General features: G+C 71.2%; 53 protein-coding genes and 4 tRNA genes. 25 read left to right on the top strand and 32 right to left on the bottom strand.

Annotated features, from left to right (window positions below; genetic code table 11):
* Positions 1 to 4 precede the first annotated feature (4 nt).
* From IQ210_RS01045 to IQ210_RS01060, 4 genes are all read left to right on the top strand, one after another.
* Positions 5 to 730 carry a hypothetical protein gene (locus tag IQ210_RS01045; RefSeq protein ID WP_194075722.1) on the top strand — a complete coding sequence of 242 codons (726 nt, stop codon included), beginning with the start codon at positions 5 to 7 and terminating at the stop codon, positions 728 to 730.
* Positions 731 to 857: 127 nt separating this feature from the next.
* Entirely contained in the window at positions 858 to 1,637 is a 780-nt protein-coding gene (locus IQ210_RS01050; RefSeq protein ID WP_194075724.1) for an HAD-IIA family hydrolase, read from the top strand.
* 104 nt (positions 1,638 to 1,741) lie between these two features.
* On the top strand, positions 1,742 to 2,293 hold the full coding sequence (locus IQ210_RS01055; protein ID WP_194075726.1) for a hypothetical protein: 552 nt from the start codon (positions 1,742 to 1,744) through the stop codon (positions 2,291 to 2,293).
* Positions 2,294 to 2,299: 6 nt separating this feature from the next.
* A complete protein-coding gene (locus IQ210_RS01060; protein WP_194075728.1) occupies positions 2,300 to 2,980 on the top strand; it encodes a class F sortase in 681 nt (226 codons plus the stop codon).
* A 264-nt stretch (positions 2,981 to 3,244) separates the two neighbouring features.
* On the opposite strand, the gene IQ210_RS01065 is transcribed toward IQ210_RS01060, so the two are convergent.
* Positions 3,245 to 4,051 carry a GAF and ANTAR domain-containing protein gene (locus IQ210_RS01065; RefSeq protein WP_194075730.1) on the bottom strand — a complete coding sequence of 269 codons (807 nt, stop codon included), beginning with the start codon at positions 4,049 to 4,051 and terminating at the stop codon, positions 3,245 to 3,247.
* Between the two features lie 166 nt (positions 4,052 to 4,217).
* On the opposite strand from IQ210_RS01065, the gene IQ210_RS01070 reads away from it, so the two are divergent.
* Positions 4,218 to 5,237 carry a glycoside hydrolase family 6 protein gene (locus IQ210_RS01070; RefSeq protein ID WP_194075733.1) on the top strand — a complete coding sequence of 340 codons (1,020 nt, stop codon included), beginning with the start codon at positions 4,218 to 4,220 and terminating at the stop codon, positions 5,235 to 5,237.
* Positions 5,238 to 5,297: 60 nt separating this feature from the next.
* On the opposite strand, the gene glxA is transcribed toward IQ210_RS01070, so the two are convergent.
* From glxA to IQ210_RS01085, 3 genes are all read right to left on the bottom strand, one after another.
* Positions 5,298 to 7,235, bottom strand: a complete 1,938-nt coding sequence (glxA, locus tag IQ210_RS01075) for a radical copper oxidase GlxA (RefSeq protein WP_194075735.1) — start codon at positions 7,233 to 7,235, stop codon at positions 5,298 to 5,300.
* Positions 7,232 to 9,208, bottom strand: coding sequence for a glycosyltransferase family 2 protein (locus IQ210_RS01080; protein ID WP_194075737.1), 1,977 nt, complete (start codon positions 9,206 to 9,208; stop codon positions 7,232 to 7,234). Before IQ210_RS01080 ends, glxA begins: the two co-directional genes overlap by 4 nt.
* 676 nt (positions 9,209 to 9,884) lie before the next feature.
* A tRNA-Lys gene (locus IQ210_RS01085) sits at positions 9,885 to 9,958 on the bottom strand.
* Between the two features lie 187 nt (positions 9,959 to 10,145).
* Here IQ210_RS01085 and IQ210_RS01090 point away from each other — a divergent pair.
* The 5 genes from IQ210_RS01090 (at position 10,146) to IQ210_RS01110 (ending at position 15,750) form a co-directional block, all read left to right on the top strand.
* Positions 10,146 to 11,453 (top strand): peptidoglycan-binding protein, encoded by a 1,308-nt coding sequence (locus IQ210_RS01090; protein WP_194075739.1) that lies wholly within the window; start codon positions 10,146 to 10,148, stop codon positions 11,451 to 11,453.
* Positions 11,454 to 11,540: 87 nt separating this feature from the next.
* A complete protein-coding gene (locus IQ210_RS01095) occupies positions 11,541 to 12,671 on the top strand; it encodes an SPFH domain-containing protein (RefSeq protein ID WP_194075741.1) in 1,131 nt (376 codons plus the stop codon).
* 135 nt (positions 12,672 to 12,806) lie between these two features.
* A complete protein-coding gene (locus tag IQ210_RS01100) occupies positions 12,807 to 13,412 on the top strand; it encodes a lytic polysaccharide monooxygenase auxiliary activity family 9 protein (protein ID WP_194075743.1) in 606 nt (201 codons plus the stop codon).
* Positions 13,413 to 13,523: 111 nt separating this feature from the next.
* Entirely contained in the window at positions 13,524 to 14,045 is a 522-nt protein-coding gene (locus tag IQ210_RS01105; protein WP_228046675.1) for a DUF3592 domain-containing protein, read from the top strand.
* A 43-nt stretch (positions 14,046 to 14,088) separates the two neighbouring features.
* Positions 14,089 to 15,750, top strand: a complete 1,662-nt coding sequence (locus IQ210_RS01110) for an AMP-binding protein (RefSeq protein ID WP_194075745.1) — start codon at positions 14,089 to 14,091, stop codon at positions 15,748 to 15,750.
* Positions 15,751 to 15,853: 103 nt separating this feature from the next.
* Here the strand turns inward: IQ210_RS01110 and IQ210_RS01115 are convergent.
* The 6 genes from IQ210_RS01115 to ehuB form a co-directional block, all read right to left on the bottom strand.
* Positions 15,854 to 15,927 (bottom strand) — tRNA-Lys (locus IQ210_RS01115).
* A gap of 100 nt (positions 15,928 to 16,027) precedes the next feature.
* Entirely contained in the window at positions 16,028 to 16,786 is a 759-nt protein-coding gene (locus IQ210_RS01120; protein ID WP_194075747.1) for an IclR family transcriptional regulator, read from the bottom strand.
* Between the two features lie 219 nt (positions 16,787 to 17,005).
* Positions 17,006 to 17,767 carry an ectoine/hydroxyectoine ABC transporter ATP-binding protein EhuA gene (gene ehuA, locus IQ210_RS01125; protein WP_194077020.1) on the bottom strand — a complete coding sequence of 254 codons (762 nt, stop codon included), beginning with the start codon at positions 17,765 to 17,767 and terminating at the stop codon, positions 17,006 to 17,008.
* Positions 17,768 to 17,786: 19 nt separating this feature from the next.
* On the bottom strand, positions 17,787 to 18,437 hold the full coding sequence (ehuD, locus tag IQ210_RS01130; protein WP_194075749.1) for an ectoine/hydroxyectoine ABC transporter permease subunit EhuD: 651 nt from the start codon (positions 18,435 to 18,437) through the stop codon (positions 17,787 to 17,789).
* Complete coding sequence (gene ehuC, locus IQ210_RS01135; RefSeq protein ID WP_194075751.1) at positions 18,434 to 19,156, bottom strand: ectoine/hydroxyectoine ABC transporter permease subunit EhuC; 723 nt, start codon at positions 19,154 to 19,156, stop codon at positions 18,434 to 18,436. Before ehuC ends, ehuD begins: the two co-directional genes overlap by 4 nt.
* On the bottom strand, positions 19,153 to 20,091 hold the full coding sequence (gene ehuB / locus IQ210_RS01140; RefSeq protein ID WP_390897535.1) for an ectoine/hydroxyectoine ABC transporter substrate-binding protein EhuB: 939 nt from the start codon (positions 20,089 to 20,091) through the stop codon (positions 19,153 to 19,155). The genes ehuC and ehuB overlap by 4 nt, the downstream gene beginning before the upstream one ends.
* Positions 20,092 to 20,138: 47 nt before the next feature.
* Between ehuB and IQ210_RS01145 the strand changes: the two genes are divergently transcribed.
* Positions 20,139 to 20,633 (top strand): DUF3830 family protein, encoded by a 495-nt coding sequence (locus tag IQ210_RS01145; protein WP_194075753.1) that lies wholly within the window; start codon positions 20,139 to 20,141, stop codon positions 20,631 to 20,633.
* On the opposite strand, the gene IQ210_RS01150 is transcribed toward IQ210_RS01145, so the two are convergent.
* Together IQ210_RS01150 and IQ210_RS01155 are read right to left on the bottom strand one after the other, a co-directional pair.
* Positions 20,614 to 21,999, bottom strand: coding sequence for an amidase (locus tag IQ210_RS01150; protein WP_194075755.1), 1,386 nt, complete (start codon positions 21,997 to 21,999; stop codon positions 20,614 to 20,616). The genes IQ210_RS01145 and IQ210_RS01150 overlap by 20 nt on opposite strands.
* Before the next feature lie 13 nt (positions 22,000 to 22,012).
* On the bottom strand, positions 22,013 to 22,960 hold the full coding sequence (locus IQ210_RS01155) for a D-2-hydroxyacid dehydrogenase (protein WP_194075757.1): 948 nt from the start codon (positions 22,958 to 22,960) through the stop codon (positions 22,013 to 22,015).
* A 132-nt stretch (positions 22,961 to 23,092) separates the two neighbouring features.
* Between IQ210_RS01155 and IQ210_RS01160 the strand changes: the two genes are divergently transcribed.
* From IQ210_RS01160 to IQ210_RS01170, 3 genes are all read left to right on the top strand, one after another.
* Entirely contained in the window at positions 23,093 to 23,890 is a 798-nt protein-coding gene (locus IQ210_RS01160) for a maleate cis-trans isomerase family protein (RefSeq protein WP_194075760.1), read from the top strand.
* On the top strand, positions 23,887 to 24,618 hold the full coding sequence (locus tag IQ210_RS01165; protein ID WP_194075762.1) for a maleate cis-trans isomerase family protein: 732 nt from the start codon (positions 23,887 to 23,889) through the stop codon (positions 24,616 to 24,618). The genes IQ210_RS01160 and IQ210_RS01165 overlap by 4 nt, the downstream gene beginning before the upstream one ends.
* 118 nt (positions 24,619 to 24,736) lie before the next feature.
* A complete protein-coding gene (locus IQ210_RS01170; protein ID WP_194075772.1) occupies positions 24,737 to 25,825 on the top strand; it encodes an LLM class flavin-dependent oxidoreductase in 1,089 nt (362 codons plus the stop codon).
* Positions 25,826 to 25,877: 52 nt separating this feature from the next.
* Here the strand turns inward: IQ210_RS01170 and IQ210_RS01175 are convergent, their stop codons facing one another.
* Complete coding sequence (locus tag IQ210_RS01175) at positions 25,878 to 27,695, bottom strand: putative bifunctional diguanylate cyclase/phosphodiesterase (protein ID WP_194075774.1); 1,818 nt, start codon at positions 27,693 to 27,695, stop codon at positions 25,878 to 25,880.
* Between the two features lie 312 nt (positions 27,696 to 28,007).
* Here IQ210_RS01175 and IQ210_RS01180 point away from each other — a divergent pair, with 312 nt between their 5' ends.
* Complete coding sequence (locus tag IQ210_RS01180; protein ID WP_194077023.1) at positions 28,008 to 29,255, top strand: M6 family metalloprotease domain-containing protein; 1,248 nt, start codon at positions 28,008 to 28,010, stop codon at positions 29,253 to 29,255.
* A 144-nt stretch (positions 29,256 to 29,399) separates the two neighbouring features.
* Here IQ210_RS01180 and IQ210_RS01185 read toward each other — a convergent pair.
* From IQ210_RS01185 to IQ210_RS01215, 7 genes are all read right to left on the bottom strand, one after another.
* Positions 29,400 to 29,473: transfer RNA gene (locus IQ210_RS01185), tRNA-Lys, on the bottom strand.
* Positions 29,464 to 30,060, bottom strand: coding sequence for a bifunctional DNA primase/polymerase (locus IQ210_RS01190; RefSeq protein ID WP_194075776.1), 597 nt, complete (start codon positions 30,058 to 30,060; stop codon positions 29,464 to 29,466). The genes IQ210_RS01185 and IQ210_RS01190 overlap by 10 nt, the downstream gene beginning before the upstream one ends.
* Positions 30,061 to 30,188: 128 nt before the next feature.
* Positions 30,189 to 30,566 carry a hypothetical protein gene (locus IQ210_RS01195; RefSeq protein ID WP_194075778.1) on the bottom strand — a complete coding sequence of 126 codons (378 nt, stop codon included), beginning with the start codon at positions 30,564 to 30,566 and terminating at the stop codon, positions 30,189 to 30,191.
* A 93-nt stretch (positions 30,567 to 30,659) separates the two neighbouring features.
* Positions 30,660 to 32,003, bottom strand: a complete 1,344-nt coding sequence (locus IQ210_RS01200; protein ID WP_194075780.1) for an AAA domain-containing protein — start codon at positions 32,001 to 32,003, stop codon at positions 30,660 to 30,662.
* Positions 32,000 to 33,586 carry a hypothetical protein gene (locus IQ210_RS01205; protein ID WP_194075782.1) on the bottom strand — a complete coding sequence of 529 codons (1,587 nt, stop codon included), beginning with the start codon at positions 33,584 to 33,586 and terminating at the stop codon, positions 32,000 to 32,002. The genes IQ210_RS01200 and IQ210_RS01205 overlap by 4 nt, the downstream gene beginning before the upstream one ends.
* Complete coding sequence (locus IQ210_RS01210) at positions 33,577 to 34,761, bottom strand: hypothetical protein (RefSeq protein ID WP_322656292.1); 1,185 nt, start codon at positions 34,759 to 34,761, stop codon at positions 33,577 to 33,579. Before IQ210_RS01210 ends, IQ210_RS01205 begins: the two co-directional genes overlap by 10 nt.
* On the bottom strand, positions 34,712 to 35,854 hold the full coding sequence (locus IQ210_RS01215; RefSeq protein ID WP_407699677.1) for a phosphatase PAP2 family protein: 1,143 nt from the start codon (positions 35,852 to 35,854) through the stop codon (positions 34,712 to 34,714). The genes IQ210_RS01210 and IQ210_RS01215 overlap by 50 nt, the downstream gene beginning before the upstream one ends.
* 3 nt (positions 35,855 to 35,857) lie before the next feature.
* Here IQ210_RS01215 and IQ210_RS01220 point away from each other — a divergent pair, with 3 nt between their 5' ends.
* Positions 35,858 to 36,454, top strand: coding sequence for a histidine phosphatase family protein (locus IQ210_RS01220; protein WP_194075787.1), 597 nt, complete (start codon positions 35,858 to 35,860; stop codon positions 36,452 to 36,454).
* Between the two features lie 9 nt (positions 36,455 to 36,463).
* On the opposite strand, the gene IQ210_RS01225 is transcribed toward IQ210_RS01220, so the two are convergent.
* Positions 36,464 to 37,918 (bottom strand): hypothetical protein, encoded by a 1,455-nt coding sequence (locus IQ210_RS01225; RefSeq protein WP_194075789.1) that lies wholly within the window; start codon positions 37,916 to 37,918, stop codon positions 36,464 to 36,466.
* Between the two features lie 296 nt (positions 37,919 to 38,214).
* On the opposite strand from IQ210_RS01225, the gene IQ210_RS01230 reads away from it, so the two are divergent.
* Positions 38,215 to 38,628 (top strand): hypothetical protein, encoded by a 414-nt coding sequence (locus IQ210_RS01230; protein WP_194077025.1) that lies wholly within the window; start codon positions 38,215 to 38,217, stop codon positions 38,626 to 38,628.
* Positions 38,629 to 38,737: 109 nt separating this feature from the next.
* On the top strand, positions 38,738 to 39,607 hold the full coding sequence (locus IQ210_RS01235) for a spermidine synthase (protein WP_194075791.1): 870 nt from the start codon (positions 38,738 to 38,740) through the stop codon (positions 39,605 to 39,607).
* Between the two features lie 7 nt (positions 39,608 to 39,614).
* Here the strand turns inward: IQ210_RS01235 and IQ210_RS01240 are convergent, their stop codons facing one another.
* A complete protein-coding gene (locus tag IQ210_RS01240; protein ID WP_194075794.1) occupies positions 39,615 to 40,121 on the bottom strand; it encodes a hypothetical protein in 507 nt (168 codons plus the stop codon).
* Between the two features lie 98 nt (positions 40,122 to 40,219).
* Here IQ210_RS01240 and IQ210_RS01245 point away from each other — a divergent pair, with 98 nt between their 5' ends.
* The 3 genes from IQ210_RS01245 to IQ210_RS01255 all read left to right on the top strand — a co-directional run bounded on the left by IQ210_RS01245 (position 40,220) and on the right by IQ210_RS01255 (position 43,880).
* Entirely contained in the window at positions 40,220 to 40,924 is a 705-nt protein-coding gene (locus IQ210_RS01245; protein WP_194075796.1) for a response regulator transcription factor, read from the top strand.
* On the top strand, positions 40,921 to 42,318 hold the full coding sequence (locus tag IQ210_RS01250; RefSeq protein ID WP_194075798.1) for a HAMP domain-containing sensor histidine kinase: 1,398 nt from the start codon (positions 40,921 to 40,923) through the stop codon (positions 42,316 to 42,318). Before IQ210_RS01245 ends, IQ210_RS01250 begins: the two co-directional genes overlap by 4 nt.
* Before the next feature lie 107 nt (positions 42,319 to 42,425).
* The gene (locus IQ210_RS01255) at positions 42,426 to 43,880 is read left to right on the top strand and encodes a glycoside hydrolase family 18 protein (RefSeq protein WP_194075800.1); all 1,455 of its coding nucleotides are present in this window, start codon (positions 42,426 to 42,428) and stop codon (positions 43,878 to 43,880) included.
* Positions 43,881 to 43,999: 119 nt separating this feature from the next.
* Here the strand turns inward: IQ210_RS01255 and IQ210_RS01260 are convergent, their stop codons facing one another.
* The 4 genes from IQ210_RS01260 to IQ210_RS01275 form a co-directional block, all read right to left on the bottom strand.
* Entirely contained in the window at positions 44,000 to 45,436 is a 1,437-nt protein-coding gene (locus IQ210_RS01260) for a GH1 family beta-glucosidase (RefSeq protein WP_194075803.1), read from the bottom strand.
* Between the two features lie 100 nt (positions 45,437 to 45,536).
* Positions 45,537 to 46,433: a carbohydrate ABC transporter permease gene (locus IQ210_RS01265; protein ID WP_194075806.1), complete on the bottom strand. Its 897-nt coding sequence runs from the start codon at positions 46,431 to 46,433 to the stop codon at positions 45,537 to 45,539.
* An 11-nt stretch (positions 46,434 to 46,444) separates the two neighbouring features.
* Positions 46,445 to 47,455, bottom strand: coding sequence for a carbohydrate ABC transporter permease (locus IQ210_RS01270; protein ID WP_194075808.1), 1,011 nt, complete (start codon positions 47,453 to 47,455; stop codon positions 46,445 to 46,447).
* Positions 47,456 to 47,460: 5 nt separating this feature from the next.
* A complete protein-coding gene (locus IQ210_RS01275) occupies positions 47,461 to 48,777 on the bottom strand; it encodes an ABC transporter substrate-binding protein (protein WP_194075810.1) in 1,317 nt (438 codons plus the stop codon).
* A gap of 511 nt (positions 48,778 to 49,288) precedes the next feature.
* Between IQ210_RS01275 and IQ210_RS01280 the strand changes: the two genes are divergently transcribed.
* From IQ210_RS01280 to IQ210_RS01290, 3 genes are read left to right on the top strand one after another with little or no spacing between them, the layout of a single operon-like run.
* On the top strand, positions 49,289 to 50,344 hold the full coding sequence (locus IQ210_RS01280) for a LacI family DNA-binding transcriptional regulator (RefSeq protein WP_194075812.1): 1,056 nt from the start codon (positions 49,289 to 49,291) through the stop codon (positions 50,342 to 50,344).
* 60 nt (positions 50,345 to 50,404) lie between these two features.
* Positions 50,405 to 50,638, top strand: a complete 234-nt coding sequence (locus tag IQ210_RS01285) for a type II toxin-antitoxin system VapB family antitoxin (RefSeq protein ID WP_194077026.1) — start codon at positions 50,405 to 50,407, stop codon at positions 50,636 to 50,638.
* Entirely contained in the window at positions 50,635 to 51,042 is a 408-nt protein-coding gene (locus IQ210_RS01290; protein WP_194075824.1) for a PIN domain-containing protein, read from the top strand. Before IQ210_RS01285 ends, IQ210_RS01290 begins: the two co-directional genes overlap by 4 nt.
* A 31-nt stretch (positions 51,043 to 51,073) precedes the next feature.
* Here IQ210_RS01290 and IQ210_RS01295 read toward each other — a convergent pair whose 3' ends face one another.
* The gene (locus tag IQ210_RS01295; protein ID WP_322656293.1) at positions 51,074 to 51,592 is read right to left on the bottom strand and encodes a GNAT family N-acetyltransferase; all 519 of its coding nucleotides are present in this window, start codon (positions 51,590 to 51,592) and stop codon (positions 51,074 to 51,076) included.
* 58 nt (positions 51,593 to 51,650) lie between these two features.
* A complete protein-coding gene (locus IQ210_RS01300; protein ID WP_194075826.1) occupies positions 51,651 to 52,226 on the bottom strand; it encodes a TetR/AcrR family transcriptional regulator in 576 nt (191 codons plus the stop codon).
* A gap of 78 nt (positions 52,227 to 52,304) precedes the next feature.
* Between IQ210_RS01300 and IQ210_RS01305 the strand changes: the two genes are divergently transcribed.
* Positions 52,305 to 52,727 (top strand): nuclear transport factor 2 family protein, encoded by a 423-nt coding sequence (locus IQ210_RS01305; protein ID WP_322656294.1) that lies wholly within the window; start codon positions 52,305 to 52,307, stop codon positions 52,725 to 52,727.
* A 31-nt stretch (positions 52,728 to 52,758) separates the two neighbouring features.
* Here the strand turns inward: IQ210_RS01305 and IQ210_RS01310 are convergent.
* The 4 genes from IQ210_RS01310 to IQ210_RS01325 all read right to left on the bottom strand — a co-directional run bounded on the left by IQ210_RS01310 (position 52,759) and on the right by IQ210_RS01325 (position 55,566).
* Positions 52,759 to 52,831: transfer RNA gene (locus tag IQ210_RS01310), tRNA-His, on the bottom strand.
* A 115-nt stretch (positions 52,832 to 52,946) separates the two neighbouring features.
* The gene (gene orn / locus IQ210_RS01315; protein WP_194075828.1) at positions 52,947 to 53,549 is read right to left on the bottom strand and encodes an oligoribonuclease; all 603 of its coding nucleotides are present in this window, start codon (positions 53,547 to 53,549) and stop codon (positions 52,947 to 52,949) included.
* Between the two features lie 131 nt (positions 53,550 to 53,680).
* Entirely contained in the window at positions 53,681 to 54,874 is a 1,194-nt protein-coding gene (locus IQ210_RS01320; protein ID WP_194075831.1) for a helix-turn-helix domain-containing protein, read from the bottom strand.
* 377 nt (positions 54,875 to 55,251) lie between these two features.
* Positions 55,252 to 55,566: a hypothetical protein gene (locus IQ210_RS01325; protein ID WP_194075833.1), complete on the bottom strand. Its 315-nt coding sequence runs from the start codon at positions 55,564 to 55,566 to the stop codon at positions 55,252 to 55,254.
* Between the last annotated feature and the right edge of the window lie 239 nt (positions 55,567 to 55,805).

The following is a 55,805-nucleotide window of genomic DNA, read 5'->3' on the forward strand; positions in this document are numbered from 1 at the left end:
GTTTATGCGACTGTTCCTGCCTCTCGCCCTCCCCCTCGCCGCGACAGCCGCCCTTCTCCTCGCACCCCCCGCCGCGGCGCACGCCGCCCCCGTCTGCGACAGCCCCGACGACACCCGCGCCTTCCCCCTCACCACCCGCATCCACGGCGGCCCCGCCGCCTACGCACCCGGCGGCGGCTACGGCACCTGGAATCTGGACCTCACCAACACCACCACCCGCACCTGCGCGGGCATCCACCCGGTCGTCGTCCTCGTCGACAAGGAACGCGCCCTCAAGGCCTCGCAGCCCCGCCTGGAGTTCTACGAGGGCGGCGGCCCCCGCCCCGTCCGCTTCGAGACCACCGACGAGGACGAGCTCGTCGGCGCGTTCGGCGGCGCCGGCCTCACCGTGGGCCCCGGCAGGACCGTCACCGTCAAGCTCCGCCTCGCCCTCACCTCGGACGCCGTGCCGAACGAGGTGACCGCCAACGCGGCCGTCGTCCAACGCCATGACGACGACGGCGACTGGGTCGGCCAGTCCAACGACTACCGGTTCGCCATCGCCGACGACGACAACACGGCTACCGCCGCCCCGGAGGACCGGCCGGTGACAGGGGACGAGGACCGCCTCCCGTACGTCGAGGAACTCGCCCGTACCGGCCTCGGCCCGGCGGGCCCCGCCCTCGCCGCCGCCACCGCCGCGCTCCTCGTCGTCGGCGCCGCCCTCCTCGTGGTCCGACGCCGCCGCTGACCGCGGAGGTACCGGGTGATCGACGGGGTCAGGATCACGACTTCCTGACTAGGCTGAGGGGCGTCGGTACGCCGTGGTTCCGGCGCTCCCAGCCTGTCCCCGCACCATCGCCTGGAGTTCGAAGCACATGCCCGACCGCAAGGCCATCGATTCGTGGCTCACCGACATGGACGGCGTACTCATCCACGAGGGCGTGCCGATTCCCGGCGCCGACGCCTTCCTGAAGAAGCTGCGCGAGTCCGGCAAGCCCTTCCTGGTGCTCACCAACAACTCCATCTACACCCCGCGCGACCTGCACGCGCGCCTGCGCCGCATGGGCCTCGACGTGCCGATCGAGTCCATCTGGACCTCGGCCCTGGCCACCGCCCAGTTCCTGGACGACCAGCGGCCGGGCGGCTCGGCGTACGTCATCGGCGAGGCCGGTCTGACCACCGCGCTGCACGACATCGGGTACATCCTCACCGACCACGAGCCCGACTACGTCGTCCTCGGCGAGACCCGGACGTACTCCTTCGAGGCCATGACCAAGGCGGTCCGGCTCATCAACGCCGGCGCCCGCTTCATCTGCACCAACCCCGACGAGACCGGCCCCTCCACCGAGGGCCCGCTCCCCGCCACCGGTGCGGTCGCCGCCCTCATCACCAAGGCGACCGGCAAGCAGCCCTACTTCGCGGGCAAGCCCAACCCCCTGATGATGCGCACCGGTCTCAACGCGATCGGCGCGCACTCCGAGACCAGCGCGATGATCGGCGACCGTATGGACACCGACGTGCTGGCCGGCATGGAGGCCGGGATGCAGACGTTCCTCGTGCTGACCGGCCTGACCCGGCCGGAGCAGGTGGAGGACTTCCCGTACCGGCCGTCGAAGGTCGTGGACTCGATCGCGGACCTCGTCGACCGCGTCTGAAACGCCCGCACCACGAAATCCACCCCGTACGGAGCAACGACGGCCCCCTTGAGGATGCGGGGCCGCCGTCGCGGGGGGAGTCTCCAGGTATCTGGAGGTTCACGATGGGCTCACTACGCATCACTCTCTGTGCCGGACTGCTCGGCGTCGCCTTCCTCACCCCGGCGGCCCACGCGGCGGACGGAGGGGACGGAGGGGGCGTCGCGGTCACCCCGGCGTCCCCCGCCCCGGGGACCGACGTCGCCCTGCGGGTGAGCGGCTGCGCGAGCAGCAGAACCGGTACGGCGGTCTCCGCGGCGTTCGTCGCCGAGGTACGGCTCACCGGCGCCGACGGCACCCTCGTCGGCGAGACCCGGGTCCGCACCGAGCTCAAGGCCGGCAGCTACGACGTGAAGATCAGCTGCGGGGACCGGTCCCGCTCGGGCGCCCTCACCGTCGTAGAAGCACCCGCGCGGTCCTCGGAAGCCCCCGCGCAGCCGTCGCCGTACGCGTCCCCCGTCGCGCCCGTCCACGCGGGCGGCGGCGGTACCGCGCAGCATCTCGCCTCCGCCACCGGACCCGGCACCGCGCACGCCGTGACCGGCCTGGTGCTGGCCGGGGTCGCGGCGGCGGCGGTGGCGCTGCGCAGGTCCCGGCGGAGCCGCAGGAGCGACTGACGGGCCATGTCCGAGCACAGCGACCCCTCCGAGCACGGCACCCGCACCAGCGGTCGGCTGCTGACCGTTGTGGCCTGGGCGGTGCTGCTCCTCGGCCTGTGGCTGTGGGGACGCGAGGTCACCGACGTACGGAACGGGATATCCGCCCCCACCACCGGCGACGTGGCCGCGGTCGGCCGGCCGCCCGGCGTCGAGTTGCCGCCCGCCGTGAAGCCCCTCGGTGCCGCCCGGCCGCAGCGCCTCGACATCCCCGGCCTCGGCGTGCAGGCCCCCGTGGTCGCCCGCGGGCTCGACCAGGACGGGGCGATCGACCCGCCGCCGTACGACCAGGCCGGCGTCGTCGGCTGGTACGCGGCCGGCACCCGGCCCGGGGCGGCCGGGACCGCGCTGATGGTGGGACACGTGGACACCGAGACCCGGCCCGCCGTCTTCTACAAGCTCAGCAGCGTCAAACCCGGCGAGACGATCCGGGTGATCCGGGACGACGGCAAGGTCGCCGAGTTCACCGTCGACGACGTACAGGTCGTCACCCGCGACCACTTCGACGCCCAACAGGCCTACGGGACACGGCAGTCGGGGCGGGCCGAGCTCCGCCTGGTCACCTGCGGCGGCACCTTCGACCGGGCCAGCCGCAGCTACACGGCGAACGTGATCGTGTCGGCGTACCTCACAGGCACCGGTCTGTAGGGGGCGGGCACCTGGCCCGGTCGACGGCCCGCTCCCCCCGAAGCCGCCGACCGGGCTGGTCCTCAACCGCGTGCGCACGGGCTGCGGGAGTAACCCGGCGTCCGACGCGGGAGGCTGGATCAGCCATGGGTGGGTGGACCACAGGCCGGGGGCTGGGGCCTTCTGGGGAAGACTCTAGAACGGATGAGCGTCCGGGCCTAGAGGGTGATTGACGCCAAGTCAGAGGATGACGGCGCTCTGTCATCCGCGCAGGTCGTACGGGTTCTACGAAGGCCCGCCGGGTGGCCGGCCGCCCGCTTCGCGCAACGCCGCGTCGTCGACGGCCCGTTCGATGACCGCGCTCGCCACCTCACCCAGGGGCAGCCGGTGCCGCCGCGCGAACCGGCGCAGCGCCACGAACGCGTCGTCGGCGCGCACCCCCCACCGCTCCGCGAGCATGCCCTTGGCCTGCTCGATCCGCACCCGGCTGGAGAGCGCCTCCTGCAACTGCGCGGACAGGGTGCGGTACTGCGTGAACTCCCGGTGGTTCCGCAGCCCGACGGCGGCGGCGTCGGCGAGGGCCTGGGCCACCAGCACCTCGGCCTCGCAGTCGGGCGTCCCGCCGTCGGCCACCGGGCCGGGCGAGCCGGTCCGGTCCGGCAGCGTCGGCACGAACACGTTGAGCGCGCCGAGCAGCGTCCCGTGCCGGCGTAAGGGGACCGCGAAGGTCGCGACGATGTCGTGGCGCAGCGCCCGCTCGGTGAACTCGGGCCAGCGGGCGTCCGCGTGGGCGACCCGGATGGAGACGTGCGGCACCGGCTCGCCGGACTCGTAGCTGTCCAGACAGGGCCCGCCGGTGTGCTGCGCCTGCAACAGGTCCAGCGCCACCTCCTCGCGGCGGCTGCTCGCGGCGAACGACACCGCCCGCCCGGCGTCGACCAGCATGATCCCGGCGGCCCGCGCGGCCAGCAGCTCCACGCAGTGGTCCGAGACGCGGCGCAGATGGTCCCCGGCGTCGAAGCCGTCCGCGAGGGTGTCGGCCGCCTCCACGAGGGCCGCCGCCAGCCGGAGTTCCCGGGTGGTGTGGTGCATGACCGAGCACTTCCTTCCCCTGCCGGCCCGCCCCCCGTGTCAGCGCGCGCCTACCTCGACCATGGGCGCTGTAACAGCTCCCCGACAAGGCTCGGGCGATCTCGTGTGCCCCACGACACCTATGTCAGGATTGAGACTTGGACGAGTGCACCCGAGGGGGAGCTGCATGTACGGCATGAGGGGGGCCGGGGCGAGGACGTCCGCGATGGTGCTGGGGGCGGCGCTGATGATCGCGGGATGCTCCTCGTCCGGGGACAAGGACGATCCGGAGGACAGCTCCGGCGCCCGGATCACTCAACAGCCCAAGGGCACCGACCCGTTCTGGGTCAACCCGGACGGCAACGCGGCCGAGCAGGTCGCCGAGTACGAGAAGGCGGGCAAGAAGACCGAGGCCGAACAGATCCGCAAGATCGCCGAGCAGCCGACCGGCGAGTGGATCGGCCCGGAGAACCCCGAGCAGGAGGCCCGCGGCTTCACCGAGGCCGCCGAGAAGGCGGACCGCACGGCCCTGCTGGTCCTCTACAACATCCCGCACCGCGACTGCGGCCAGTACTCGCAGGGCGGCGCCGCCGACGGCAACGCCTACCGCTCCTGGATCGACGGCGTGGCCGCCGGCATCGGCGACCGCCCGGCGACGGTCATCCTGGAGCCGGACGCGGTCCTGCACCTGGTCGACGGCTGCACCCAGGACGAGTTCCACGAGGAGCGCTACGACCTGCTGGGCGGCGCCATCGACAAGCTCAAGTCCCTGAAGAACACCAAGGTCTACCTGGACGCGGGCAACGCGGGCTGGGGCCACCCGGACCAGATCTTCGAGCCGCTGAAGTGGGCGGGCGTGGAGCGCGCCGACGGCTTCTCGGTCAACGTCTCCAACTTCTACTCGACGACCGACTCCATCGCGTACGGCAAGCAGCTGTCCGAGAAGGTCGGCGGCAAGCACTTCGTCATCGACACCAGCCGCAACGGCAACGGCCCGTACACCGAGGGCAAGGCCGACGAACGCTGGTGCAACCCGCCCGGCCGCGCCCTCGGCGAGACCCCGACGACGAAGACGGCGGACCCGCTCGTCGACGCGTATGTGTGGGTCAAGCGGCCGGGGGAGTCGGACGGCGAGTGCAAGGGCGGCCCGAAGGCGGGCGAGTGGTGGGCGGAGTACGCGCTGGGCCTTGCCAAGGCGAGCAAGTAGCCCCTACGACGACGAGGGCGCCCACCGATTCACCGGCGGGCGCCCTCAACCACGTACGGACTAGGGAACCTTGACCCACTGCGCCTTGCTCGGCGTCCCCTGATCGTCATCGACGAACAGCATGTACCACCCCGACTGCACCAGGTTCTTGTTCTTCGGCACCGTCACCGTGATCTTGTCGCCGCTCACCTTGTAGTCCAGCGCGATCGACCGCTGGTCCACGTCCGTGACGTGCGTGGACGCGCTCGGCCGGATCAGCCGGACCTTCTTGATCGTCGAGGCGTGCTGGGAGGTGAACGTCCCCGAGTCGCCGCGCTCGATGGTCTGCGGACCGCCCGAGAGGGAGGGCCGCGAGTCCCGGTAGAGGTACGGCGGCGTGTAGATCTCGATGCGCTGCTCGAACTTGCCCGGCTTGGTGTTGGCCTTGTCGCTGTAGAGCGAGTCCGAGCCGAAGAACATCACCCGGCCGTCGGGCAGCAGCAGCGACCCGGAGTGGTAGTTCCGGCCCACCAGCGGGTCCGCCACCTCCTCGAACGTGTTGGTGTCCGGGTGGTAGAGCCGGGCCTGGAGGATGTTGGAGTCGCCGCGCCCCCGGTAGTCCTCCGAGCCGCCCGACACCAGCACGGTGTCGTCGGGCAGGATCGAGGAGCTCGGGTAGCGGGTGCCCTTCTCCAGCGTCGGACCGTCCACGAACTTCGGGTTGTCGGCCTTCAGGTCGATGATCCGGGTCTTGTTGCTGGACTGGGCGGACTCGCCGACCCCGCCACCGCCGACCACCATGAACTTCTCGTCCTGCGCGGGCGGCAGCAGCACCGTGCCGGAGGTCTCCATCAGCGTGGGGTCGCTGAGCCCGGACAGCTTGGTGAACTTGTTGGAGTCGACGTCCCAGATGCCCGGGTCACGGCCGACGTTGTCCGGTCCGTAGCCCGCGTTCGACCCCGAGTAGAAGACCTTGCCGTTCTGCATGAGGAACAGCGCGGGGTACGTCGGGAACTGCCGGACCTTGTCGAGGTAGGTCCACTTCTTGGTCTTCGGGTCGAAGACCTCGTTCTTGCCCGGCACCAGCTGGCCGATGTCGTCGAGGCCGGAGACGCTGAGGATCTTGCCGTCGCTCAGGGTGGTGAGCGTCGGGTACCAGCGGGCCTCGTTCATCGGGTCGACCTTGATGTACCGCTCGGCCACCGGGTCGAACTCGTAGGCGTCCCGGATGCCCTGGAAGTCCTTCTTGTCCAGGGCGAGCTTCTGGGCTATGCCGTAGGTGTTGCGCGCGTCGGTGCCGGACAGCCCCTGGATGCGGTAGTTGTCCTGGGTGCCGGTCGCGTACTTCTCGCCGGACTTCTGCGCCTCCACGTACACCCGGTAGATACCGGGGGTGTTGCCGAGGAACTTGCCGGTCGCCTTGTCGAAGTTCTTCTTCGCGCGCGGCACGATGATCGAGTCCTTGGACACGAACGTCATGCCGTTCTCCTTGCCGGTGAACTTCGTTCCGGCGGGCAGGGTGATCGGCTTGTCCGGGTTCTCGTTGTGGACGATCATCAGGCCGCCGGCCTTGGTGACGTCACCCTTCAGCTTCTCGTACCGCTTGGTGCCGCCCGCGATCAGCAGATTGCCGTTGGCGAGCTGGGTGTGGCCGGTGCAGAACAGGTCGCTGGGGGTGGGCACCTTCTTGATGGTGCCCTTGACCGGGTCCCAGATCCGGGTGTCGAACTTCTTGGCGTCGAAGTTGTCCTGGTTGTTGCCGGAGCCCGCGACGAGCAGCACCTTGCCGGTGCGCAGCAGCGCCGCGTGGATGGTGTTCTGCCGGTACTCCTCGGGGAACTCGACGACTTCCCACTTGCCGTTCTCGGCTTTGTACTCCGGCTTGTTGATCTGGTACTGGTGGTATTTCTCGGTGCCGAAGCGGTACAGCCACGGCCCGTTCATCCCGGCCAGTGCGAGTACCACCACCGTGCCGATCGCGAGGCGACGGGCACGGCGGCGTCCAGCCTGGTCGTTCATTCCTTACGTCCCCCAAGTCCACCCAGGGCGATTTGCATGGTCTGGTCGTTGCCTCCGCTGTCCTGCTGAGAGGCGGCCCAGGTCGGTTTCTGTGCCGGGGCGTGCGGAGTCGTGGGCAGCGGCTGCGGCTGGTACTGCGCTTGCGCCGGCACAGCCGCCGGGTCCTGCGGCTGCGCCGCGGGCCGCTTCTTCTCCTGGCGCAGCATGTGCCGCCAGACGAAGATCGGGGTCGCGGTGATCAGCATGGCGAAGATGGCCCAGGTGATCATCGCGGGGTGCGAGTGGCCGTAGACGAAGCCGGCTCCGATCGAGGCGCCGAAGATCGCGATGAAGTACCAGTGGTAGCGGAAGGTCGCGAACCAGCGGTCGGGGCTGGCCGAGTCGCCCTTGGGGGTGACGACGAACTTGCTCTTGCGGCGCAGCGCGGAGTCGATCAGGGCCTTGGCGTACAGCGGCGCGGAGAGCGCGGACATCACCATGCCGGCCACACCGCCGGAGCCCTCCGGTTCGTGCGGCGAGACGTTGTGGCGGCGGTTCCAGACGTAGAGGCCGATCTGGAGCGCGGAGGCGTTGCCGTAGAGCATCAGCCACACGGTCGGGTCGATGTTCACACCCGAGGCGCCCAGGCCCAGGAAGAGCGCGCAACTGACGGCCGCGAGGATCCAGTTGAGGGCGGACATCGGGTAGAAGATGATCATCATCGTGTAGTTGAAGAGCTTGCCCGGAGGCAGTGAGAACCAGCCCTTCCAGTACTGCTTGAGGATCGTCTCGTACGTCCCTCGCGACCAGCGCATCTGCTGGGTGAAGAAGTCCGTCCAGGCGCTGGGGCCCTCGCCGACCGCGAGCACGTCCGGGGTGTACACGGACCGCCACTTGCGGCCCGTCGCCGGGTTCTTGTGGCGGTGGATCTCGAAACCGGTCGCCATGTCCTCGGTGATCGAGTCGTACAGGCCGCCGATCTGCTTGAGTGCCTTGATCCGTACGGCGTTTGACGTACCCACGAACATCGGGGCGCCGTAGTAGTTTCCGGCCCGCTGGATGAGCGCGTGGAAGAGGAACTGCTGGGACTCGGCGGCCTTGGTGACGAAGTTGTCGTAGTTGCCGTAAACCTGCGGGCCGATGACGAAGCCGATGTCCGGGTCGCGGAAGAAGCCGAGCATCCGCTCCAGGTAGTTGGGCAGCGGCACGTGGTCGGTGTCGACGGAGGCGAAGTAGTCGTAGTCGTCGCCGTGCGCGTCCAGCCAGGCGTTGTAGTTGCCGTGCTTGGTCTTGGCGCGGTGCGGGCCCTTGGCCTGGTTCCACTGCGCGACGCCCTTGCGGGAGAAGTGGTGCACGCCGAGCCGGGCGCAGACCTCCTTGACCTCGGGGTCGTCGCCCTCGTCGAGGAGCCAGACGTGCAGAAGGCCCCGGTGGCGCAGCTTGACCGCCGCCTCCAGGGTCTTCGTCACCATCTCCAGCGGCTCCTTGCCGGGCACGAAGGAGGTCAGGAAGGCGACTCTGGTGCCGGTCTCGGGCACCACCGGGATGGGGTCGCGGGCGACCAGGGTGGCGTGCGCGTTCGACAGCACGTTCATGCAGCGGAAGAACTCGATCAGGCCGATCGAGACGAGCATGACGATGTCGAGGGCCGGCAGGAAGTCGAAGGCGGGGTAGTCGCGTTCGGTCCAGTGCTCGGGCTGGAGCAGCCAGAACAGCAGGACGAGGGAGAGCACCGGCGCGGCGGCCAGCATCAGGGCGACCCGTATGCGGTGCGGCTCCTGGGAGATCAGTGAGCGGTACTGCACCTTGTACGGCTTCGTCGGATCCGGCTGGGTGAGGGGACCGGCCAGCCGGCTGTAGTGCTCGTAGTCGTACTTCGGCAGCGTCTTCTTGATCCGACGGAACGTGCCCGTCCGGGTTTGTGAAGCCACCCTGAGCTGGGTGGTCTGAGACGGGTCGAAGTTCTGCCGGGCGCCCGTCGGCGTCGACGTCATGAGTCATCCCCCCACACGCGAGTCATCGCGTGCTTTGTCGGTTCCTTACGCCTGCTCGAGTCCCCCTCGACCTTCACAGACGTATCAGTGGTGGGCCGCAGTCACCACATTCTCCACACCAATAGACATGGAACTGCGACCTTCCGGTTGCATGATGCCCCCCTCGGCATCTCCTTATGAAACGGGGCCCCTCACCCCGTCAGCGTCGGCAACCGGCTCCGTGCCCCCCAACTGCCGCGAATCCGCAGCATCTTGAAAACCAGGTTTCTACGGTGTCAGGCATGATCGCAAGATGCGAAACGCGGTGTTTACCGGTCATACGCGTTCATTGTGGCCCGTGTGGGGAGCTTGTGGAGCCGTTGTGGACAGCGGCGCGCGAAGGTTGCCGAACCGAGTCCTGGCTGCTCCTCGCCCCGCCGTCCCATACGGACCGAGCCCCCACCCGGTTCAACCGGACCCACCCGCCGAGCCACGACACGAGAGGCGGCTACGCCACCAAAAGCGAAAGCCCCCCGCTTCCACGGAGGGCCTTCGTCGTCTGTGCGCCGCCAGGGACTCGAACCCCGGACCCGCTGATGCTGCATCCCCCGCAGGACAACCCCCGGACCCCCGGCCGCCCCTGCTGCCCCGGCAAGACGAAAAGCCCCCCGCGTGTGCGAGAGGCCTTCGTCGTCTGTGCGCCGCCAGGGACTCGAACCCCGGACCCGCTGATTAAGAGTCAGCTGCTCTAACCAACTGAGCTAGCGGCGCCTGCTGACCCGGAGAACTCTACCGGACGTCGGAGGGTGCTCTCGACCATCGGCGGGTGCTCCCACCTGGGGCGGAGCGGGCCGCGTACATCATTCGGACCGTCAACATGCGCGTCCGGAAGACAGTTGAGAAACTGACGAATGTGCACAGTCGCGGACATTTCCATCTGGAGTGTGAGGGGAATCGCATGGAGACTCCGGGATTCGACGAACCGACGTTCGAGGAATTCGATCCCGCGAGCGACTGCGACTGCCCCGGATGTGTTCACTGGAGGCGCGTACTGCCCCATTCCCGCACCGGCCGCCACCCGGCCGCCCACCGAGCCGTCGTCCTCGCCGCGACGGCCACCGCGGCGATCGCCGTGACCCAGGCCGCCCCCGCCTTCGCCGCCCCCCACGCCCCCGACCACCCCCACCGCCCCAACGTTCCCGCAGGTGACGAGCCCGACACCCCCCAGGGCGGCAAGGCCCCGCTGCACGGTCCGGGCGGCAAACCCGCCGGTGTCAAGGCCCCCGCCACCACCCGCGCGGCGATCATCAAGCGGGCCAAGACCTGGGTCGCCGCGCAGGTGCCGTACAGCATGACCGAGTACTGGTCCGACGGTTACCGGCAGGACTGCTCCGGCTTCGTCTCCATGGCCTGGAGCCTGCCCGGCAACGAATGGACCGGCAGCCTCGACCAGTACGGCGTCCGGATCGCCAAGGACGACCTCCAGCCCGGCGACATCCTGCTGTTCCACAACCCGGCCGACCCTGAGAAGGGCTCGCACGTCGTCATCTTCGGTGGCTGGACCGACTACACGCACACCTACTACATCGCCTACGAGGAGACCCGCCCCCGCGCCCGCAAGCAGGCCACCCCGTACGCGTACTGGAGCAACTCGGCCCGCTACACCGCCTACCGCTACAAGGGCCTGGTGGCCGGCGCGGCGGGCGGCGACAAACCGGCCGAGCCGCTCGACGTGCCGTTCCCCGGCGCCGCGTACTTCGGTCCCGGCGCCAACAACAAGTACGTCACCCAGCTGGGCCGCATGCTCGTCGAGCGCGGTGCCGCCCGCTTCTACTCCTCGGGCCCCGGACCGCGCTGGACGGACACCGACCGGCGGGCCACCCAGGCCTTCCAGCAGGCGCAGGGCTGGACCGGCCGGGACGCCGACGGGCTGCCGGGACCGCAGACCTGGACGCTGCTGGTGACGGGCAAGGGCAACGACATCCGCACCGGCGCGGCGGGCCCGCCGGCACCCTCCTCGCACGGGGTGCCCGGCTATCCGGGGCGGGCGTCCTTCCGGCCCGGCGCGAACAACAAGTACGTCACCCTGCTCGGCAAGCAGCTGGTGAAGAAGGGGTTCGGCAAGTACTACACGACGGGTCCCGGCCCCCGCTGGGGCGAGGCGGACCGACGGGCCGTGGAGGCCTTTCAGCGCGCCCAGGGCTGGCGGGGCGGCGCGGCGGACGGCTACCCGGGCCCGGAGACCTGGCGGCGACTGTTCAAGTAACCCGCACTCCCGCTGACCCGCATTCCCGCATTCCCGCAACACCCATCCACTGTCATGACGCATCTGGCGCGGAGGCTGGAGGCACGCATGAGCACCACCACACCATCCACGGAAGAACCCGAGGGGCCGACGACCGAGACCACCCCGGTCTCCCGGCCCGCCCGGCTCATCCAGAACGAGGCGACCACCGAGATCCCCGTTCATCTGCTGTTCCGCGACGACCTCGAAACCGGGGCCGTTCCCCTCAGCCCCGCGGTCGTCGGACGCCGCCAGGGCACCGGCGAGCAGCCCCGCTTCCGGCGCCCGGGCCGGCCCGCGCCGCGCCCCGCCCCCCAGGTCGACCCCGAGCTGGCCGAGCGCCCGGCGCGGGTGCTGCCCGGCTCGGCGGGCGTGCTCGCCGGTGCCTGCGGGGTGGCCGGCTGTGTGGCCACCTCCTGGTGGGCGGGCGCGCTGCCGACACTCGCCGTGGAGGCGCTGCGGCTGCCCGAGTACGCGGGCGCCGGCCTCGGTCCGGCGCAGTGGGCGGCGTACGCGGGCGCGGGTGCCCTCGGTCTCTTCGGGTTCGGCGGGCTGGCCCGCGGGCGGACCGGTCGGGCCTGGGTGCTCGGGCTGTTCGGCCGCTACCGCGGCACGGTCCGGCGCACCGGCCTGATGTGGGTCAACCCGCTGCTGCTGCGCCGCCGGGTCGACGTACGGCTGCGGCACTGGCGCAGCGAGCCGATGCCGGCCGCGGACGGCAACGGGGTCGCGCTGCGGGTGGTCGTGCTCGTGGTGTGGCGGGTGCGGGACACCGCGCGGGCCACGCTGGGCGTCGAGGACCACGAGAGCTATCTGCGCGAGTGCGTGGAGGCGGCGCTGGCGCGGGTTCCGGTGGAGCTGCCGGGTTCGCCGAAGGCGTCCGTCGACGCGGCGACCGACGCGCTGACCCGGCTGGTCGTGACGGACGCGGCGCCGGTGGGGCTCGAGGTGTTCTCCGTCCAGCCGGTGCGGGTGGAGTACGCCCCCGAGGTCGCCGCCGCGATGCACCGCCGCCGGATCGCCGCGCTGGACGCCCAGCACCGGGCGAGCGTGCTGACGTCGGTCGTGGACTCGGTGGAGGACACGGTGACCCGGCTGACCATGCGCGGTCTGGTGGAGCTGGACGACTACGAACGCAAGGCGCTGGTCAAGGACTTGACGGTGGCGTTCTGCGCGGGGCGTGGGGAGCAGGGGGCGTGACGGGCGCCTGAGCCGACCCGTCGAACAGGTCCGCCGATTGGTATGGACATGTTCAAGGGTCAGCAATAATCTGGGACTTGGTCTAGACCTGCACGCCTCACTGAACTTCCCCCACGTTCTCCAGGGAGCGGCAGCATGCGCAAAAAGACCAAGTGGTACGCCGCCGTGCTGGGCCTCAGCACGGCCGGAGCCCTCGTGCTCTCCTCCGGCGGCGCCAGCGGCCACGGCTACACCGACCTCCCCGTCAGCAGGCAGAAGCTCTGCCAGAACGGCACCGTGACGAACTGCGGCGACATCCAGTGGGAGCCGCAGAGCGTCGAGGGCCCCAAGGGCTTCCCCGGCTCCGGACCGGCCGACGGGCAGATATGCAACGGCGGCGTGAGCCGCTTCAGCCAGCTCAGCTCGCCCACCAAGCCGTCGGGCGGCGCCTGGCCGACGACGAAGGTGACGGGCGGTCAGAGCTACACGTTCCGCTGGCAGTTCACCGCCATGCACGCCACCACCGACTTCAAGTACTACGTCACCAAGCCGGGCTGGAACCAGAACCACAACCTGGCCCGCTCCGACCTCAACCTCACCCCGTTCCTGACCGTCCCCTACAACGGTCAGCGCCCGCCGTCCACCCTCTCCCACAGCGGCACCCTGCCGTCCGGGCTGAGCGGCCGCCACGTGATCCTCGCGGTGTGGACGATCGCCGACACCGGCAACGCGTTCTACGCCTGCTCGGACGTCACGTTCTGATTCTCTGAGCCTTGCTTGAGCTGGGCCGGCTCTCCCCCGGGGTAGGTTCCCTCCACGCCGTCATGACCATGTCGGCGCTGAGGAGCAGCACCTGACCTCGGGGGAAGCACCATGGAGCTCTTCTTCTACCTCGTCCCCAGCCTCATCCTGGCGCTGGTCCTGTTCATGGCGTACCGCCTGCTGCGCCGCGCGATGCAGATCCGCCGGGCCTGGAACAGCGGGCTGACGGCCGAGGCGCGCTGTCTGCGGGTGTACACGACGACCCACGGCGGCAGCGGCGACACGTCGGTGAGCACGACGCTGCACCACGTCTACGAGTTCACCGCCCGCGACGGCCGTACCGTCCGCTTCGAGGAGGAGGACGGCCCGGGCACGGTCCTGGAGGGCGACTTCGTCACCGTGTACTACGCCGAGGGCGCCACCGTCGTCGCCACGGCCAAGGCGCCGCGCCGGACCGCGCTCGCCGCGTCCATGATCGGTGTGCTGGCGTTCCTCGGGGTGGTCGCGGGCTTCTGCATCGCCTTCATGATCACGTTCAACCAGATGTCGGACGAGTTCGGCTTCGGCTTCGGCGACGACGTGGACGACACGACCAACACGGTCGTCGTGGACGGCGTGACGATGACCCCGTGACGCCTCTCCTCATCTGACGGTCCATCAACTACCGTGCGCGGCCATGGAGTCCAAGGCGTGCACGGTCGCGGAGCTCGTCGCGGGGCGGTGGGGTGATCACCGGCCCGGCCTGTGGTTCGAGGAGCGGACGCTCACCCATCACGACGTGGCGGCGGGCGCGGCGGCCCGGGCGGCGCTGCTGGCCGACCTGCTCCCGCCCGGCGGCGCGAACATCGGCGTGCTCCTCGACAACACCCCTGAATACCCCCTGTGGTTGAGCGCGGCGGCCCTCGCCCGTACGGCCGTCGCCGGCATCAATCCGACCCGCCGGGGCCCCGAACTGGCCCGGGACATCCTGCACACCGAGTGCCGCGTCCTGATCGCGGACCGGACGTACGACCCGCTCCTCGCGGACCTCGAACTCCCCGGCGTGCGGAAGCTGTTGACCGACTCCGAGGAGTACGAGGCCCTGCTGGCGCCGTACGCGGGCGCCCGCCCTGACCCCTCCCGGGCCACCCCGCGCGACCGCCTGCTCCTCTACTTCACCTCCGGTTCGACGGGCGCCCCGAAGGCGGCGATCTGCTCCCAGGGCAGGCTGGCTGCGGCGGGACGCTCGCTCGCCGACCAGTTCGGTGTCGGCGCCGACGACGTGCACTACGTCTGCATGCCGATGTTCCACGGCAACGCGGTGATCGCCGACTGGGCGCCCGCGCTCGCCGCCGGAGCGGGGGTCGCGTTGCGGCGGCGGTTCTCGGCGTCGGGCTTCCTTGGGGACGTACGGCGGTACGGGGCGACGTACTTCACGTACGTGGGCCGGGCCGTCCAGTACGTCCTGGCGACCGAGGAACGCGCGGACGACCGGAACAACCCGCTCCGGATGGGCTTCGGCACGGAGGCGGGGGCGGTGGACGCGGCGGCCTTCGAGCGGCGGTTCGGGGTGCGGCTGGTGGAGGGGTACGGGTCCTCGGAGGGCGGGGCGGCGGTGCAGTGGTCGCCGGGGACGCCGGCCGGGGCGGTGGGGCGGGCGGGGCCGGGTCTCGTCGTCCTCGACCCGGAGACGCGGGCCGAGTGCCCGGCGGCGGTGTTCGACGCGGCGGGGCGGCTGCTGAACGGGGACGAGGCGATAGGGGAGCTGGTCAACCGGGCCCCGAACCCCTTCGAGGGCTACTGGCGCAACCCGGAGGCGGAGCAGGAGCGGCGCCGGGACGGCTGGTACTGGACGGGCGACCTGTTCTGCCGCGACGCCGACGGCTTCCTGTACTTCGCGGGCCGAGCGGACGACCGCATCCGCGTCGACGGGGAGAACCTGGCCGCCGCGATGATCGAGAACATCCTCGCCCGGTACGAGGGGGCCGGCGCCGTCGCCGTGTACGCGGTCCCGGACCCGGTGACCGGGGACCAGGTGATGGCGGCGCTGGCGGGAAGCTTCGAGGCGTCAGGCTTCACGGCCTTCCTGTCCGCCCAGCCCGACCTGGGCACGAAGATGGCCCCCCGTTTCGTACGGGTCGTGGACCGGATGCCGGTAACAGCCACGAACAAGATCCACCGAGCCCAGCTGAGACGGGAGGGCGTCCACTGTCCGGACCCGGTCTGGTGGCGCCCCCCGGGCGAGCCGACGTACCGCCCCCTGACCCAGGCAGACCTGCACAACATCGAAGGGCCCCTCGCTCCCACGAGAGGCCCTTCAGGAGTGCGCCGCCAGGGACTCGAACCCCGGACCCGCTGATGCTGCATCCCCCGGGGGGTAACCCCCGGACCCCCAGCAGAACCTCGCACGACCCTGCACAACATCGAAGGGCCCCTCGCTCCCACGAGAGGCCCTTCTGAGGTGCGCCGCCAGGGACTCGAACCCCGGACCCGCTGATTAAGAGTCAGCTGCTCTAACCAACTGAGCTAGCGGCGCATGACCCTCGCCGACCTCGGGTTTTGGTTCCCGTGGCTGGCGACAGAGAAAATACTACCTGGTCCTGAGGGGTGCTTCTGACCACCGGTGGGTAGGGGGATCAGATGGCCAGGCTGAGCAGGACCGGGGCCGCGTTGCGGTTCAGGGCGTCCGCCGCCTGGCGGAGCCGGTGGGCGTGCTCGACCGGGAGTGAGAGAGCCAGGCAGCCCACCGACGAGCCGGCGGTGATGGGGACCGCCGCGCACACCGTGCCCACCGCGTACTCCTGGAGGTCGAGGTGGGGGACGGTCGGCGGCTGGGACTCCAGACGGGACAGCAGGAGCTTGTCGCTGGTGATGGTCCGGGAGGTGAGGCGGGCCATCTTGTGCCGGGAGAGATGGTCGCGCCGGCTGTTGTGGTCCAGCTGGCCCAGCAGACTCTTGCCGATCGCCGTCGCGTGCGCCGAGTAGCGGAAGTCCACCCACTCGTTCACCACCGGCATCGACGGCCCGTCGGCGTACTGGGCGATCCGCACCTCGCCGTCGACATACCGGCTCAGGTACACGGCCGCACCGACCGAGTCGCGCAGCCGGTCCAGCGTCCGCTGGAGCGTCTCGCGCAGCGCCTGCTCACGGTCATGGGCGGAGCCGAGGCGGGTCAGGGCGTCGCCCGTGACATACGCGCCGTCGGCGACCTGCTCGACGTACCCCTCGCGGCGCAGCATGCGAAGGAGGGTGGTCAGCCGCTCCGGTTCGATGCTGGTGTGCCGGGCGAGCTGGGCGTCGGTGATTCCGGTGGTGTGCCGCGCCACCGTCTCCAGAACGCGGAGGGCGTCCTGGGCCGAGTGGTACGGCGCGGTCGGCTCGTGCTTCAGCGCCACGGTGGTTCCCCCTGCGCTCGCTAAGTCGCTCTACAGTTGGGCCGTAATCCGGACAGCGATCCCTACCACGATAACGGGCAAGAGGCTTGAAGTGAGGGCCTGTTGACGAGATTCCATCCCTCTCAGCAGGGGCGCTGACCCGCTGGCATATGCCAACGTCATGACCCAGCGCCCCTACCTCGTGCATCGACGTCTTCACAAGGTGTAGTTGACCTTTGGTCAGAGCACCGCGCTCAGGAATTCCCGCGTACGGTCCTGCTCCGGCTCGCTGAAGATCTTCTCCGGCGCCCCGGCCTCGATGATCCGGCCCGAGTCGAACATCAGGACCTGGTCCGAGATGTCCCGGGCGAAATTCATCTCGTGGGTCACGCACAGCATCGTGATGTCGGTGCTGCGGGCGATGTCCCGCAGCACGTCGAGGACGCCCGCGACCAGCTCCGGGTCCAGCGCCGAGGTCACCTCGTCGAGCAGCAGCACCTGCGGCCGCATCGCCAGCGCCCGCGCGATCGCGACCCGCTGCTGCTGGCCACCGGACAGCTGCGCCGGGTAGGCGTCGCACTTGTCGGCCAGCCCCACCAGGTCGAGGAGCTCGCGGGCGCGCTCCTCCGCCTCGTCCTTGGACAGGCCGAGGACGGTGACCGGGGCCTCGGTGATGTTTCTCAGCACCGGCATGTTCGGGAACAGGTTGAACTGCTGGAACACCATGCCGATCTTCTTGCGGACCTCGCGGACCTCCTTGTCGGAGGCCGGGAAGAGGTGCTGTCCGTCGACGGTGATGGTGCCCTCGTCCGGCTTGGTCAGGGTCATCAGGAGCCGCAGGATCGTGGTCTTGCCCGATCCGGACGGCCCGATGAGGGTGACGTGCTTGCCGGCCTCGACGGAGAAGTCGAGGTGGTCGAGGACGGTGTTGTCGCCGAACCGCTTGGTGACCTGGTCGAGCCGGATCAGCTCGCCGTTGCTCCGCTTGTCGGCGGGGTTCATGTCAGGGGACTGCTGGATGTCAGTGGACAAGACGTCGCTCCAGGGCTCGCATGAGGAGGGAGGCCAGATAGGAGATGAGGATGAAGGCCACGCCGATCACGGTCAGGGGCTCGGTGAACTGGAAGTGCTCCTGGGAGAAGAGCCGCGCCTGCCCGAGCATGTCGAGGACGGTGATCGCCATCAGCAGCGGCGTGTCCTTGAGCATCGCGATCACGTAGTTGCCGAGCGCGGGCACGACCCGGCGGATCGCCTGCGGCAGGATCACCACCCGCCAGGTCCGGGTCACCGGCAGGTTCAGCGCCGTCGCGGCCTCCCACTGGCCGACGGGCACCGCCTCGATGCCGGCCCGGTAGACCTGCATGGTGTACGTCGAGTAGTGCAGGCCGATCGCGAAGACGCCGGTCGTCAGCGCGGAGAACGTGAAGCCCCACTCGGGCAGCACGTAGAAGAGGAAGAACAGCTGCACCAGCAGCGGCGTGTTCCGCACGAACTCGGTGACCGCGCCCACCGGCCAGGTCACCCACCGGGTCGGCGCCCGCATCAGCAGCGCCCACACCAGTCCGAGCACGAAGGAGATCACCGAGCCGAGGGCCAGCGCCTGCAGGGTGACCAGCAGACCGTCCCAGAACTGCGGCATGAAGTCGCCGACCGCTCCCCAGTCCCACTTCACGCGACACCACCTCCGACGCCCGTGGTCTCAGCCCGCTTCAGCTCCTGCTGCGGGGAGATCCCGCGGGTCGGAGCCTTGCCGACGCCCGCCTTCAGCTTCTTCTCCAGACCGCGCATGATCCGGGTGAGGGCGAAGGCGATCACGAAGTAGATGACCAGCAGATACGTGTAGATCTCCGCGCTCTCCTGCAACGCGAGCCGCACCAGGTTGCCGCTGAACGCCAGGTCACCCATGCCCATGATCGACACCAGGGCGGTGCCCTTGAGCAGCTCGATCAGCAGGTTGGAGAACGGCGGGATCATCTCCGGCACCGCCTGCGGCAGCAGGATCAGCTTCATCCGCTGCCAGGGCGTGAAGCTGAGCGCGATCCCGCCCTCCTTCTGCGCCGGGTCGACCGCGTTGAGGGCCCCGCGCACGATCTCCGAGCCGTAGGCGCCGTACGTCAGCCCGAGCGCCAGCGTGCCCGCCCACAGCGGGACCAGCTGCCAGCCGAACGCGGGCGGCAGCACGAAGAAGACCCAGAAGATCATGACGAGGGCCGAGGTCCCGCGGAACACCTCGGTGTAGAAGCCGGCGAGGAAGCGCACGATCCACAGCCGGTGGGTGCGCGCGATGCCGACCACGAAGGAGACGGCACCCGCCAACAGCGCGCTCAGGAAGAGCAGTTGGATGGTGACCCAGACGCCCTTGAGGACAAGCTCCCAGAGTCCTGAAGTCATCCGCCACAGAGCTCCTTCGCCGTGAGGTCCGTCATCTCGGCCTCGGTGAACCCGAAGGGCCGCAGGATGCGGAACAGTTCCCCGCTCTTCTTGAGCTTGCGCAGCTCGACGTTGAAGGCGTCCCGCAGCCGGGTCTCGGTGGGCCGGAAGGCGAACGCGCCGCCGTCCACATGCGGTTTGCCGTCCACGAGCGGCGCGAAGGCCTTGGTGGCCTCGGCCTTGGAGGACTTCTTCACCACCTCACGGGTGGTGAGCGCCGTACCGGCGAACACGTCGGCCCGGCCCGCCTCCACGGCGTTCAGCCCGGCGACCTGGTCCGGCACGATCAGGATGTCGCTCTCCTTGTACCCCGCGTCCACGGCGTACTGGATCTCCGCGTACCCGGTCCCGGTGGCGAACTTGGCCTTCTTCTCGACGACGTCCTGGTAGTCGTGCAGCCCCTTGGGGTTGCCCTTGCGGACGATGAAGGAGTCGAGCATCTGGTAGTCCGGGTCGGCGAAGATGACCTGCTCGCAGCGCTCGGGGTTCACGTACATCCCGGCGGCGACGACGTCGAACTGCTGGGAGTTCAGCCCGGGTATGAGCGAGCCGAACTCGGTCGGCACCGGCTGGACCCGGTCCACGCCCAGCCGTTTGAAGATCGCCTTGGCCAGCTCGGGCGCCTCGCCGGTCAGTTCGCCGTTCTTGTCGATGTAGCCGAACGGGATCTCACCGGCGATACCGAGCCGTACCACGCCGGCCGCCTTCATCCGGTCCAGCAGATCACCGCCGTCCGTCGTCGAGGCCGTGGCCACCCGCGAGCAGCCGGCGGCCCCCAGCGCACCGAGCGCCGCCACCCCCGCGAGCAGCGATCGGCGCGTGGTTCCCGGTGTGTCGTCTCTGGCGTACGCGGTCCTGTCGTACGTGTTCCTGTCGTACCGAAGTGGTGGAGCCATGGCGGCGCGGCTACCCGAGAGCATGCGATGTATGCACCATGGAGTGCATGGCTGACCGTTACATAGAAGTCTCGCTGGTCAAGCGGGGTGTCACCGGTACGGCAAAGCTGCTGGACGACCGCGCGCCCGTCACCTGCGCGGCCGTGTGGGACGCCCTTCCGCTGGCCGGTGACGTCTACCACGCCAAATACGCCCGCAACGAGATCTACGCCCTCTTCCCGCCCTTCGCGGCGACTGAGCCACCCATGGAGAACCCGACCGTCACGCCCATCCCGGGCGACCTCTGCTACTTCTCCTTCGCCGGGACCGAGCTGGGCACCAAGTCCTACGGCTACGACCGCGAGGTCCGCGCCGGGACCACGGTCGTCGACCTGGCCCTGTTCTACGAACGGAACAACCTGCTGCTCAACGGCGATGTGGGCTGGGTGCCCGGCATCGTGTGGGGGCAGGTGGTGGACGGGCTGGAGGCGCTGGCCGAGGCGTGCAACGACCTGTGGCGGTCGGGTGCGCTGGGGGAGACCCTCAGTTTCCGGCGGGCCTGAATCCGTCCAGGGCGTGCGCCGCCCGCAGCACCAGATCGTCCCGGTGCCGGGCGGCCACGAGCTGGAGTCCCACCGGCAGCCCGTCGGCGTCCACCCCCACCGGGACGGACGCGGCCGGCTGCTGGGTCATGTTGAACGGGTAGGTGAACGGCGTCCACCCCGTCCACCGCCGGTACCCCGAGCCCTTCGGCACCTCGGCGCCCGCCTCGAACGCCGTGACCGGCAGGGTGGGCGTCACCAGCAGGTCGTACGACTCGTGGAAGCGGCCCATCCGGCGGCCGAGGTCCATGCGGACGTCGACGGCGGCGAGATAGTCCAGCGCGCTGTAACGCGCGCCCAGCCCGCAGATCTCCCGCAGCCCGGGATCGAGCAACTCCCGCTGGTGCGGCCCGAGATGCTGGGTCACCCGGGCCGCCCCGCTGAACCACAGGGTGTGGAAGGCGTCCACCGGGTCGGCGAAGTCGGGGTCGGCCTCCTCGACGTAGGCACCGAGCCGCGCCAACTGCTCGACACCCCGCCGGACCGCCGCCGCGACGCCCGGCTGCACCCGGACCTGCCCGCCGAAGGAGGGGGAGTAGGCGACCCGCAGACCACGGACGCCCTCCTGGAGAACGTCCTGATACGACACGGCACTTGGCCCGTGCGCCGACCAGTCCCGGGCGTCCGGCGCCCCGATGACGTCCAGCATCAGCGCCGCGTCCGCCGCGTCCCGGGTCATCGGCCCGACATGGGCGAGGGTGCCGAACGCGCTCGCCGGGTACAGCGGCACCCTCCCGTACGTCGGCTTCAGCGCGAAGATCCCGCAGAACGCGGCCGGGATACGGACGCTGCCGCCCCCGTCCGTGCCGAGGGCCAGGGGGCCCGCGCCGAGGGCCACGGCCGCCGCGGCGCCGCCGCTGGAGCCGCCCGCGGTACGGGTGGGGTCGTGCGGGTTGCGGGTGACGCCGGACAGCGGCGAGTCCGTGACGCCCTTCCAGCCGAACTCCGGGGTGGTGGTCTTGCCGATGAACACGGCACCCTGCTCGCGCAGCCGGGCCACGGACGGCGCGTCCTCGTCCCAACTGCCCTTCTCCGACAGCACCTTGGAGCCCTTGAGGGTCGGCGACCCGCGCATCAGCAGGATGTCCTTCACCGTGACCGGGATCCCGTCCACCAGCCCGGCGGGCTCACCGCGCCGCCAGCGGTCCGCCGACTCCCGCGCCTGCGCGAGCGCCTCCTCGCCGGTCAGCCGCACGAACGCGTTGACCTCCGGCTGGATCGCCTCGGCCCGCTCCAGCGCCGCCCGGGTCACCTCCACGGGGCTGAACTCGCCCTTGCGGTAGCCCTCGACGAGTCGTACGGCGCCGAGTTCGGTGAGGTCCCTCATGCACACCCCCAGGTCAGTGTCCGGGTACGTACCCACGCTTCTTGTCGACCACGTTCAGCAGCGGCTTGCCCGCCTCCCACCGCTCGTACAACTCCAGGAACTGCGCCCCGAGTTCGTCCCGCCAGCCCACCGTGTCACCGCTCATGTGCGGGGACACGATCAGATCGGGCACCTGCCACAACGGGCTGTCCGGGCCCAGGGGTTCGTGCTCGAAGACGTCCAGCGCCGCGCCCGCGATCCAGCGCCGCCGCAGCGCCTCGGCCAGCGCGTCCTCGACGACCAGACCGCCCCGCCCGATGTTGATGAACCGCGCCGAGGGCTGCATCACCCCGAACCGCCGGGCGTCGAACATGCCGTACGTCTGCTCGGTCAGCGGGGCCGCCGCGATGATCCAGTCGGCGCGGGCGATCAGCCGGTCCAGGTCGTCGGGGCCGTGGACACCGGTGCGCGGGGTACGGCCGACCAGCGCGGTCGTCACCTCGAGCGCCTTGAGCGTGCGGGCGATCGTCCGCCCGATGGGCCCGGAGCCGACGATCACGGCCCGCGTCCCGGAGACCCGGCGGGACTCCCGATGCCGCCACACGCGCTCACGCTGGAGCTCCAGCGTCCTCGGCAGGTCCTTCGCCATCGCCAGGACGAGGGCCGCGACGTACTCGGCGATCGGCTGGTCGAAGATCCCGCGCGCGTTGGTCACCACCGTGTCGGACGCGGCGAGTTCGGGGCACATCAGATGGTCCACGCCCGCGCTCGCCGTGTGCACCCAGCGCGGCCGCGGCCCCTCGCCGGGCCAGGCCTCCCGTACGGCGTGCGAGGTGAAGTCCCACACCAGCAGCACATCGGCGGACGGCAGCCGCTCGGCCAGCGTCGACGCGTCCGCGTGCGTGATGCGGGCGCGACCGGTGAGGCGGCCGAGACGGGGGAGGGGATCGGCGTCCAGGACGAGGAGGGTGGGGGAGGTCATGCGAAGCCGTTCCTCCACAGGCGTCTGACATGCGCGGATTGACCACGCTCGCACCCGAACCTACCTTCGTCAACACGGGCGCGTGCACGGTCCGTTGTCCCCCTGTCTCTCCCGGTGAGGCCGGTGCCTGCCATGGACCTCTCATTTCTCGGCGGACCGCGCCCCCAGCGCGGTGTCGGCGTCGTGGCACCCTTCGACTTCGCCCTGGACCGCGAGCTGTGGCGCTGGGTCCCGGACGAGATCTCGCTCCATCTGACCCGGACGCCGTACGTGCCCGTCGAGGTCAGCCTCGACCTGGCCCGCCTCGTCAGCGAGCACGAGACGCTGCACGACGCCGTCCGCACCCTGCACGCCATCACCCCCGAGGTCGTCGCCTACGCCTGCACCTCCGGCAGCTTCGTCGGCGGCATCGCGGGCGAACGCGCGATGTGCGAGGCGATGACGAGGGCGGGCGCGGTCCCGTCCCTCACCACGTCGGGGGCCCTCCTCGAAGCCCTCACCGAGCTGGGCATACGCCGGCTGGCCCTGGTGACGCCGTACACCGTGTCGGTCACCCGCTCACTGGAGGAGTACGTCGCGGAGGCGGGCGTCACCGTCACCGGCTGCGCCTTCATGGGCCTGACCAGGCACATCTGGAAGGTGCCGTACCGCGAGGTGGTCGCCATGGCGCACAAGGCGGTACGCCGGGACGCCGACGCCCTGTTCATCAGCTGCACCAACCTCCCGACGTACGACGTCATCCCGCAACTGGAGGCGGAACTGCGGCTGCCGGTGATCTCGGCCAACCAGGTGACGATGTGGGCGGCGCTGCGCCGGCTGGGTACCCGGGCGATGGGGCCCTATCAGGCGCTGATCGATCCGGCGGCGCGCCCGGGCCCCCTGCGACCGGTACTGCCCGACGAAGAACAGCAGCAGGAAGGCTGGACATGACCGCACTCGGACTCCTCTACCCGGGCCACTCCGCCGAGGACGACTATCCACGCATCGAGCAGCTCCTGGGCAGCGACATCCGGGTCGACGTGGTGCACACCGACATCGGCGAGGACGCCCACCGCGAGGACGCCCTGCTGGAGATGGGCTCGCCCGAACGCCTCGCGGCCGGCGTCGAGGAGCTGCGCATGGCGGGCGCCGAGTCCGTCGTGTGGGCGTGCACCAGCGGCAGCTTCGTCCGCGGCTGGGAAGGCGCCCACGACCAGGTCCGCGCCCTGGCCCGGGCAGCCGGCATGCCGGCCTCCTCGACGTCTTTCGCCTTCGTGCACGCGGCCCAGGAGATCAAGGCCGGCCGGGTCGCGATCGGGGCGACGTACCCGGACGACGTGGCGGACCTCTTCGCGGCCTTCCTGCGGGCCGGCGGCCTGGAGGTGACCGGGGTCAAGGGCGCCGGGATCATCACGGCGGCCGAGGTCGGCACCTGGGGCGAGGCGGAGGTCTTCGCCCTGGCGCGGCAGGCCGACTCCCCGGACGCGGACGCCCTCCTCCTCCCCGACACGGCCCTGCACACGGTCGCCCACATCCCCGCCCTGGAGAAGGAACTCGGCAAGCCGATCCTCACCGCCAACCAGGTCACGGTCTGGGAGGGCCTCCGCCTGGCAGACCGCCGCGTGAACGCCCCGAGGCTGGGGGCACTGTTCACGAAGGAGCCGATCGTGCAGGTGTGAGCGCCGGGCTCGGCGGGGAGGCGGCCGGACCTTGCCGGGCCCGTCGGGAATAAAGCGGAGCCCGCCTCCTGTTAACGCCGGACGGACAGCGCACGGCCGGAAGCAGGAGGCACACACCGTGACGTCAGACGAGACCCGGGGCACCGCACACGGAACCGCCCCCGTCCCCCTCTCCGTACTGGACCTGGTCACGGTGGGCGCCGGGCACACCGCCACCGAGGCCCTGCGCACCGGCGTCGAGCTCGCCAAGCTGACGGAGTCGCGCGGCTTCCACCGGTACTGGGTCGCCGAGCACCACTCCATGCCCGGCGTGGCCTCGTCGTCCCCCGCCGTGATCCTGGCCCACCTCGCCGCCCACACCGAGCGCATCCGCCTCGGCTCGGGCGGCGTCATGCTGCCCAACCACGCCCCGCTGGTCATCGCGGAGCAGTTCGGCACCCTGGAGGCGCTGGCCCCCGGAAGGGTCGACCTCGGCCTCGGCCGCGCCCCGGGCACCGACGGCGCCACCGCCGCCGCCCTGCGCCGCACCGACCGGCTCAACGAGGGCGCCGACGACTTCCCCGAGCAGCTCGCCGAGCTGACCCGCTTCCTCGACGACGACTTCCCGGACGGCCACCCCTACCGCCGTATCCACGCGGTCCCCGGCCCGATCCAGTCGACGTCCCCCGGTGGCGTCCAGTCCCCGCACCGCCCGCCGATCTGGCTGCTCGGCTCCTCCGGCTTCAGCGCCCGCCTCGCCGCCGACCTCGGCCTGCCCTTCGCCTTCGCCCACCACTTCTCGGCCCAGAACACCATCCCGGCCCTGGACCTCTACCGCGAGACCTTCCGCCCGAGCGAGATCCTCGCCGAGCCCTACGCCCTCATCGGCGTCTCCGCCCTCGCCACCGACGACGAGAAGGAGGCCCGCCGCCAGGTGCTCGCCGCGAGCCTCAACATGATCCGGCTGCGCACCGGCCGCCCCGGCCTCGTCCCCACCCCCGAGGAGGCGGAGGCCTACGAGTTCAGCCCCGTGGAACGTGACTTCATCACGTCCTGGAACTCCAACGTCATCCACGGCACCGCCGACGAGGTCCGCGCCGGCCTCGACGACCTCCAGAAGCGCACCGGCGCCGACGAGCTGATGATCACGTCCCACGCCCACAGCGGAGCGCTGCGGCTGCGCTCGTACGAACTGATCGCGGACGCGTACGGCTTGCCGACGGCCTGAGGCCGGGGCGGCGGTCCCTAGGGTTTGCCGACAGCCTGACCAGGCCCGGCGGCTACGGTTTGCCGACCGCCTGACCCGCCATCAGCTCGGAGATACGATCCGGCGACACCGGCCGCGAGTACAGCCACCCCTGGCCGGTGTCGCACCCGATCCGCCGCAGGCGGGAAGCCTGCGCGGACGTCTCCACGCACTCCGCGGTGACGGTCAGCCCCAGCCGGTGGGCGAGCTGGATCATCGCCTCGACGACGACCTCGTCGGCCGGGTTGGGCGGGGCGCCCGTCCCCTCGTACTGGAAGCCCCGGACGAAGGACCCGTCCAGCTTCAGGACGGCGACCGGCAGCCGGCTGAGGTAGGCGAGGTTGGAGTAGCCGGTGCCGAAGTCGTCGATGGCGATGTGGACACCCATGTCGCTGAGCGCTTGCAACGCCTGGAGGGGGCGGCCCGCCGAGCCCATCACCGCGGATTCCGTCAGCTCCAGTTGCAGCAGCCCCGGCGCCAGGCCCGTCTCCGCGAGGATGTCCGCCACGTCCGCGACCAGGTCGGAGTCCCACACCTGACGGACGGCGACGTTGACGCTGACGAAGATCGGCGGCTCGCCCGGGTGGTCGAGCTGCCACTGCCGGGCCTGGCGGCAGGCGGTCGCCAGCACCCAGCGCCCCAGCGGCACGATCGAGCCGTCCTCCTCGGCCAGTCCGATGAACCGATTCGGCGTCAGCATCCCGAACTGCGGGTGGTTCCAGCGCACCAGCGCCTCCACGCCCCGCAGCCGCCCGTCCTCCATGCCGACCAGCGGCTGGTACTCGAGCGTGAACTCGCCGCGCTCGATGGCCGGTCGGAGGGTGGAGGCGAGGGCCTGGCGGGTCATGCGGTGGGCGTTGCGCTCCGGATCGAACAGCGTCCAGCGGGACTTGCCGTCGGCCTTCGCCCAGTACAGCGTCGTGTCAGCGGCCTGCACGAGGGCCGTGGGGGTGGTCCCCGCCGCGTGCCGCTCGACGACGCCGATCGACGCGGAGACCGACAGCCGGTGCCCGGCGATGTCGAAGGGGCTCTGCACCGCCTTGAGCACCGCCTCGGCGAGATCGGCGAGTTGGTCGGTGCCGGTGGAGTCCTCGACGAGCAGCGCGAACTCGTCGCCGCCGAGTCTGGCCACCAGCGGCGCGCTGCCTCTGGTGAGGCCCGCCTCGTCCGCGCACCGCGTCAGCCGCTCCGCGACGGCGGCCAGCAGACGGTCGCCGACCCGGTGGCCGAGGGTGTCGTTGACGGCCTTGAAGCCGTCGAGGTCCAGATAGCACAGGCCGATCCGGCCGGTGCCGCCCTGCTCGTACGCCTCCGCCTCCAGCGCGGCCGACAGCCGCTCGAAGAACAGCGTGCGGTTGGGCAGCCGGGTCACCGGGTCGTGCATCTGCAAGTGCCGCAGCCGGGCCTGGAGTTCACGCTGGGAGCTGACGTCGGCGACCGACAGCAGCACCCCGGGCTCACCCGTGCCCAGCGGCGCGACGGTGACCTGCGTCCACAGGTACTGGCCGTCGGGGTTCTTCAGCCGCCGGGTGCAGCGCAGCCGGGCCTGCCGGCCGCGCAGCACCTCCTGGTAGGCGTGCCAGGTACGGGCGTCGGAGGCCAGGTCCACCAGATCGGCGGCGATCCGCCCGACGAGCGCCTCGGGCGCGCAGCCGAGGAGTTCGCCGAGGGTGCCGTTGGCGCTGACGACCAGCCCCTCGCGGTCGACGACGGCCATGGCGAGCGGCGCGGCCGCGAAGGCCGACCGGTACGCATGGGAATCGGTACGAGAAGACGTGTTGAAGTCACTGTCTGTGACGGCTGCCCGGTCGAGGTCTGTCGCGGGCGCCGGCCCTTCGGAGGTTCCGCTCACCGTTCGCTCCCGCAGTGCACTCGATCTCTGTCCGTGCAGGAAAGTGTGCCGATCATAGAGGCTGGCCCCCAGCCCTTCCAGCCACCGTCCAGTGTCCCGGAACAACGGGCCCTTCTGACAGATCGTTTCTGCCCGCACCTGGACGGCTTGTTGAGCCGCCCGACCAGGTGTGACGTTCCGTGAGCGATTCGGGGTGTCGATTCTGACGGTTCTTCGGCTGACTCACTCTTCTGGTGCAGACAAACAGGGCGTAGTACGACAATCTCACACAGGCTGGGTGCGGTGTCCCGTGAACCGCATCCGGAGGTCCCCGTGCCGCGCCTCTTCCCGCGCCCCCGACTGCGCAGCACCGCGGCCGTGTTCACCACGATGTCGGCGCTGGCCGCCACCTCCCTCATCACCGGCCCCTCGGTCGCCGAGCCGTTCTCCGCGGCCGCCTGCGCGCTCACCCGCACCGAGGCGCACCACTCCGAGGGCCTCGACACCTGGAACGCCGCCTACCCGCGGCCCACCCGCGCCCTGGACGCGGTGATGGTGTTCCTGTCCTTCCCGGACGCGACCCCGCGCACCACCCCCGACCAGCTCGCCGCCGACCACTTCCCCGCGACCAGCCGCTTCTTCGAACAGGCCTCCTACGGCAGGTTCACGCTGCGCCCGCATCCGCTGCGGAACTGGATCCGGATGCCGCAGCCGTCGACGTCGTACGTCATAGAGCGTGACTGGGACGCGTCGCATCGCGCCGCCTATCTGCGCGACGCGCTGGCCGCGGCGGACGGGCAGGTGGACTTCTCCCGCTACGACGTCGTGTACTTCGTGGCCGATCCGGACGCGCCCGGCGTGGACTCGGACGCCACGAAGGTCGTCAACCTGGACGCCCCGATGCGGGCCGACGGCACGGACATCCGCCGGATCGTCACGGTGTTCGAACAGCATCCGCCGGACCGGCTGGTCCTGGCCCACGAGACCGGCCACGTCTTCGACCTCCCCGACCTCTACCACCGCCCGGTCGACGGCAAGGGCGACTGGGACACCTACGTCGGCGACTGGGACCTGATGGGCAGCCAGTTCGGGCTGGCGCCCGACCTGTTCGGCTGGCACAAGTGGAAGCTGGGGTGGCTGGAGCCGCGGCAGGTGGCGTGCGTGGGCAAGCCGACGCGGCTGACGCTGGAACCGCTGGGGGCCGGGCCGGGGACGCCGGTCGCGGGCCGGTCCGCCTTCGGCCTCGGACGCGGCACCAAGCTGGCGGTGGTCCGCACCGGTCCCGAGACCGCCCTCGCCTTCGAGGCCCGCGGCCCGGCCGGCAACGACGCCGGGACCTGCAAGGAAGGGGTCCTGGTCTACCGGGTACGCGCCGGCGCCGCGTCCGGCGGCGGCCCGATCCAGGTCATCGACGCCCACCCGCACACGGAGGCCTGCTGGGAGGGCTCGGTCTACCCACCCCTGGCGGACGCCCCGGTCGCCCTGGGCGAGAGCTTCACGGTGCCGGGGGACGACGTACGGGTGAAGGTGGAGGGCCGGACGGTCTCCGGGGCGTGGACGGTGAAGATCACGCCGGGGTGACCTGTCGGGCCTACGGCCACCTGCACGCCGGGGAAAGGGGGTGCGGGTGGCGGAGCCCCCGCAACGCGCGGCGCAGCCGCGCAGAAAACAACGATGGCGAGACCGGTTCGCGTGTTCCGCGAACATGCCTCGCCATCGACAACGTGCGCCGCCAGGGACTCGAACCCCGGACCCGCTGATTAAGAGTCAGCTGCTCTAACCAACTGAGCTAGCGGCGCCTGCTGACGTCGTAGACCTTAGCATCCTGATCGGCTGGGGGAAAAATCGATATCCGCACGGCCGCGCGTGCCGCCCGTACGGCCGCCCAGAGCAGGATCTCGGGGCCCGGCAACCAGGGGTGACGGGTGTCCGGGGCGACCAGCCAGCGGCTGTCGAACGGGGTCGGCGCGGCGCGTGTCGGCAGGGGCGCGGGAAGCGTCACCGCGTCGCCGTTGCCGTGGCAGAGCAACGGCGGGATCGCGCCCGTGCGGCCACACTCCTCCCACTGCAACAGCGACGGCAGTCGATGCGCGGTACCCGGCGCCGCGAACAGCAGCATCCGGCCTCGGAACATCGCCACCGGCCCCGAGCCCGGCCCGTCGCCCCATAACCGGTCGAGCATCCGGCGCCCGAAGATGGCGGGCGCGCTCACGACGTCGAACGCGGCGCCGCACGGCAGGACCACCGGGGCGTCCGGGCACTCCTCCCAGAGGGCGAGCGTGCTCCGCGGATACGTTCCTGCCGAGGCGAGCCAGGCCGCACCGTCCGCAGTGACCCCGCAGACGTCGGAACGATCGGAGAACGGCTCGATGCGTGTGTCGCTCATGCATCCAGATGTACCGGGCGTGAGCGTTCCGTTTCTGACGGTTGCCGGAAATCGGGACAGGAGGGGGTGGGAAGGGGTATCTTGCCCGGATCTTGCCCGTCTGGCATATGCCAGAGCGCGGGGTGGGTTCACGCCGGGTCGGCGAGCCCCTTCTCCGCCGCGCCCTCGGCGGTCCCGCGCATCAGGTCCCGCCCGAACTCGACCATCTTCTTGGCATAGTCCTCGGTCCACTCGGCCCGCTCCGCGATGTCCGCCGGCGTGAGCCGGTCGAAACGGCGGGGGTCGGCCAGCTGGGCCGCGGCGATCGCCTGGAACTCCACGGCACGGTCCGTCGCCGCACGGAAGGCAAGCGTCAGCTCCGTCGCCCGGGCCAGCAGCGCCCTGGGGTCGTCGATGGACTCCAGGTCGAAGAAGTGCTCCGGGTCGGCGGCCGCCTGCGCGGGCTCGAAGAGCAGGGGCGCGGGGCGTAGCCGCGGTTCGTTCCGACGCGGCGTGGGCTCCGCCATGTCTTCTCCTCCTCGTACGTCGCTGATGCCCCCTCCGTCGGGGAAGCGGGCCACCGTCCATTGTCGCGCGCCCGCGCAAGGGGCCCGTAAGGGTCAGGGCTCGAAGCCCACCCGGTGCTCCGCCAGGTGCGCCAGCACCGCGTGGTTCGCCTCCCAGCCGTCCGGGAACTTCACGAGCGTCCCCAGCTGCACCGGCTCCGTCGACGGATAGTCGTCCAGGAGGTCGCCCACGCCCGCCCGGCAGACCACGATGCACGCGTGCCGGTGGCGGGAGGCGAGGACGCAGAGGCGGCCCGTCTCCAGGTGGAAGGCCGTGGCGTCGGGGCGGCCGGACAGGGGGTGCAGGACGACCGTGACGTCGTACTCGCGGCCCTGGAGACGGTTCGCCGTGTCGACGGTGACGTCCGTGACGCCCAGGTCGGCCAGCGCCGCGCGGATCGCCGCGGCCTGGTCGCGGTGGGCGGTGCCCACTGCGATGCGGTCGGCGGTGAGGGGAGCGGGGTCGGGGGAGCGTTCCGAGGTCGCCGCGCCGCCCCGGTCCAGCAGGCGTCGTACGACCGTCGCGACCGCCCGCACCGCCTCCGGGTCGGTGCGCGGGGTGTGCCGGGCGGGCAGTTCCAGGAGGCCCCAGCCGGATTCCGCGGCCTCGTCGATGACCCGGTCGGGGCCCGAGCCGTCCGAGGGGACCGCGAAGGACAGGGCGCGGTCGCCGTGGTCGGTGCCGCTGCGGAACTGGGTGTACGGGTAGAACGCCGCCGAGACCAGGGGCGCGGCCGAGGCCGGGAGCCGCCAGGACACCGGGAGGCGGTGCTGGGGGAGCTCCGGGTTGTGCGCGAGGAGGGTCGTGACCGCGGACGCCGAGGGGTCGTACGACAGGCCCGCCCACTGCTCGCTGCCCACGATCGCGAACGGGTCCAGCTGGCCGGGGTCGCCGACGAACAGCGCCCGCTGGAACAGGCCCGCGACGGCCAGCAGGGAGTCCGAGCGCATCTGGTACGCCTCGTCGACGATCGCGTGCTCCCACGGCTCGTCCACCTTCACGTGCGCCCACTTGGCGGCCGTGGAGATCGTGATCGGCAGTCCGGTCAGCTCCGCCGCCTTCGCCGACTTGCGTACGTTCGGCAGCTCGTCCAGCGCCTTGTCGTACGCGTCGGCGTCACTGCTGTGCAGCCGCCCCACCGGCAGCTCGGGGTTCTTCTCGGCGAGCCTGAGGACCAGGTCGTCGACCTGGGCGTTGGTCTGCGCGACGACCATCAGCGGGCGTCCGGCGTCGGCCAGTTCGAGGGCCGCGCGGACGACCAGCGTGGACTTGCCGGCGCCGGGCGGGGAGTCGACGACGACACCGCGCGCCTCGCCGTGCAGCGTGTCGCGGAGGATCGCGTCGGTGGCCCGCGCGGCCGCCGTACCGGGGTCGAAGAGCTCGGAGACGGTGGTCACAGGACGTCCTCCGCGGTCAGCGGGTCGGCGGCTTCATGGGTGGCCTCACCGGGCGGCCCGCCGTGCGTCCACGGGGTGTCCTCCGGGTCGGGGAGCTTCGCGCCGCCCCGCTGCTCGTGCTCGAAGAGCGTGAAGCAGAGCCGGTCGCCCTTCTCGGGCACGGACCCCGCCTCGGGCTCCTTGCCGCGGCCCATCTTGTCGAGGACGCGCAGCACGACGCAGTCGTCGTCGTAGCCGACGAACTCGGCCGACTGCGGCTTGCCGCCCAGCGAGCGGTACACCTTCACGCGCTCCCCGAGATGCGGCCGGTCGTCCGTACGGAGCGTGACCAGCGGGCGCGGGCTGGGGCGCTTGCCCTCGCTGTACGTCATGACGACATCTGTGACCTCGCCCGCGAACGCCTCCCCGGACAGCCGCCGACCCGCCATCACCAGCGGGTCGTCGAGGGCCTCCTGCGCCTCCAGCCGGGCCTGTTCGCGCTCGCGCGTGGCGAGCTTGTTGGCGGCGGTCACCGCGTCGTCGCGGCGCGGCTGCGGGGGCTCGCCCGCGGTGATCCGGTCGCGGTGGGAGGTGAACGACCAGCGGTCGCGGGTCCAGCGCTCCTCCACGCGCGCGCCCTCGGGCAGCTCCCGCAGAAGGTCCAGGCCGCGCCACACAGCGTCCCAGGTGGGACGGGTCCGGCTCGCGACGAGGTCTCTGATCGCGCGCTCGGCGGCGGTGAGTTCACCGAGCCGGTCGTCGGCCTCCAGGCCGTCCTCGGCGGCGGCCAGCGCCGTACGCGCGCGGTCGTAGCGCTCGATGGCGGGCGCGAGCAGCTTGTTGTCGAACGCCGGGTCGGTGGCCGGGCCGGCCGGAGGGTGCAGCAGCTGGCCCTTGGCGTCCCGGGCGAGCTCGGCCGCGAGGGCCGCCTCGGCGCCGGTCATGCCCTCCGGAGGGTCGATCCAGGCCAGCAGCGCGCCCAGGTGCTGGTCCTCCAGGGTGGACTGGCCGGTCGCCCAGTGCCGGGACAGCAGCTCGGTCGCGGCGAGCAGCAGGGCGGAGCCGGGGACGCGGGCCCGCTCCCCGAAGTGGGTCAGCCACCGGCCCAGCAACGGCACGCGCGGGGGCGCCGGGTGCGGGGCCTCCGGGTCCTGCTCGGCCGTACGGCGAAAGCGCATGGAGCGCCCGAGCAGCCGTACGAAGTCGATGCCCGCGCGGCTCGGCACGATCAGCTGCGGGGCGTCCGCGCACAGCTCGACCTCGACCTTGACCCGCTTGCCGGTCTCCGGATCGGTCTCGTTGCGCTCGGCGGCCTCCACTGCCCCGGCGTAGGAGTCCACGTACGGCAGGACGACGTCCGCCAGCTCCGCCAGGAACTGGAACCGGAGGTCGCGGTCGCGCGGCTGCGGTACGACGAGCAGGCGCGGGGCGTCCCGGTCGGTGCCGACGAGCGCGCCGAGCGGGGCACCCGCCTCACCGGCGGTGGTGAGCGGGACGAAGACCAGGGGGTGGTCGGCGAGGTGCCGGTGGCGGACGGTCGCGGCGGGCTGGGCGCGGCCGGTGCTGACGGCTTCCAGGCGGGCGAGGGTGGAGATCAGCGACATGCGGCGGCTCCCAGGACGTCCGCTCCCGAAACGCCCGTGCCCAGTGCTCCTGTGCCCGGTGCTCCCGTGTCCAGTGCCTCCGCGCGGAGGGCGGCGGCCCTGCGCAGGGCGACGACGGTCGGATCGGCGGGGTCGCCGGCCTCCCCGCGGGCCGCCGCCAGGACGTCCGGCACCGTGGTCAGGGCGCCCAGCTCCGCCCGTACCGACCGGCCCAGGGACGTCACCGCGCCCGCCGCGCGGGAGCGGTCGCGGCAGTGGAAGGCCAGCTCGCACGCGGCCAGGCACTCGGGCGCGTACGTCGCCGGAACCGACTCGACGGCGGCCGTCAGCTCCTCGGCCGGCCGCGCGGGATCGAAGCAGGTGCCCTCGGGGAGCGTGTCGGCGATGTCCTGGATGCGGGTGAGGCGCGCGAGTTGGCGGCCGGTGACCGCGCGCTGCTTGCGGACGTCGACGGCGGAGGCGGTGGGCAGGTTGGAGAAGTCCTTCGGGCAGACGAGGAGGACGCGGTGGCGTACCTCGGGGGAGGGCTCCATGCGGGCCGCGACCTCCTCGAGGGCCAGCACGTACACAGCCGCCTGCCGGGCCGCCGCGCCCACCTTCGCCGGGTCCGCGGAGCCGTCCAGCATCGGGAAGGACTTGATCTCCACGACCGTCCAGCTGCCGTCCGGGTGCACCACCACCGCGTCCGGCTCCAGGAAGGCGGGGGAGCCCGCCACGTCGAGGGCGAGCATCGGGTGGTCGAGCAGCGTCCACTCGCCGCGCGCCTCGGTCGCCTCGCGCAGGGCCAGCGCGGTGCGGGCGGTACGGCCCTCGGGGCCGATCGCGGTGAGCTCGGGCACGCGCGCGTGGGCGGGGGGTTCGGCGGCGCGGTCCAGTTTCTCGTGCACCAGCCGGAGCAGCTCCGCGCCGCCGTCGGCCTTGACCTTCGCCTCGAAGGCGTTGCCCCGGGTGAGCGCGAACTGCGACTGCCCGAACGCCGAAGGGGAGCCCAGCGCACTGGCCAGCGTCGCCTTGTTCACCCCCGCGCCGTCGAGGATGGCGCGCCTTCTGCAGCCCGGGTTCGCGGCGAGGGCGGCCAGGGCGCGGGCATCCAGCGCCTTGGCCGGTACGTCGGGGCCGCGCAGCTCAGCGAGCTGCTGCCGGAGCGCCGTCCCCCGCGTCCGTGGGAGAGGCACTCGGCTCGGGTCCCGCTCCGATCCGTGACTCGCGCTGCCGTGGAATTCGCTCACCCGCGGAAGTCTGGCATCCGCCACTGACAATTGAGGCCTGTGCGGCCTCAGTGCCCGCGGTGGCAGGCGTGAGAACCGTCGCCACACGCCCCTTGACCCCGTCCGCGGCCCGCAGCACGAGCGGCGCCATCAGCAGCCCGACGCCCATGACGGCGGCGCCCGCGACGGCGTCGAGGAAGTAGTGGTTGGCGGTGCCCATGACCACGATCGTGGTGATCAGCGGGTAGGCGACACCGGCGGCCTTCGCTATACGCGTCCCGCCGTACCGCCACAGCATGACCCCGCACCACAGCGCCCAGCCCACATGCAGGCTCGGCATGGCCGCGTACTGGTTCGTCATACCGCCCATGCCGCGGGGCGCGCTCGCCTCGCCGCCCCACCAGCCGTACGAGCTGTACTGGGCCATGGTGTCGACGAAGCCGTGGCCCGGGGAGAGGAGGCGGGGCGGGCAGGTGGGCAGCAGGGTGAAGCCGATCAGGCCGATGAACGTGGACGTCATCAGCCAGGTGCGGGCGGCGCGGTAGCGCACGGCGTGCGACCGGAACAGCCAGATCAGGATCGCCGGGGTGACCAGGTAGTGCAGCGACGCGTACCAGAAGTCGGCCGGTACGCCGAGCCAGGCCTCGCGGGTGAACAGCCGGTTGAGCGGGTGCTCGGCGTTGATGCGGAGGAACTTCTCCACGCGCAGGATCGCCAGGCCGTGGTCCACGGCGTGCGTGACGTCACCCCGGGCCAGGAGGCGGCCCGCGGAGTAGCAGGCGTACACCAGGAGGATCAGCGGCAGCTCGGTCCACCAGCGCAGCCGGGTACGTGGGGCCGTCTCGCTGCCCGGTGTCTCGGCGTGCGGCATCCGATCGCCTCCCCCTTCTCGTTGCGGCGTCCGGTTGCCCGGTCTTACCACTTTACGGTGTATGTGTTCGACCCCGCGCGCGGGGCCCCGGCCCTCTAGGACGCAGAGATCGACCGACGGGTTGCCCCCGGACAGGGTGCGCGATGATGGGTGCGGCCCGCCCGGTTTTTTCCTCGAAAGGTCCTTCATCTCATGGCACCGCGCATCCTGCTCGCCCGGCACGGCCAGACCGCATGGTCTCTGGCGGGCAAACATACGGGCAGGACGGACGTGCCGCTGCTGGAGGAGGGCCGGCGTGGCGCCAAACTCCTCGGCGAGCGCCTGCACCGGCCGCCGCTCGACGGCCTCCCGGGCGTCGAGGTGCGCACCAGCCCGCTGTCACGCGCGCGTGAGACGTGCGAACTCGCCGGGTTCGGCGAGCGCGCGAGCGAATGGGAAGCGCTCGTCGAGTGGGACTACGGCGCGTACGAGGGCATGACCCCGGACGAGATCCAGGCGGTGAACCCGGGCTGGCTCATCTGGCGCGACGGCGTCCCCGAGGGCGAGACCCTGGCGGAGGTCACCGCCCGCGCGGACGAGGTGGTGGCGTGGGCCCGGGAGGCGGACCGGGACGTCCTGATCTTCGCCCACGGTCACATGCTGCGCTCCATAGGGGCACGTTGGCTGGGCCTGCCGCTCGACTTCGCCGCCCGGATCAGGCTGAACCCGACGTCGCTGTCGGTCCTGGGGTGGGCGTACGGGGAGCCGGCGATCGAGAGCTGGAACGACACGGGCCACCTGGCGGGCTAGCCCGGCTCCCTACGCCGTACGCGGCAGAGAAGCGTGCCGCTCCAGGAACGTACCCACCCCTGCGGCCCGCCGGTGCGGCAGCAGCACGCGCGTGGTGCCCGCCAGCATCGACTGGATCCGTGACGACTGGACCTGGCCCAGCAGATCCAGCACCCGCATCCCGGCGGCCGCGGCCTCGTCGGGACGGCCCCCGCGCGCGAGGTCGTCGGCCAGTTCGGCCGTGTACAGGGCGATGTTCCGGGTGAAGTGCGGGTCCTGGAGCTGTGCCGCCCGACGCGCGTGCCGTGCCGCCCGCGGCCAGTCGCCCAGCGTCGACCAGCACTGCGCCTCCAGGCCCTCCAGTTCGGCCTCCCCGTAGAAGCTCATCCACTCGGGGTCGGCGTCCGAGGGGCCTCGCTCGAAGAGGGCCTGGGCCCGGACCAGCGCCTGTTCGCAGCCGGTGCGGTCGGCGAGCCCCGCCCAGCCGCCCGCCTCCCGCAGCGCGAGCAGCGACATCAGCCGGGCGGACCCGAGCGGCCGTCCGACCCGCTGCGCGGCCTGCGCGGCCCGCACCGCCTCCCGCGGCCGCCCCGCGTCGCGCGCGAGGAACGCCGTGTTGCAGAAGGCGTGCGACTCCAGACCGGCGTCACCGGTCATCCGCGCGGTGGCGAGCGCCTCCGCGTAGTGCGAGCGCGCGTCGTCGAACCGCCCCGAGTCGTGCGCCAGCCAGCCCACGGAGATGGCGAGTTCACCGGCGCCCGAGTGCAGCCGGTCGGCGGTGGTCTGCCGGGTCGCACCGGCGTCCAGCAGCGCGTAGGCGGCGCGCAACGGGGTCGCCGCGCGCCGGTAGAGGCCGTCCGCGCCGTGCCGGTCGTCCAGCAACCGGATCCGTCGTACCGCTTCTTCCAGGGCGTCCGCGTCGGGAGCTCCCGCGCGCCGGACACGCCGGTCCGCCGCCGCAGCGGCGGGCGCGAGCCCGATGGTGCCCAGTGAGGCGACGGCCACGGTGGCGCCCCCGCCGGTCATGAATGCGCGACGTAGCACGTCGCTCTCCTCGTAGTTGTCGTGCGTCTCGTACGGGTCGTGCGTGTCATACGGCTCGTACGCCCCCCATGTCTCACCCGTCGCGCCACCCGCGGCGTACGCGGGTCTCGTGACGTGCGCCGGGGGCGCGTCCTCGGCGGCGCGCGCCCCGCGTCCGCGGACGGACGCCCGGGACGCGAAGCCCAGGTCGGTAAGCGTGCGGCCGGGGAACATGTGCAGGAACACCCGTTCGTACGCGTAGTTGGGGCAGCGGATCTCGCCCGCCTCGACCCGGCCCACATAGCGCGCGTCACAGCTGACCCGCTCGCCGATCTCGCGCGCGGCCCGTCGTACCGCCGCGGCGAACTCGGCCGGGGAGCGCTGTCCGCGCAACTCCCGGAACGCGAGGTTCGGCCGCGGTGGCCTGGGGGACTGGGACGAGGTCACCTTTGACGTCGCCATGGCCGGGTCCTCTCGTGCGAACCGTCGAACCATGCCGGGTCCATGGCGAGTTGAGTGGTATGTCACTGTCGTCACCCTGGTTCCGGCGGGCAAGAACGTACCTGCTGTATCGGACCCGCCACGCAGTGTTTGGCTACAAACCGGATATCTCATCCACGATCTGCCATGAACTGCCATCCTTTGCGGCTGACTTGTGCCGTAGCCGTTGACGCCGCCGCGCGTTGAACTCCATGGACCGGGAGCCGCCCGACTCCCGAGCCGCTTGTCCGAGGAGGGGTTCCGTGGTGGAGGCCGGGATGGAGACCAGCCAGAGCATCGAGGTGTGTGCGCCGCTGACGGAGTGCAGCGAGCCACCGGTCCCGGAGGTCGGCTGCGACCTCGTCACGGTGCCGACCCGGCAGGGGCTGGAGGCGGTCGACATCCTGCGGCGAGGGGCCGGGGACGCGGTGGGGCCCGTACTGCACGACGACGGCGGCGACACCCTCGGCTTCGTGGTCCCGCCGGGGACGGCGGCCGCGTGGGACGTGCCGGGCAGCACCTGCACGGAGACCGACGGGCGGGGGCTGCGGCTCAACCCCGAGCCGCCGGTGGAGGGATCGGACTGGCTGCTGCCGCCCGGCGAGGCCGACCTGGCGACGGACCCGGCGGTGCTGCGGGCGGCGCTGGGGGAGGCGGCCCGGCTGATCGAGGCGGCGGACGGCTGCCAGTGAGGGCTGGCGACCGGTGCCCCAGGTGGTGGGTGGCCTTCTTGTTTCCCGGCATGCGACCGCCGAACGGCCTGGGCGAGCCCGGTGGCGCACGGCTTGCGACAATGGCCCCATGGCAAGGTCCCGTGGCTCCCGGCGTGCAGCCGCCACCGTCGAACCCGTGGTGGAACCCGTCGACGGCGGGCTCGCCGAGCTGATCCCCGACCGGGAACGCGCGCGGGCCTGGACCCTGCTCATCGACGGCGCCCCGCAGTCGCACGTCGACCTCGACGACCCCGCCCGGCTCACCTTCGAGTACCAGCGCCGCCTCGGCCATGTCATCGACCTCGTCGCCCCGTCCGGCAAACCGGTGCACGCCGTGCATCTCGGCGGCGGCGCCCTCACCCTCGCCCGGTACACCGCCGCGACCCGCCCCCGCTCCACCCAGCAGGTCGTCGAGCGCGACGCGGCCCTCGTCCAACTGGTCCGACGGGAGCTGCCGTTGGACCCGAACGCCCGCATCCGGGTGCGGTCCGTCGACGCCCGTGAGGGGCTCGGCAAGGTGCTCGACGGCTGGACCGACCTCGTCATCGCCGACGTGTTCAGCGGCGCGCGCACCCCGGCCCACCTGACCTCCACCGAGTTCCTGGACGAGGTCCGCAGGGCCCTCAAGCCCGGTGGTGTCTACGCCGCCAACCTCGCCGACGGCCCCCCGCTCGCCCACCTCCGCGGCCAGATCACCACCGCCTCCGCCCGCTTCGAGCACCTCGCCCTGATCGCCGACCCGACGGTCCTGCGCGGCAAACGCTTCGGCAACGCCGTCCTCGTCGCCTCCGACACCCCGCTGCCCATCGCCGAACTGACCCGCAGGGCCGCCGGCGACCCGCACCCCGGCCGCCTCGAACACGGCCGCGCGCTCCTGGACTTCACCGGCGGCGCGACCCCCGTCACGGACGCGGCAGCGGTCGCCTCACCGGCGCCACCGCCCTCGGTGTTCCGGTAGGAAGGCGCTAGTACGTCCCGACCTCCACCCGCGGCGCACTGTCGTGCCACGTGCAGAACACCGACACCCGGTCCGCGCCGGACGCGAACTCCACCCGGATCCACGTCTCCGTCTTCCACACCTGCATCGACCAGCCCGCGGCGGGAGTCGCCGACACCAGCGTCGCGGAGTCCTTGCCGAGCGAGAACACCGCCCGGCCGCCCTCGGTGTCGTAGCTCTTGACCTCGCCCGAGGCGGTGGGTGAGGGGCTCGGGGACTTCGTCGGGGTCTTTGACGGGGTCGGTGTGGGGGACGGCTGCCGTGCCGCCCGGCTCTTCGACGGGGTCGGCCGGGCCGTCGACGACGCCAGCGGCTTCGACTCCTGGGTGGTCTGCTCGGCCACCGTGATGGGCAGGGCGCGGGGCGGGTCGTAGGCGGTGCCCGCCATCACCGTGTGGACGCCCCACCACGACAACGTGACCGCCGCGCCCGTGGCGAGCGACCAAGCCAGTACGTGTACGAGTCCTCTGCGCATCGCCGGTCATACTGCCTCACGAGCACCAGCAGCCGCATGCGTGGGGAGTTATCCACAGGCCGGGATGCGGCTCGCCCGCATGGCGTACGGTGCGGCGCATGGCAAGTGTGCTCGTGGTCGAGGACGACCAGTTCGTGCGCTCGGCGCTGATCCGGCATCTGACCGACGCCGCCCACACGGTGCGGAGTGTCGGTACGGCGCTGGAGGCGCTGCGCGAGGTCGCCCATTTCCGTTTCGACGTCGTCATCCTCGACCTCGGTCTGCCCGACCTGGACGGGTCCGAGGCGCTGAAGATGCTGCGCGGGATCACGGACGTGCCTGTGATCATCGCCACGGCCCGGGACGACGAGGCGGAGATCGTCCGGCTGCTGAACGCGGGAGCGGACGACTATCTGACCAAGCCCTTCTCGGTGGAGCACCTCTCCGCGCGGATGGCCGCCGTCCTGCGCCGCTCCCGGGCGGTCGTGGGGGAGGCGGCCCCGGAGTCCGTGCTGCGGGTCGGCGGCCTCACCGTCGACCCGCTGCGCCGCCAGGCCGAGCTGGACGGCGTCCGCCTGGACCTCACCCGCCGCGAGTTCGACCTGCTCGCCTTCCTCGCCGGCCGCCCCGGCGTCGTCGTCCCCCGCAAGGAGCTCCTCGCCGAGGTGTGGCAGCAGTCCTACGGCGACGACCAGACCATCGACGTCCATCTGTCCTGGCTGCGCCGGAAGTTGGGGGAGACCGCGGCCAGGCCCCGCTATCTGCACACCCTGCGGGGTGTCGGCGTGAAGCTGGAGCCACCCGGTGGGGGGCTGCCGCTGTGAGGTGGGCACTCGTCAAGGTCTGTCTGGCCGTCACCACCATGGTCGTGGTCGCCTTCGCGATCCCGCTCGGCCTCGTCATCAAGGAGATGGCCCGGGACCGCGCCTTCTCCAACGCCGAGCGGGAGGCCGCCGCCGTCGCCCCGGCCCTGTCCATCACCACCGACCGGGACCAGCTGGAGCGGGTCGTCGCCTCCGCGGGCTCGGAGGACGGGATGGCCGTGCACATACCCGCGAGCGGCGACAGCGGGGCCGTCGACATCGGGCGGCAGCGTGCCGCCGACGGCGACGTGGCGACCGTACGCAGGCTCGGTCGCGCCTCCACCACCGAGGTGCCGGGCGGCTCCACGCTGCTCCAGCCCGTCGCGCTGAGCTCCGGCGAGATCGCGGTCGTCGAGGTGTACGTCCCCGAGGCCGAGGTCAGCAACGGCGTGGCCACGGCGTGGGCGGTGCTGGCCGGGGTCGGCGTCGCGCTGATCGTCGGCTCGGTCGCGGTCGCCGACCGGCTGGGCGTACGGATGGTGCAGCCCGCGCAGAAGCTGGTCGAGGGCGCGCATGAGCTGGGGGAGGGGAAGCTGGGCGCACGGGTGCCCGAGGAAGGGCCCGACGAACTGCGGCTGGCCGCGGTCGCGTTCAACTCCATGGCCGACCAGGTCGTTCAACTGCTCGCCAACGAGCGGGAGTTGGCGGCCGACCTGTCCCATCGCCTCCGTACCCCGCTCACCGTGCTGCGGCTCAACGCGGCCTCGCTCGGGGACGGGCCCGCCGCCGAGCAGACCAGGGCCGCGGTCGCCCAGTTGGAGCGGGAGGTCGACACCATCATCCGGACCGCGCGGGAGGCCAAGCCGCAGACCGCGGCCGCCGGGCCGGGCGCCGGGTGCGACGCCGCCGAGGTGGTGCGCGAGCGGATGGCGTTCTGGTCGGCGCTCGCCGAGGACGAGGGGCGCAAGGTGCGGGTGGCGGGCGTCGAGCGGCCGGTGCGGATACCCGTGGCCCGCGCCGACCTGGCCGCCGCGCTGGACGCCCTGCTCGGCAACGTCTTCCGGCACACCCCCGAGGGCACCGCCTTCGCGGTCGACGTGCACAACGGCGAGGACGCGGTGATCGTGCTGGTCTCCGACGCGGGGCCCGGCATCCGCGACCCCGAGGCGGCGATGGCCCGTGGGCGCGGGTCGGGCAGCGCGGGGTCGACCGGACTCGGGCTGGACATCGTGCGCCGGCTCGCGGAGGAGACCGGCGGGGACGTGCGGATCGGGTCGTCGGTGCTCGGCGGCACCGAGGTGCGGATCTGGATCCAGCTGGACGGGCGGGTGCCCGAGCGCCGCGGACACCGGGTGCGACGGCGTCGTACGGGCAGATTGGTCTCTACCTTTAACCGGCCCCGATCCCATCCTTAAGCGCACCCTAAGATCGTCAACCGCCGTCCGGAACAGGCACTTTGCCCGTTTCCGGCTCGCTAGCGTGCTGCCGCACCCCACCCCCGAACAACGAAGGCAGGCACGCCATGAGCACGCACCGGCGCAAGGTGAGCGGCAGGAACAAGGTGATCGCCGGGGCCGTCGCCGCGGCCGTGGTCGGTGGCGGCGCGATCCTGCTCACCGGCACCGCCCAGGCCGCCGGGATCGGCGCCGCGTACACCAAGACCAGTGACTGGTCGACGGGTTACACCGCCCAGTACGTCGTGACGAACAACAGCGGCGCGGCCGAGCCGGACTGGAAGCTGGAGTTCGACCTGCCGTCGGGCTCGAAGCTGAGTTCGCTGTGGAACGCCGAGTCGAGCGTGAGCGGACAGCACGTCACCGTGACGTCGGCCAAGTGGGACACCGACGGCCTGGCCGCCGGTGAGTCCGTCACGGTCGGCTTCGTCGTCAACGGCACCGGCGCGCCGACCGGTTGTCGTATCGACGGCGCCGACTGCTCCACGGACGCGACCGCGACACCGGAACCGACCGGCCGCCCCACGGAAACGGCGACGGCCTCCCCGACCCCGACCGCGACCAGCAAGCCCACCGCCACGGCGACCCCCACTCCCACCCCCACGAGCAGCTCCGGCACCGGCACCACCACGAACGCCGGCTTCGCCCCCTACGTCGACACCTCCCTCTACCCGGCCTTCGACCTGGTCGCGAGCGCCACCGCCACCGGCGTGAAGAACTACAACCTCGCCTTCATCACGGACGGCGGCGGCTGCACCCCGAAGTGGGGCGGCGTGACCGACCTCGCGAGCGACGCGGTCGCCGCGCAGATCGGCGCCCTGCGCGCCAAGGGCGGCGACGTCCGGGTCTCCTTCGGCGGCGCGGCGGGCAGCGAGCTGGCGACGACCTGCTCGTCGGCGGACGCGCTGGCAGCGGCGTACGGCAAGGTCGTGGACGCGTACGACCTCACCAAGGTCGACTTCGACGTCGAGGGCGGCGCGCTGCCCAACACGACGGCGAACACCAACCGCGCCAAGGCGATAGCCAAGCTCCAGGCCCAGCACCCGGACCTGGACGTCTCCTTCACCCTCCCGGTCATGCCCGAGGGCCTCACCCAGGACGGCGTGAACCTGCTGTCCAACGCCAAGAGCAACGGCGTCGCCCTCGACACCGTCAACATCATGGCGATGGACTACGGCCCCGCCTACAGCGGCGACATGGGCACCTACGCCGAGCAGGCCGCGACGGCCACGCAGGCCCAGGTGAAGAGCGTCCTCGGACTCTCCGACGCCGCCGCCTGGAAGGCCGTAGCCGTCACACCCATGATCGGCGTCAACGACGTCACCAGCGAGATCTTCAAGGTCGAGGACGCCGCCCAGCTGGTGAACTTCGCCAAGTCCAAGGGCCTCGGCTGGCTCTCCATGTGGTCCGCCACCCGCGACAAGCAGTGCTCCGGCGGCGCCAAGAACTACGCCGACGCCACGTGCAGCTCGATCGTCCAGGACGACCACGCCTTCTCGAAGGCGTTCGCGGCCTACAACTGACCAGCCCCCACAACTGGGCATTCCTCCACGCAACTGACCTTCCCCCCACGAGAAAAGCGGGGCGCGGCATCCCCCTCGGATGCCGCGCCCCTCTCCCGCTCCCCCATCTCAGCGGTGGCTCAGATCTCCGCGACCGGCGGCAGCGTCCCCGTCCGGGCCGCCTGCCCGTACCACAGGGCGCTCGACTTCGGCGTCCGCGCGAGGGTCGTGTAGTCGACGTACACCGCGCCGAAGCGCTTCTCGTAGCCGTACGCCCACTCGAAGTTGTCCATCAGGGACCACAGGAAGTAGCCGCGCACGTCCGCGCCCTCGGCGATGGCCCGGCGGACCGCGCGCAGGTGGCCGTGGAGGTAGGCGATCCGCTCCGGGTCGTGGACGCGGCCGTCGGGGTCGGGCTTGTCGTCGTAGGCCGCGCCGTTCTCCGTGACGTACAGCGGCAGACCCGGGGCCTCGCGCGAGTAGCGCATGATCAGGTCGTGCAGGCCGGTCGGGTCGATCGTCCAGCCCATCTCCGTGCGCTCGCCCGGCGTCTGGTGGAAGGCGACGTCGTCCGCGGCCGGCCAGGGGGAGTGGTCGCTGGAGCCGTGGCCGTCGGCGCGCGGGGCGGCGGCCTCCGGGTCGGCCGCCGAGACCAGCGTCGGCGTGTAGTAGTTCAGGCCCAGCGCGTCCAACGGCTGGTTGATCAGGGCGAGGTCGCCGTCCTGGACGTAGGACCAGTCGGTGAGCAGCTCGGTCGCCGCGAACAGCGACTCCGGGTACGCCCCGTGCAGGATCGGGCCGTGGAAGATCCCGTTGGCCAGGTCGTCGATCTTGCGGACGGCGGCCAGGTCGGCCGGGTCCTGCGAAAGCGGCCTGACCACCGACGAGTTGAGGCTCACCGCGACCGAGTTGCGGGCCGGCATCGCCGCGCGCAGGGCCGAAGCGCCCAGCCCGTGCGCCAGGTTGAGGTGGTGGGCGGCCTTGAGGGAGGCCGCCGGGTCGGTGCGGCCGGGCGCGTGGACGCCGGACGCGTAGCCCAGGAAGGCGCTGCACCAGGGCTCGTTGAGGGTGATCCACTGCTCCACCCGGTCGCCGAGCGCCTCGCCGACGATCTGCGCGTACTCCGCGAACCGGTACGCCGTGTCCCGCTCCGGCCAGCCGCCCGCGTCCTCCAGCTCCTGCGGCAGATCCCAGTGGTAGAGCGTGACGGCGGGCTTTATGCCCTTCGACAGCAGCTCGTCGACCAGCTTGCGGTAGAAGTCCAGGCCGCGCTGGACCGCTGGGCCGCGTCCGGTCGGCTGGACACGGGACCAGGAGATGGAGAAGCGGTACGCGTTGAGCCCGATGTCCGCCATCATCGCCACGTCGTCGCGGTAGCGGTGGTAGTGGTCGACAGCGATGTCACCGTGCTCGCCGCCCGCGGTCTTGCCGGGCGTGTGGCTGAAGGTGTCCCAGATCGAGGGCGTACGGCCGTCCTCCCGCGCCGCCCCCTCGATCTGGTACGCGGAGGTCGCGGCGCCCCAGAGGAAGGCGGGAGGAAAGGTCACCGGGGTCGCCGGCGTTGCGGGTTCAGGCATGGAAGCGCTCCCATTGGAGGTCGTGGAGACCGACGGGTAGATGAGGGGGAAGGAGAGGGGCCGAGGCGGCGGTGACCCGGCCCCCGAGAAGAACAGCGGGTCAGCCCTTGACGGCGCCCTGCATGATGCCGCCGACGATCTGCTTGCCGAAGATCGCGAAGACCACCAGCAGCGGCAGCGTGCCGAGCAGCGCGCCCGCCATGATCAGGGACTGGTCGGGCGTGTAGCCGCGCCCCAGGCCCGCGACCGCGACCTGCACGGTCGGGTTGCCGTTCTGGGTCAGCACCAGGAACGGCCACAGGAAGTCGTTCCAGGTCTGCACGAACATCAGCATCCCGAGCACGGCCATCGCGGGCCGCGCCGCCGGGAACACCACGTGCCAGATGACCCGCCAGCTGCTCGCGCCGTCCACCCTGGCCGCCTCGATGATCTCGTCCGGCAGCGCCTGGAGCAGGTACTGCCGCATGAAGAACACGCCGAACGCGCTGACCAGCGAGGGCAGGATCACCGCCTGGAGCTGGTCGGACCAGTCGAGCTTGGCGACCATCATGTACAGCGGGATCACGCTCAGCTGCGGCGGCACCATCATCGTGCCGATCACGATCAGCATCAGGGCGTTACGGCCCTTGAAGCGCAGCTTGGCGAAGGCGAACCCGGCGATCGTCGACAGGATGACGATGGTGATCGCCGAAACCCCCGCCACGAACGTGGTGTTGATGAACGCCTCGCCCAGGTTGGCGTCGTTCCAGGCGATCTCCAGCTTGTCGAACAGGCCCCCGCCGAACCACAGCGGCGGCGGGTTCTGCGCGAGGCGCTGGTTGTCGCGGGACGCGGCGATCGCCGTCCACACCAGTGGGAACAGCGAGCCGATCGTGAACAGGGCGAGGATGACGTACGCGATCGGACCGGCGTGCAGGGTGCCGCCCGCGCGGGCCGAGCGGGGGCGCCGGGGGCGCTTGACCTCGTCGGCCGGCGGTTTGGTGAGTGTCGTCGTCACGGCCGGTTCTCCTAACTACTGGCGCGCAGCCGGCGCGAGATGACGTAGTTGACGATCCCGACCACGATGAGGATCAGGAACATCGTCCAGGCGATCGCGGAGGCGCGGCCCAGGTGCTGGTTGACCCAGCCCTGCTCGTACAGATACAGGCCGAGCGTCTGGAACTGGTGCTGTGCGCCGCCCGAGGCACCCTTGTTCGCGTCGAACAGCAGCGGCTCACCGAAGAGCTGGGAGGCGCCGATGGTCGAGACGACCACGGTGAACAGGATCGTCGGCCGCAGCGACGGCAGCGTGACGTGGAAGAACTGCTGCCAGCGGCTGGCCCCGTCCAGGGCCGCGGACTCGTACAGGTCCTGCGGGATCGCCTGCATCGCGGCCAGGTAGATCAGCGCGTTGTAGCCGGTCCACCGCCAGATGACGATCGAGGACACCGCGATCTGCGACGGCCACTTGTCGTTCTGCCAGTCGATGTTGTCGATGCCGACGTGGTTCAGCGCCCAGTTGATCATGCCGTAGTCACGGCCGAAGAGCAGGACGAAGACGAGCGAGGCGGCGGCGATCGACGTCGCGTACGGCGCGAGCATGGCGACCCGGTAGAAGGTCGAGCCGCGCAGCTTGTAGTTGAGGATGTGCGCGAGGCCCATCGCCATCAGCAGCTGCGGCACCGTCGAGATGATCCCGATGGTCAGCGTGTTCTTCGCCGCGTTCCAGAAGAAGTCGTCGTCGAAGATCCGCGTGTAGTTCCGGAAGCCCACCCAGTTCATGTCGGTGGGCGAGGTCAGCTCCACCTGGTGCAGCGAGGCCCACCCGGTGTAGATCAGCGGGAACAGGCCGAACGCCAGGAACAGCAGGAAGAACGGCGAGACGAAGGCGTACGGGCTCCAGCGCACGTCCCGCTGCCAGCGGCGGGACAGCCGGGCCCGCCGGCGCTCCTCGGCCGCGGACTCCGCGGGCGGGCGGGCCGGGGCCGCGCCCCCCTCCTTGGTGGGGGACGCGGCGGCGGTGTCGTGCCCAGTGGTCATACGGGTCACTGGTCCAGGTTGTTGTCGATGGTCTTCACGGCGTTGTCCCAGGCTTCCTTGGGCGACTTGCCCTGGGTCACCAGGACCACACCGTTGTCGGTCAGGCCCTGCTGGATGATCTGGTCCTTCGGGCCGATCGTCTGCACGGGGATGTTCTTGGCGGCCTCGGCGAAGATCGTGCCGATCGGCGCGTCACCGGTCATGTCGTTCTTCGCGCTCTTCACCGCGTCCGAGTCGTACGCGGCCGGGGTGCTCGGGAAGCTGCCCTGGACGGCGAAGAGCTTGGCCTGCTGCTCCGGGGCGGTCAGCCAGGCGGCGAGCTTGGCGGCCTCCTCGGTGTTCTTGCCGGACTTGGGCACGGTCAGGAAGGAACCGCCCCAGTTGCCGGACTTCGGCGCCTGGGCGACGTCCCACTTGCCCTTGGCGTCGGCCTTCGACTTGCCCTTGATGTAGCCGAGCATCCACGGCGGGCAGGACATCGCCGCGAACTTGCTGTTGGCGATGGTGGTGTCCCAGGCGGGCTGGAACTGCGTCTGGTTGCCGACGAGTCCGGCCTCGGCGGCCTCGGCGGTGAGGTCGAAGGCGGACTTCACAGCCGGGTTGGTCTTGTAGATGACCTTGCCGGAGGAGTCGTAGAACCGCTCGGTCTCACTGCTGAGGATGGCCTGCAGCAGACCGCCGGGGGAGTCCAGGAAGGTCGTGCCCTTGGCCTTCTTCTGGTACTGCTTGCCGACGTCGACGAGCTTGTCCCAGCTGCCCGCCCACAGCTTGCCGACTTCCTCGCGGTCGGTGGGCAGACCGGCGGCCTTGAACAGGTCCGTGCGGTAGCAGATGGCCATCGGGCCGACGTCCGTGCCGACGCCGATGGTCTGGCCGCCGGAGGTGGTGGCCTGCTTCCACTTCCAGTCCAGGTAGTCGCTTTCCTTGCCGTACTTCGACAGGTCGAGCAGCTTGTCGGACTGGGTCTGGACGACCTCGGCGATGTTGCCGACCTCGACCATCTGGATGTCCTGGAGACCACTGTTGGTGGTGAGGTGGTTGATGAGCGCGGGGTAGTAGTTCTCGTTGCGCTCGACGACCGTCTGCTCGATGTGGATGTTGGGGTGGAGCTTCTCGTACTCCTTGTACAGGCCGGACTCCTTGAAGCCGGCGGTGCCGAAGAGGCCGAGGGTGATCGTGGTCTTGCCGCCGCCACCGCCCGACGACTCGTTGCTGTCGTCGTTGCCGTCGTCGGCACAGCCGGCCAGCAGCCCGGCGCCCAGCGACGCCACGGCCGCCAGGACCACCACCCTGCGACGGGCGGTTCGGGTACGTGCTCGCATTGAGTCCTCCTGTTGCCCTGACGTGCCGACCCCCCGGCCAACTGCATTGTTGGGCCCGTTAGTTCTCGCGGCGGCTCGGGCGGGGAACGTGCGGGATGTGTATGTGTCAGGTACTGTGGGAGCGCTCCCACCAGTGATGAGTTGAAGAGTCGTCGGTCTTGGCGGGGGTGTCAAGGGCACGGACAGGGCGATATCGCTTCGAGACTTTTCTTTCGCTGAACGGGGGAGGCTGATCTGTTCGTATGCGATGTGTCCGGTACGCGGGCGGCGTCCTTGGTGTGAAGGCCGTCCGCGCGACCGCGGGGGTGTCCGATGTTGCCTTCGCGAACTCCCCGTACACAGTGCTGCGTGCAAGTCTGAACGCACAGTGTTCCGGCAAGCGGAACCGAAGCGGAAGCGGAGGGCAGGTCCCCCTCGCGTCCGGAGCGAGGTGTTCGCCGCGGGATCGGGGTGCGATCACGGCTGTTAGATTCCAGGCCAACACAGGTTCGACGGCGGGAGGCGGAGCCACATGGCAAGCCACGGGGCGCGAGCTCGGAGCGGTGGCCGACCCACCCTCGAAGAGGTGGCCGCACGCGCCGGTGTCGGGCGGGGCACGGTCTCCCGGGTGATCAACGGCTCGCCGCGGGTCAGTGACGCGACCCGGGCGGCGGTGGAGGCCGCGGTCGCGGAGCTCGGGTACGTCCCGAACACGGCGGCCCGCGCGCTCGCGGCGAACCGCACGGACGCGATCGCGCTGGTCGTCCCCGAGCCGGAGACCCGCTTCTTCGCGGAGCCCTACTTCTCGGACATGCTGAAGGGCGTCGCGGCGGAACTGGCCGACACCGAGATGCAGTTGCTGCTGATCTTCGCGGGCAACGACAAGGAGCGCCGCCGGCTCGCCCAGTACCTGGCCGCGCACCGGGTCGACGGTGTCCTGCTGGTCTCGGTGCACGCCGACGACCCGCTGCCCGACCTGCTGTCCCAGCTGGAGATCCCGGCGGTGATCAGCGGCCCGCGCTCGGCGCTGGAGACGCTGCCCTCGGTCGACTCGGACAACTACGGCGGCGCCCGCCAGGCCGTCGAGCACCTGCTGTCCCGCGGCCACCACCGCATCGCCCACATCACCGGCCGCCTCGACGTGTACGGCGCCCAGCGCCGCGTCGACGGCTACCGCGACGCCCTGCGGGACGCGGGGCAGACGGTGGACGAGGCCCTGATCGAGGCGGGCGACTTCACCGAGGAGGGCGGCACCCGGGCGATGGCGGCGCTGCTGTCCCGCTGCCCCGACATCGACGCGGTCTTCGCCGCCTCCGACGTCACGGCGGCCGGCGCCCGCCAGGCCCTCCGCGAGGCGGGCCGCCGCATCCCCGACGACGTCGCCCTCGTCGGCTACGACGACTCCGCGATAGCCCGCCACATGGAGCCGCCCCTCACCAGCGTCCGCCAGCCCATCGCGGAGATGGGCCGCCACATGATCAACCTCCTCCTGACCGAGATCGCGGACCGCAGGCCGACGGCCTCCAGGGAACTGGACCGGCGACAGGTGGTGCTGGTGACGGAGCTGGTGGAGCGGGCTTCGTCATAGCACGCGGAATGTTGGTGACATACACTTCCTATGTACATCGCGGACATGGAGGTGGGCGAGATGAGCGTGACCCAGATCGATCTGGATGACGAGGCGCTCGCCGAGGCGATGCGGCTCATGGGGTCCACGACCAAGAAGGACACGGTCAACGCGGCCCTGCGGGACTATGTGGCGCGCGTCAGACGTCTCGAAGCCGCCGAGAAGCTGGCGGCGCGGGGCGAGCGCGGCGAGTTCGACGCGGCGGCCGCGGCCCACGACGACGCCAAGCGCGTGCGTCGGGCGGCCTTCGAGTGATCACGTACCTTCTGGACACCTCGGCGCTGTGGTACCTCTTCCGGACCCCTGGCGCTCTGAGGGCCTGGGAGGGGCACCTCGCCGCAGGCGCCTTCCATATCTGTGAGCTCACGCGTACCGAGTTCCTCTGCTCCGCCACGGGGCCGGCCCACCGGGACGACCTGGCCGACGAGTTGGACGCCATGTGCCATCTCTCGCCGGTTCCGAAGGGTGCGTGGCGCTGGGGCGACGCGGCTCAGTACAAGCTCACGCAGTACGGGCAGCATCGTGCCGCGGGCGCCGTCGATCTCCTGGTGTGCGCCACCGCGGTTCATCACGGTCACACGGTGCTTCATGCGGACAACGACTTCGTGACCGTCGCCGCGGTGTTGAAGGAAGTCGACCAGCGGGACGCCCGCACCTGAACGACGGCCGGTTGTCCGGAGCCGCGCCCCCTCAGCCCCCTAGTGCCAACCGCCACACGGTCTCGCCCTCCTGTTCCTCCTCCGTCGGGGACAGACCCGCCGCTCTCGCCACTGCCGCTGACGCGGTGTGGGTGGGGTGGATGTGGGCGGTGATCGTGCGGACGTAGTGCCGGATCAGCCAGGTGACCAGGGCGCGGGCGGCTTCGGCGGCGTAGCCGTGGCCCTGCCAGGGGGTGCCGACGATCCAGGCGATCTCGGCCTCGCGGTGGCCGGTGACCGTGGCCTGGACGGTGCCGATGAGGCGGTCTTCCGCGCGGTGGCGCAGCACCCAGTTGTGCCAGGAGACGGTCGGATGCGGGGAACCGGCCACGAGGCGTTCGTAGCGCTCCCGCAGTTCCTCGGGCGAGAGGGGCGCGCCGCCGATGAACGTGTGCAGCGCCGGGTCCCCGAGGACGACGGCCATCTCCTCGGCGTGGGTCACGCTCAGGGGCAGGAGGTCCAGGCGGGGGGTGTGGATCGCGCCGGTGGGCGCGGGAGCGGGCTCGGTCACCGTCGGGAGTCTAGGCGCCGGTGCGGTCCCCGGCGTACGAGGGACGCGCCGGTGCGTCTCAAGTCGCTTCCTGCGTCAGGCACTTGAAGGCGGGGCGGAGAATCGCGGCGATCCGGTCGGCGGGGGCGTCCTGGAGGGCGGGCAGGGCGAGGAGCTGGTGGCCGATGGTGATGCCGACCATCGCGGTGACGACCAGCGCGGCGCGCAGTTCGGCGTCGTCGGCGGAGGGCAGCGCGGCGGCGAGGGAGTCGATCTGCCCGCCCAGCGCCCGGCGCGCGTGATCCGCCGCGTCCGGATCGGTGAGCATCGAGCGCAGGCTGGCCAGGGTGCCGTCGGGCAGCCCGCCGAGCTTGATGTCCAGCGAGGTGAGGAGCTGGTCGACGAGCGCGTCCGGGTCGCTGCCCGCGGGCGGCGGTGTGGTGGCCTGGACGGCCTCGGCGAACAGTTCCCGTTTCGTGCCGAAGTGCTGCATGACCAGCGCCGGGTCCACGCCCGCCGCCGCGGCCACGGCCCGGACGGTGGTCCGCTCGAACCCGCGCTCGGCGAACAGGGCACGGGCGCTGTCCAGGATGCGGGCCCGGGTGGCCCGGCGGCGATCGGCTCGGGTCGGGGCGGGTTCCGGATGGTCGGTCACCGGTTCACTCTACAAGCGTTGACCGAAGTGCGAGGGCGGCACTAGGCTCCTTCACTCAACAGGCGTTGAGTGAGTGGGGTGATCGATGTGCTGGGCCCTCGTGAGGTGCTGGCGCGCTACCACCAGGCCATGCGGGACAAGTCGGCGGATGAGCTGGCGGAGCTGTACGCGCGGGACGCGGTGCACGAGTTTCCGTTCACCGCTCCCGGCTTCCCGCCGCGCTACACCGGCCGGGAGGAGATCCGCGCGGGATACCGGGCCGCGTGGGGCGCGAGTCCCGTGCGGGTGGCGGAGATCCGGGACGTGGTCGTCCACGAGACCCGGGACCCGGAGGTGATCGTCGCCGAGCACACAGTGGTCGTGGCGGTGCCGGACGGGGCGGATGCCTTCACCGTGCCGGGGCTGCTGGTCCTGCGGGTGCGGGACGGGCTGCTGGTCCATGTCCGCGACTACATGGACGGGTTCGGGCTGAGCAACGCCCGCAACGCAATCAGCCGGTGACCTCTTCCGAGGCCACCGGCTGATCAACCAGGGTGAGTGACGGGACTCGAACCCGCGGCATCCTGGACCACAACCAGGTGCTCTACCAGCTGAGCTACACCCACCATGACCGGCGTGGGACTTTGTGGTGTTCCCTACCGGCCGAGAAAAAGTGTACAGGGTCCGAAGGGGTGCTCGCGCACGGCTTTTACGGCGCCCCTCCAGAGGACCCTCACCCGCCTACTGAGCAGGCAGTACGTGCTTCGCGGCGATCGTCCGCGCGGTGTCCGAGTCGGGTCCGGGCTGCGGTACGAAGATGGCCTCGCGGTAGTAGCGCAGTTCCGCGATGGACTCACGGATGTCCGCGAGGGCGCGGTGGTTGCCGTTCTTCTCGGGGCTGTTGAAGTACGCCCGCGGGTACCAGCGCCGGGCCAGCTCCTTCACCGACGACACGTCGACGATGCGGTAGTGGAGGTAGCTCTCCAGCTCCTTCATGTCCCGGGCGAGGAAGCCGCGGTCCGTGCCCACCGAGTTGCCGCACAGGGGGGCCTTGCCGGGTTCCTTCACATGCTCCCGGATGTAGGCGAGCACCTGCTCCTCGGCCTCGGGCAGCGTGGTGCCGCCGGCCAGCTCGTCGAGGAGCCCGGACGCGGTGTGCATCTGACGCACCACCTCCGGCATCGTCTCCAGCGCCCGGGCCGGCGGGCGGATGACGATGTCCACTCCTTCGCCGAGTACGTTCAGCTCGGAGTCGGTGACGAGGGCGGCTACCTCGATGAGAGCGTCGTCGGACAGCGAGAGGCCGGTCATCTCGCAGTCGATCCACACCATGCGATCGTTCATGCGAACACCCTAAAGCTGGCGTCGTGGTTTGGGAGGACCGGTGGTGCAGCCAGTCTCCTCACCGGCGCCACGGCACGGCTGAACGCCGGACGGGCTGAGATGCCCGACCGGCGTCATCGAGGGCGCCGCCCCTACGACCCGCTGCGCTGCCCCGGCAGGCTCGCCGACAGCTGCGCCCCGGAACCCACCGCGCTCGCCGCCGCCGTACGACGGGTCTGCAACGGGACCGGACCGGCCTCCGGGTGGAGGAGCGGCGGCGGCCCGGACGGGGCCCCGCTGCTGTCGGCCTCGGCCGGCTTGTCGCTCTGCGGCCGGCGCGCGCGGTACGCGGCCCGGTACGCGGCGGGCGACGAGCCCAGCTGGCGGCGGAAGTGCCCGCGCAGCGCCACCGGCGAACGGAAGCCGCAGCGGCCCGCGACCTCGTCCACCGAGTAGTCCGACGTCTCCAGCAGACGCTGCGCCTGCAGCACCCGCTGCGTGATCAGCCACTGGAGCGGGGCCGACCCGGTCAGCGAGCGGAAGCGGCGGTCGAACGTACGACGGCTCATGTACGCCCTGGCCGCGAGCGTCTCCACGTCGAACTGTTCGTGGAGGTGCTCCAGCGCCCAGGCGACGACCTCGGCGAGCGGGTCGGCGCCGATCTCCTCAGGTAAAGACCTGTCGAGATAGCGCTCCTGACCGCCCGACCGGCGCGGGGGCACGACCAGACGCCGGGCCAGCGCGCCCGCCGCCTCGTTGCCGTGGTCCGTCCGCACGATGTGGAGACAGAGGTCGATGCCCGCCGCCGTGCCGGCGGAGGTCAGCACGTCCCCGTCGTCGACGAAGAGTTCTCTCGGATCCACGTGCACCGACGGATAGCGCTTGGCCAGCGTCGGTGCGTACATCCAGTGTGTGGTCGCGGGGCGGCCGTCCAGCAGGCCCGCCGCGGCGAGGACGAAGGCACCCGTGCACAGCCCGACGATGCGGGCGCCTTCCTCATGGGCCCGGCGCAGTGCGTCGAGCGCTTCCTCGGGCGGTGGTGAGGTGATCGAACGCCAGGCCGGCACGACGACCGTGCCCGCCCGTGAGATCGCCTCCAGGCCATGTGGCGCGGTGAGTTCCAGGCCCCCTGTGGTCCGCAGTGGGCCTTCCTCGCCGCCGCACACCAGCAGTCGGTAGCGCGGCACGCCGGCGTCCTGGCGGTCGATCCCGAACACCGACAGCGGTATGGAACTCTCGAAGATGGGGCCGCCGCTGAACAGCAGCACCGCGACGATCTCCTTGCGGCGTCGCCCGGAAAGCTTCCGGGCCGCGGCTTCCGGCGCGGCAGTGGAGTCGTGGCTCATACTGCTAAGCCCCCCTCGGTGGTCGCGGCTCCTCGGTTGTGTCGCTCCTGCACGTTTCCCCTCGGTCCTGCACGAGTCCCCCGCCGTAAGACGTCAAGATCGAATCTACTGTGTCCCGTGGTGCCGGGGTGACCAGTTCGGCAACCGGCACATTGTCGACATGGCAACTTGGCGTGAAGCATTCGATCACGAAGCGTTGCACTCAGGGGCCGTGCAGGGAAGTGCGCCTCGTCGCAGTGGCCAATCCACGTAGGGTGCGAAGGGGCCCCGGGACCCTTTCCGTGCAGGTCGAACGGGGGGTGGGGGGTGTCACCGGCAACGGATGCGCGGGGCCGAGAAGTTGGCTGAAAAGATACGGGTCCGTGCGCGGAAACCGGTCAAGCGACCGGTGAGTTTCCCCCGGTGTGACGACCGCCTCGATGAGACCCCGTTCCGGTCCTGTGACGACGGCCACGATGGGGTGCGTGTTCCTCCGCGAGCAAGCGCGCCGCGCCGCGCTCGGACTGGCGCAGCAGCACCCGGCAGACGGCCGTGACGGCGGCGAGACCGAGGGCGGTGCCGGCGGCGCCGGCGAGCGAGGTGCCGTACCAGACGAGGACCACCGGGACGAGGACGCAACTGAAGGCCGCCCAGCGGACCACGTCCGTGGCGGAGTCGGCGGAATCGGCGGAGGGCGGTCGGTGTCCGGACATGGCGTGCTCCCTGGGGATGACTCGCCGGGTTCAACGTCTGTTCGAGCGGTCGGTCACTGCCCGCAGGGCCCTTCGGGGGGCCGCCGGTCCTTGAATCCTGTGCAAACCGCCTGTACAGCGCAGCAACCATTGCGTTACGGGCGCCCCCTCGTGCATGCTCCCTGGAACCCCTCACCGACCGTGAGCGGGATCTGGGCGAAGGAGGCGTGCCGCCGTACCCTTGGGGGTATGGGGTTGGG

It is taken from the genome of Streptomyces justiciae (assembly GCF_015163075.1).
In the GTDB taxonomy this organism is placed as follows: domain Bacteria; phylum Actinomycetota; class Actinomycetes; order Streptomycetales; family Streptomycetaceae; genus Streptomyces; species Streptomyces justiciae.

Coding starts and splice junctions, on each gene's coding strand:
- IQ210_RS01230 (WP_194077025.1), top strand. CDS start 38,215: ATGGAGACCAGCCAGAGCATCGAGGTGTGTGCGCCGCTGACGGAGTGC.
- IQ210_RS01245 (WP_194075796.1), top strand. CDS start 40,220: ATGGCAAGTGTGCTCGTGGTCGAGGACGACCAGTTCGTGCGCTCGGCG.
- ehuC (WP_194075751.1), bottom strand. CDS start 19,156: ATGACTTCAGGACTCTGGGAGCTTGTCCTCAAGGGCGTCTGGGTCACC.
- IQ210_RS01110 (WP_194075745.1), top strand. CDS start 14,089: ATGGAGTCCAAGGCGTGCACGGTCGCGGAGCTCGTCGCGGGGCGGTGG.
- IQ210_RS01155 (WP_194075757.1), bottom strand. CDS start 22,960: ATGACCTCCCCCACCCTCCTCGTCCTGGACGCCGATCCCCTCCCCCGT.
- IQ210_RS01150 (WP_194075755.1), bottom strand. CDS start 21,999: ATGAGGGACCTCACCGAACTCGGCGCCGTACGACTCGTCGAGGGCTAC.
- IQ210_RS01070 (WP_194075733.1), top strand. CDS start 4,218: ATGTACGGCATGAGGGGGGCCGGGGCGAGGACGTCCGCGATGGTGCTG.
- IQ210_RS01060 (WP_194075728.1), top strand. CDS start 2,300: ATGTCCGAGCACAGCGACCCCTCCGAGCACGGCACCCGCACCAGCGGT.
- IQ210_RS01055 (WP_194075726.1), top strand. CDS start 1,742: ATGGGCTCACTACGCATCACTCTCTGTGCCGGACTGCTCGGCGTCGCC.
- IQ210_RS01285 (WP_194077026.1), top strand. CDS start 50,405: ATGAGCGTGACCCAGATCGATCTGGATGACGAGGCGCTCGCCGAGGCG.
- IQ210_RS01280 (WP_194075812.1), top strand. CDS start 49,289: ATGGCAAGCCACGGGGCGCGAGCTCGGAGCGGTGGCCGACCCACCCTC.
- IQ210_RS01065 (WP_194075730.1), bottom strand. CDS start 4,051: ATGCACCACACCACCCGGGAACTCCGGCTGGCGGCGGCCCTCGTGGAG.
- IQ210_RS01320 (WP_194075831.1), bottom strand. CDS start 54,874: ATGAGCCACGACTCCACTGCCGCGCCGGAAGCCGCGGCCCGGAAGCTT.
- ehuB (WP_390897535.1), bottom strand. CDS start 20,091: ATGGCTCCACCACTTCGGTACGACAGGAACACGTACGACAGGACCGCG.
- IQ210_RS01275 (WP_194075810.1), bottom strand. CDS start 48,777: ATGCGAGCACGTACCCGAACCGCCCGTCGCAGGGTGGTGGTCCTGGCG.
- IQ210_RS01100 (WP_194075743.1), top strand. CDS start 12,807: ATGCGCAAAAAGACCAAGTGGTACGCCGCCGTGCTGGGCCTCAGCACG.
- IQ210_RS01095 (WP_194075741.1), top strand. CDS start 11,541: ATGAGCACCACCACACCATCCACGGAAGAACCCGAGGGGCCGACGACC.
- IQ210_RS01235 (WP_194075791.1), top strand. CDS start 38,738: ATGGCAAGGTCCCGTGGCTCCCGGCGTGCAGCCGCCACCGTCGAACCC.
- IQ210_RS01325 (WP_194075833.1), bottom strand. CDS start 55,566: ATGTCCGGACACCGACCGCCCTCCGCCGATTCCGCCGACTCCGCCACG.
- IQ210_RS01145 (WP_194075753.1), top strand. CDS start 20,139: ATGGCTGACCGTTACATAGAAGTCTCGCTGGTCAAGCGGGGTGTCACC.
- IQ210_RS01215 (WP_407699677.1), bottom strand. CDS start 35,854: ATGAAGGACCTTTCGAGGAAAAAACCGGGCGGGCCGCACCCATCATCG.
- ehuA (WP_194077020.1), bottom strand. CDS start 17,767: ATGAACCCCGCCGACAAGCGGAGCAACGGCGAGCTGATCCGGCTCGAC.
- IQ210_RS01240 (WP_194075794.1), bottom strand. CDS start 40,121: ATGCGCAGAGGACTCGTACACGTACTGGCTTGGTCGCTCGCCACGGGC.
- IQ210_RS01165 (WP_194075762.1), top strand. CDS start 23,887: ATGACCGCACTCGGACTCCTCTACCCGGGCCACTCCGCCGAGGACGAC.
- IQ210_RS01160 (WP_194075760.1), top strand. CDS start 23,093: ATGGACCTCTCATTTCTCGGCGGACCGCGCCCCCAGCGCGGTGTCGGC.
- IQ210_RS01270 (WP_194075808.1), bottom strand. CDS start 47,455: ATGACCACTGGGCACGACACCGCCGCCGCGTCCCCCACCAAGGAGGGG.
- IQ210_RS01195 (WP_194075778.1), bottom strand. CDS start 30,566: ATGGCGGAGCCCACGCCGCGTCGGAACGAACCGCGGCTACGCCCCGCG.
- IQ210_RS01090 (WP_194075739.1), top strand. CDS start 10,146: ATGGAGACTCCGGGATTCGACGAACCGACGTTCGAGGAATTCGATCCC.
- IQ210_RS01080 (WP_194075737.1), bottom strand. CDS start 9,208: ATGACGTCGACGCCGACGGGCGCCCGGCAGAACTTCGACCCGTCTCAG.
- IQ210_RS01045 (WP_194075722.1), top strand. CDS start 5: ATGCGACTGTTCCTGCCTCTCGCCCTCCCCCTCGCCGCGACAGCCGCC.
- IQ210_RS01220 (WP_194075787.1), top strand. CDS start 35,858: ATGGCACCGCGCATCCTGCTCGCCCGGCACGGCCAGACCGCATGGTCT.
- IQ210_RS01260 (WP_194075803.1), bottom strand. CDS start 45,436: ATGCCTGAACCCGCAACGCCGGCGACCCCGGTGACCTTTCCTCCCGCC.
- orn (WP_194075828.1), bottom strand. CDS start 53,549: ATGAACGATCGCATGGTGTGGATCGACTGCGAGATGACCGGCCTCTCG.
- IQ210_RS01225 (WP_194075789.1), bottom strand. CDS start 37,918: ATGGCGACGTCAAAGGTGACCTCGTCCCAGTCCCCCAGGCCACCGCGG.
- IQ210_RS01105 (WP_228046675.1), top strand. CDS start 13,524: ATGGAGCTCTTCTTCTACCTCGTCCCCAGCCTCATCCTGGCGCTGGTC.
- IQ210_RS01190 (WP_194075776.1), bottom strand. CDS start 30,060: ATGAGCGACACACGCATCGAGCCGTTCTCCGATCGTTCCGACGTCTGC.
- glxA (WP_194075735.1), bottom strand. CDS start 7,235: ATGAACGACCAGGCTGGACGCCGCCGTGCCCGTCGCCTCGCGATCGGC.
- IQ210_RS01050 (WP_194075724.1), top strand. CDS start 858: ATGCCCGACCGCAAGGCCATCGATTCGTGGCTCACCGACATGGACGGC.
- IQ210_RS01205 (WP_194075782.1), bottom strand. CDS start 33,586: ATGTCGCTGATCTCCACCCTCGCCCGCCTGGAAGCCGTCAGCACCGGC.
- IQ210_RS01255 (WP_194075800.1), top strand. CDS start 42,426: ATGAGCACGCACCGGCGCAAGGTGAGCGGCAGGAACAAGGTGATCGCC.